The 57,257-nt window shown below is 67.8% G+C and carries 49 protein-coding genes and 5 tRNA genes (2 of these 54 cut by a window edge); 31 read left to right on the plus strand and 23 right to left on the minus strand.

From position 1 onward, the window contains the following. On the plus strand, positions 1–3,228 hold the end of the coding sequence (locus tag MHN80_RS16695; RefSeq protein WP_239402702.1) for a type I polyketide synthase. Its footprint begins 6,024 nt before the window's first position; 3,228 of the gene's 9,252 nt are visible here — the last part of the coding sequence; its start codon lies off the left edge, out of view; its stop codon occupies positions 3,226–3,228. A 38-nt stretch (positions 3,229–3,266) separates the two neighbouring features. Then, positions 3,267–3,659, plus strand: a complete 393-nt coding sequence (locus MHN80_RS16700) for a holo-ACP synthase (protein WP_033203568.1) — start codon at positions 3,267–3,269, stop codon at positions 3,657–3,659. A 12-nt stretch (positions 3,660–3,671) separates the two neighbouring features. Here MHN80_RS16700 and MHN80_RS16705 read toward each other — a convergent pair whose 3' ends face one another. Both MHN80_RS16705 and bcp read right to left on the minus strand, forming a co-directional pair. After that, on the minus strand, positions 3,672–4,298 hold the full coding sequence (locus MHN80_RS16705) for a TetR family transcriptional regulator (protein WP_033203516.1): 627 nt from the start codon (positions 4,296–4,298) through the stop codon (positions 3,672–3,674). Between the two features lie 8 nt (positions 4,299–4,306). Then, a complete protein-coding gene (gene bcp, locus MHN80_RS16710; protein WP_239402703.1) occupies positions 4,307–4,783 on the minus strand; it encodes a thioredoxin-dependent thiol peroxidase in 477 nt (158 codons plus the stop codon). Positions 4,784–4,935: 152 nt separating this feature from the next. Here bcp and MHN80_RS16715 point away from each other — a divergent pair, with 152 nt between their 5' ends. The 3 genes from MHN80_RS16715 (at position 4,936) to MHN80_RS16725 (ending at position 6,870) form a co-directional block, all read left to right on the plus strand. After that, entirely contained in the window at positions 4,936–5,160 is a 225-nt protein-coding gene (locus MHN80_RS16715) for a DUF3618 domain-containing protein (protein WP_004019562.1), read from the plus strand. 127 nt (positions 5,161–5,287) lie between these two features. Further along, positions 5,288–5,360: transfer RNA gene (locus tag MHN80_RS16720), tRNA-Lys, on the plus strand. A gap of 319 nt (positions 5,361–5,679) precedes the next feature. After that, the gene (locus MHN80_RS16725; protein WP_004019563.1) at positions 5,680–6,870 is read left to right on the plus strand and encodes an Ig-like domain-containing protein; all 1,191 of its coding nucleotides are present in this window, start codon (positions 5,680–5,682) and stop codon (positions 6,868–6,870) included. Between the two features lie 3 nt (positions 6,871–6,873). Here MHN80_RS16725 and MHN80_RS16730 read toward each other — a convergent pair whose 3' ends face one another. The 3 genes from MHN80_RS16730 to MHN80_RS16740 form a co-directional block, all read right to left on the minus strand. Beyond that, a complete protein-coding gene (locus tag MHN80_RS16730) occupies positions 6,874–8,928 on the minus strand; it encodes a neutral/alkaline ceramidase (protein ID WP_239402704.1) in 2,055 nt (684 codons plus the stop codon). 353 nt (positions 8,929–9,281) lie between these two features. After that, positions 9,282–10,550: an RNA polymerase sigma factor gene (locus MHN80_RS16735; protein WP_239402705.1), complete on the minus strand. Its 1,269-nt coding sequence runs from the start codon at positions 10,548–10,550 to the stop codon at positions 9,282–9,284. Positions 10,551–10,601: 51 nt separating this feature from the next. Continuing rightward, positions 10,602–10,946 carry a YciI family protein gene (locus MHN80_RS16740; protein WP_004019567.1) on the minus strand — a complete coding sequence of 115 codons (345 nt, stop codon included), beginning with the start codon at positions 10,944–10,946 and terminating at the stop codon, positions 10,602–10,604. Positions 10,947–11,208: 262 nt separating this feature from the next. Between MHN80_RS16740 and MHN80_RS16745 the strand changes: the two genes are divergently transcribed. Beyond that, the gene (locus MHN80_RS16745; protein WP_239402706.1) at positions 11,209–11,856 is read left to right on the plus strand and encodes a hypothetical protein; all 648 of its coding nucleotides are present in this window, start codon (positions 11,209–11,211) and stop codon (positions 11,854–11,856) included. Positions 11,857–11,978: 122 nt separating this feature from the next. Next, complete coding sequence (locus MHN80_RS16750; RefSeq protein ID WP_239402707.1) at positions 11,979–12,203, plus strand: hypothetical protein; 225 nt, start codon at positions 11,979–11,981, stop codon at positions 12,201–12,203. Positions 12,204–12,430: 227 nt separating this feature from the next. Here the strand turns inward: MHN80_RS16750 and MHN80_RS16755 are convergent. Both MHN80_RS16755 and orn read right to left on the minus strand, forming a co-directional pair. Continuing rightward, positions 12,431–12,503 (minus strand) — tRNA-His (locus MHN80_RS16755). Positions 12,504–12,605: 102 nt separating this feature from the next. Further along, on the minus strand, positions 12,606–13,205 hold the full coding sequence (gene orn / locus MHN80_RS16760) for an oligoribonuclease (RefSeq protein WP_239402708.1): 600 nt from the start codon (positions 13,203–13,205) through the stop codon (positions 12,606–12,608). A gap of 61 nt (positions 13,206–13,266) precedes the next feature. On the opposite strand from orn, the gene MHN80_RS16765 reads away from it, so the two are divergent. Then, entirely contained in the window at positions 13,267–14,847 is a 1,581-nt protein-coding gene (locus MHN80_RS16765; RefSeq protein ID WP_239402709.1) for a helicase HerA-like domain-containing protein, read from the plus strand. A 15-nt stretch (positions 14,848–14,862) separates the two neighbouring features. On the opposite strand, the gene cmrA is transcribed toward MHN80_RS16765, so the two are convergent. The 3 genes from cmrA to MHN80_RS16780 form a co-directional block, all read right to left on the minus strand. Continuing rightward, positions 14,863–15,669, minus strand: coding sequence for a mycolate reductase (gene cmrA, locus MHN80_RS16770; protein ID WP_239402710.1), 807 nt, complete (start codon positions 15,667–15,669; stop codon positions 14,863–14,865). Between the two features lie 41 nt (positions 15,670–15,710). Beyond that, positions 15,711–17,774, minus strand: a complete 2,064-nt coding sequence (locus MHN80_RS16775) for an NADPH-dependent 2,4-dienoyl-CoA reductase (protein WP_239402711.1) — start codon at positions 17,772–17,774, stop codon at positions 15,711–15,713. Between the two features lie 65 nt (positions 17,775–17,839). After that, positions 17,840–18,388, minus strand: coding sequence for a PadR family transcriptional regulator (locus tag MHN80_RS16780; RefSeq protein ID WP_239402712.1), 549 nt, complete (start codon positions 18,386–18,388; stop codon positions 17,840–17,842). A 137-nt stretch (positions 18,389–18,525) separates the two neighbouring features. Here MHN80_RS16780 and MHN80_RS16785 point away from each other — a divergent pair, with 137 nt between their 5' ends. Further along, positions 18,526–19,845 carry a uracil-xanthine permease family protein gene (locus MHN80_RS16785; RefSeq protein ID WP_239402713.1) on the plus strand — a complete coding sequence of 440 codons (1,320 nt, stop codon included), beginning with the start codon at positions 18,526–18,528 and terminating at the stop codon, positions 19,843–19,845. Here the strand turns inward: MHN80_RS16785 and MHN80_RS16790 are convergent. From MHN80_RS16790 to MHN80_RS16805, 4 genes are all read right to left on the minus strand, one after another. Further along, complete coding sequence (locus MHN80_RS16790; RefSeq protein WP_239402714.1) at positions 19,828–21,540, minus strand: hypothetical protein; 1,713 nt, start codon at positions 21,538–21,540, stop codon at positions 19,828–19,830. The two genes, MHN80_RS16785 and MHN80_RS16790, sit on opposite strands and share 18 nt — an antisense overlap. Next, positions 21,540–21,902 carry a hypothetical protein gene (locus tag MHN80_RS16795; RefSeq protein WP_064571476.1) on the minus strand — a complete coding sequence of 121 codons (363 nt, stop codon included), beginning with the start codon at positions 21,900–21,902 and terminating at the stop codon, positions 21,540–21,542. The genes MHN80_RS16790 and MHN80_RS16795 overlap by 1 nt, the downstream gene beginning before the upstream one ends. Before the next feature lie 303 nt (positions 21,903–22,205). Next, a complete protein-coding gene (locus MHN80_RS16800) occupies positions 22,206–22,676 on the minus strand; it encodes a hypothetical protein (RefSeq protein WP_239402715.1) in 471 nt (156 codons plus the stop codon). A 473-nt stretch (positions 22,677–23,149) separates the two neighbouring features. Continuing rightward, a tRNA-Arg gene (locus tag MHN80_RS16805) sits at positions 23,150–23,223 on the minus strand. A 133-nt stretch (positions 23,224–23,356) separates the two neighbouring features. Here MHN80_RS16805 and MHN80_RS16810 point away from each other — a divergent pair. Beyond that, positions 23,357–25,381 carry a cytochrome c oxidase assembly protein gene (locus MHN80_RS16810; protein ID WP_239402716.1) on the plus strand — a complete coding sequence of 675 codons (2,025 nt, stop codon included), beginning with the start codon at positions 23,357–23,359 and terminating at the stop codon, positions 25,379–25,381. A gap of 12 nt (positions 25,382–25,393) precedes the next feature. On the opposite strand, the gene MHN80_RS16815 is transcribed toward MHN80_RS16810, so the two are convergent. Continuing rightward, positions 25,394–25,978: a chorismate mutase gene (locus MHN80_RS16815; protein ID WP_239402717.1), complete on the minus strand. Its 585-nt coding sequence runs from the start codon at positions 25,976–25,978 to the stop codon at positions 25,394–25,396. 157 nt (positions 25,979–26,135) lie between these two features. Here MHN80_RS16815 and MHN80_RS16820 point away from each other — a divergent pair, with 157 nt between their 5' ends. The 6 genes from MHN80_RS16820 (at position 26,136) to MHN80_RS16845 (ending at position 36,763) form a co-directional block, all read left to right on the plus strand. Beyond that, positions 26,136–26,564, plus strand: coding sequence for a single-stranded DNA-binding protein (locus MHN80_RS16820; RefSeq protein WP_004019578.1), 429 nt, complete (start codon positions 26,136–26,138; stop codon positions 26,562–26,564). Positions 26,565–26,731: 167 nt separating this feature from the next. Beyond that, positions 26,732–28,405: an energy-dependent translational throttle protein EttA gene (gene ettA / locus MHN80_RS16825; RefSeq protein ID WP_004019585.1), complete on the plus strand. Its 1,674-nt coding sequence runs from the start codon at positions 26,732–26,734 to the stop codon at positions 28,403–28,405. A gap of 40 nt (positions 28,406–28,445) precedes the next feature. Then, on the plus strand, positions 28,446–33,176 hold the full coding sequence (locus tag MHN80_RS16830) for an NAD-glutamate dehydrogenase (protein WP_239402718.1): 4,731 nt from the start codon (positions 28,446–28,448) through the stop codon (positions 33,174–33,176). 70 nt (positions 33,177–33,246) lie between these two features. After that, complete coding sequence (locus tag MHN80_RS16835; RefSeq protein WP_239402719.1) at positions 33,247–35,508, plus strand: molybdopterin-dependent oxidoreductase; 2,262 nt, start codon at positions 33,247–33,249, stop codon at positions 35,506–35,508. A gap of 74 nt (positions 35,509–35,582) precedes the next feature. Continuing rightward, complete coding sequence (locus tag MHN80_RS16840; protein WP_004019588.1) at positions 35,583–36,074, plus strand: thioesterase family protein; 492 nt, start codon at positions 35,583–35,585, stop codon at positions 36,072–36,074. Continuing rightward, positions 36,074–36,763, plus strand: a complete 690-nt coding sequence (locus tag MHN80_RS16845; RefSeq protein WP_239402720.1) for a hypothetical protein — start codon at positions 36,074–36,076, stop codon at positions 36,761–36,763. Before MHN80_RS16840 ends, MHN80_RS16845 begins: the two co-directional genes overlap by 1 nt. A gap of 13 nt (positions 36,764–36,776) precedes the next feature. Here MHN80_RS16845 and MHN80_RS16850 read toward each other — a convergent pair whose 3' ends face one another. Continuing rightward, complete coding sequence (locus tag MHN80_RS16850; RefSeq protein WP_239402721.1) at positions 36,777–38,582, minus strand: glycoside hydrolase family 13 protein; 1,806 nt, start codon at positions 38,580–38,582, stop codon at positions 36,777–36,779. Positions 38,583–38,659: 77 nt separating this feature from the next. Beyond that, entirely contained in the window at positions 38,660–39,106 is a 447-nt protein-coding gene (locus MHN80_RS16855) for a globin (RefSeq protein WP_004019591.1), read from the minus strand. Between the two features lie 133 nt (positions 39,107–39,239). Here MHN80_RS16855 and MHN80_RS16860 point away from each other — a divergent pair, with 133 nt between their 5' ends. The 3 genes from MHN80_RS16860 (at position 39,240) to MHN80_RS16870 (ending at position 40,726) form a co-directional block, all read left to right on the plus strand. Next, positions 39,240–39,842: an HNH endonuclease gene (locus MHN80_RS16860; RefSeq protein WP_239402722.1), complete on the plus strand. Its 603-nt coding sequence runs from the start codon at positions 39,240–39,242 to the stop codon at positions 39,840–39,842. Positions 39,843–39,990: 148 nt separating this feature from the next. After that, positions 39,991–40,245, plus strand: a complete 255-nt coding sequence (locus MHN80_RS16865; protein ID WP_004019594.1) for a hypothetical protein — start codon at positions 39,991–39,993, stop codon at positions 40,243–40,245. Next, positions 40,232–40,726 (plus strand): DUF5130 family protein, encoded by a 495-nt coding sequence (locus MHN80_RS16870; protein ID WP_167550897.1) that lies wholly within the window; start codon positions 40,232–40,234, stop codon positions 40,724–40,726. Before MHN80_RS16865 ends, MHN80_RS16870 begins: the two co-directional genes overlap by 14 nt. Before the next feature lie 91 nt (positions 40,727–40,817). Here MHN80_RS16870 and MHN80_RS16875 read toward each other — a convergent pair whose 3' ends face one another. Beyond that, positions 40,818–42,251, minus strand: coding sequence for a cation:dicarboxylate symporter family transporter (locus MHN80_RS16875; RefSeq protein ID WP_239402723.1), 1,434 nt, complete (start codon positions 42,249–42,251; stop codon positions 40,818–40,820). A 115-nt stretch (positions 42,252–42,366) separates the two neighbouring features. On the opposite strand from MHN80_RS16875, the gene MHN80_RS16880 reads away from it, so the two are divergent. Together MHN80_RS16880 and MHN80_RS16885 are read left to right on the plus strand one after the other, a co-directional pair. Continuing rightward, positions 42,367–43,926 carry a sensor histidine kinase gene (locus MHN80_RS16880; protein ID WP_101818643.1) on the plus strand — a complete coding sequence of 520 codons (1,560 nt, stop codon included), beginning with the start codon at positions 42,367–42,369 and terminating at the stop codon, positions 43,924–43,926. Then, positions 43,923–44,603, plus strand: a complete 681-nt coding sequence (locus MHN80_RS16885) for a response regulator (RefSeq protein WP_239402724.1) — start codon at positions 43,923–43,925, stop codon at positions 44,601–44,603. The genes MHN80_RS16880 and MHN80_RS16885 overlap by 4 nt, the downstream gene beginning before the upstream one ends. 12 nt (positions 44,604–44,615) lie before the next feature. On the opposite strand, the gene pepN is transcribed toward MHN80_RS16885, so the two are convergent. Next, entirely contained in the window at positions 44,616–47,219 is a 2,604-nt protein-coding gene (pepN, locus tag MHN80_RS16890; protein ID WP_239402725.1) for an aminopeptidase N, read from the minus strand. A 198-nt stretch (positions 47,220–47,417) separates the two neighbouring features. Between pepN and MHN80_RS16895 the strand changes: the two genes are divergently transcribed. Then, positions 47,418–48,038: a DsbA family protein gene (locus MHN80_RS16895; RefSeq protein ID WP_239402726.1), complete on the plus strand. Its 621-nt coding sequence runs from the start codon at positions 47,418–47,420 to the stop codon at positions 48,036–48,038. Positions 48,039–48,071: 33 nt separating this feature from the next. Here MHN80_RS16895 and MHN80_RS16900 read toward each other — a convergent pair whose 3' ends face one another. Continuing rightward, on the minus strand, positions 48,072–49,118 hold the full coding sequence (locus MHN80_RS16900) for a M48 family metallopeptidase (protein WP_239402727.1): 1,047 nt from the start codon (positions 49,116–49,118) through the stop codon (positions 48,072–48,074). 22 nt (positions 49,119–49,140) lie between these two features. On the opposite strand from MHN80_RS16900, the gene MHN80_RS16905 reads away from it, so the two are divergent. From MHN80_RS16905 to MHN80_RS16920, 4 genes are all read left to right on the plus strand, one after another. Beyond that, complete coding sequence (locus MHN80_RS16905; protein ID WP_064571045.1) at positions 49,141–49,623, plus strand: ribose-5-phosphate isomerase; 483 nt, start codon at positions 49,141–49,143, stop codon at positions 49,621–49,623. A gap of 15 nt (positions 49,624–49,638) precedes the next feature. After that, on the plus strand, positions 49,639–50,442 hold the full coding sequence (locus MHN80_RS16910) for a DNA-formamidopyrimidine glycosylase family protein (RefSeq protein WP_239402728.1): 804 nt from the start codon (positions 49,639–49,641) through the stop codon (positions 50,440–50,442). A 105-nt stretch (positions 50,443–50,547) separates the two neighbouring features. Then, entirely contained in the window at positions 50,548–50,985 is a 438-nt protein-coding gene (locus tag MHN80_RS16915) for a hypothetical protein (RefSeq protein ID WP_004019608.1), read from the plus strand. A 77-nt stretch (positions 50,986–51,062) separates the two neighbouring features. Next, the gene (locus tag MHN80_RS16920; protein ID WP_275447831.1) at positions 51,063–51,980 is read left to right on the plus strand and encodes a PE-PPE domain-containing protein; all 918 of its coding nucleotides are present in this window, start codon (positions 51,063–51,065) and stop codon (positions 51,978–51,980) included. Between the two features lie 60 nt (positions 51,981–52,040). Here MHN80_RS16920 and MHN80_RS16925 read toward each other — a convergent pair whose 3' ends face one another. Further along, on the minus strand, positions 52,041–52,802 hold the full coding sequence (locus tag MHN80_RS16925) for a L,D-transpeptidase family protein (protein WP_081486976.1): 762 nt from the start codon (positions 52,800–52,802) through the stop codon (positions 52,041–52,043). A 254-nt stretch (positions 52,803–53,056) separates the two neighbouring features. Further along, a complete protein-coding gene (locus MHN80_RS16930; protein ID WP_039865834.1) occupies positions 53,057–53,242 on the minus strand; it encodes a hypothetical protein in 186 nt (61 codons plus the stop codon). A gap of 249 nt (positions 53,243–53,491) precedes the next feature. On the opposite strand from MHN80_RS16930, the gene MHN80_RS16935 reads away from it, so the two are divergent. Further along, positions 53,492–53,758 (plus strand): hypothetical protein, encoded by a 267-nt coding sequence (locus MHN80_RS16935; protein ID WP_101818652.1) that lies wholly within the window; start codon positions 53,492–53,494, stop codon positions 53,756–53,758. Positions 53,759–53,797: 39 nt separating this feature from the next. On the opposite strand, the gene MHN80_RS16940 is transcribed toward MHN80_RS16935, so the two are convergent. Next, positions 53,798–53,871 (minus strand) — tRNA-Gly (locus MHN80_RS16940). 232 nt (positions 53,872–54,103) lie between these two features. Between MHN80_RS16940 and MHN80_RS16945 the strand changes: the two genes are divergently transcribed. The 4 genes from MHN80_RS16945 to MHN80_RS16960 form a co-directional block, all read left to right on the plus strand. Beyond that, positions 54,104–54,177, plus strand: a tRNA-Pro gene (locus MHN80_RS16945). Between the two features lie 87 nt (positions 54,178–54,264). Next, positions 54,265–55,632, plus strand: coding sequence for a trigger factor (tig, locus tag MHN80_RS16950; RefSeq protein ID WP_064571047.1), 1,368 nt, complete (start codon positions 54,265–54,267; stop codon positions 55,630–55,632). Between the two features lie 278 nt (positions 55,633–55,910). After that, the gene (locus MHN80_RS16955) at positions 55,911–56,510 is read left to right on the plus strand and encodes an ATP-dependent Clp protease proteolytic subunit (protein ID WP_004019614.1); all 600 of its coding nucleotides are present in this window, start codon (positions 55,911–55,913) and stop codon (positions 56,508–56,510) included. A gap of 65 nt (positions 56,511–56,575) precedes the next feature. Next, on the plus strand, positions 56,576–57,257 hold the 5' portion of the coding sequence (locus tag MHN80_RS16960; protein ID WP_101818935.1) for an ATP-dependent Clp protease proteolytic subunit. The gene runs 14 nt beyond the window's last position; 682 of the gene's 696 nt are visible here — the first part of the coding sequence; the start codon lies at positions 56,576–56,578; the stop codon falls past the right edge of the window.

Raw genomic sequence — 57,257 nt, forward strand, 5'->3', positions numbered from 1 at the left:
CTCGCCGAGGCGGCTGCGGACCCGAACGCCGAGCTCGCCGAGCTCGTCAGCGCCGAACTCGGTTCGGACTGGGCCCGGACCGTCGCGCCCGCGTTCGACGCCGCCAAGGTCGTCCTCATCGACGACCGGTGGGCCACGGCCCGCGAGGATCTCGTCCGTCTCTGGCTGACCGATGAGCACGATCTCGACGCCGACTTCGACGCGATCGTCGGTGGGTTCGCCGGAGCCGGGGACACCGTCGCCGACCACGCCACCTGGTGGCAGGGCAAGGCCCTCGCGAACGGAAACGCCGTGCACGGCCGCGTCTTCGGCGCGATCGCGCATGCTGCGGAGAACCCGGAGAAGGGTGGCTACAGCGGTGAGATCGCCGTCGTCACCGGCGCGAGCAAGGGCTCCATCGCCGCCGGCGTGGTCGCCGGGTTGCTCGCCGGTGGTGCGACCGTCATCGCGACGACGTCGCGACTGAACTCCGACCGTCTCGCGTTCTACAAGAAGCTGTACCGCGAGAACGCCCGGGCCGGTGCCGCGCTGTGGATCGCCCCGGCGAACATGGCCTCCTATGCCGACGTCGACGACCTGGTCGGCTGGATCGCGGCCGAGCAGACCGAGAACCTCGGTGGCACGACGGCAGTGGTGAAGCCGGCGATGAAGCCGACCTTGCTCTTCCCGTTCGCCGCACCGCGGGTCGCCGGTGACCTCACCGACGCCGGTGGTCGTGCCGAGCTGGAGATGAAGGTTCTCTTGTGGTCGGTGGAGCGGCTCATCGGCGGTCTCGCCGACGTCCACTCCGATCACGACATCGCCGCCCGCGTGCATGTCGTGCTCCCCGGTTCACCGAACCGCGGCATGTTCGGCGGCGACGGCGCGTACGGCGAGAGCAAGGCCTCGCTCGACGCTCTCGTCCAGCGGTGGTCGGCCGAGGAGTCCTGGGGCTCCAAGACGACGCTCGCCCACGCGCTGATCGGCTGGGTGCGCGGCACCGGCCTGATGGGCCACAACGACGGCATGGTCGACGCGGTCGAGGCGGCGGGTGTGCGCACCTGGAGCACCGCGGAGATGGCGGCGAACCTGCTGACGCTGTGCACGCCCGAGCAGCGGTCGAGCGCGGTGAGCGCACCGGTGCTCGCCGACTTCACCGGCGGCCTGGACAGCTCGACCGACCTGAAGGCGCTCGCGGCCACCGCGGCGGCGGCCGCCGAGGAGTCCACGGACACCGACGAAGAGCCGGCGACAACCGTCGCGGCGTTGCCCGCACCGGCGCGCGCGCCGAAGGCGATGCGTCCCGAGTGGCCCGCGATCGACGCCCGACCCGAGGACCTGGTGGTCATCGTGGGCGCCGGCGAGCTCGGCCCGTTCGGTTCGGCCCGCACTCGCTTTGAGATGGAGGTCGACGAGAAACTCTCGGCCGCAGGTGTTCTCGAGCTCGCCTGGAACACCGGACTGGTGCACTGGGATTCGGCGCCGAAGCCGGGCTGGTACGACACCGAGTCCGGAGACCCGGTGCCGGAGAGCGAGATCGCCGATCGGTACCACGACGAGGTCGTCGCGCGCTGCGGCATCCGCCGCTACGCCGACGACGGCGCGATGGTCGACAACACCTCGCCGCTGCTCACCTCGGTCTTCGTCGACGAGGACCTGACCTTCACGGTCAACTCCGAGGCCGAGGCGCGGGCGTTCGCCAGTGCCAACCCGGAGAAGACCCGCGTCGCGCAGAACGCCGACGGCGACTGGCAGGTCACCCGCCTGGCGGGCACCGAGATCCGCGTCCCGCGTCAGTTCGCGCTGACCCGGACCGTGGGCGGTCAGATCCCGACCGGCTTCGACCCGACCCGCTGGGGCGTCAGCCCCGACATGGTGGAGTCGATCGACCGGGTCGCACTGTGGAACCTGGTGGCCACGGTCGACGCGTTCCTGTCGTCGGGCTTCACCCCGAGCGAGCTGATGCGCTGGGTGCACCCCGGTCTGGTGGCCAACACGCAGGGCACCGGCATGGGCGGCATGACCTCGATGCGCGACCTGTACGTCAACACCCTGCTGGGGGAGGCGAACGCGAACGACATCCTGCAGGAGGCGCTGCCGAACATCGTTGCGGCACACGTGGTCCAGTCGTATGTCGGGAGCTACGGCGCGATGATCCACCCGGTGGCGGCGTGCGCGACGGCCGCGGTGTCGGTCGAGGAGGGCGTCGACAAGATCCGCCTCGGCAAGGCGCTGTTCGCGGTCGCGGGCGGCTTCGACGACCTGGGTATCGAGGGCATCGTCGGCTTCGGTTCGATGTCGGCGACCGCGGACTCGGCGAAGATGACCGCGCGCGGCATCGACGACCGCCGGTTCTCGCGGGCCAACGACCGTCGACGCGGCGGGTTCGTCGAATCGGCCGGCGGCGGCACGATCCTGCTCGCCCGCGGCGACGTCGCGGCCGAGATGGGGCTGCCGGTGCTCGGTGTGGTCGCGTGGGCACAGAGCTTCGGCGACGGCGTGCACACCTCGATCCCGGCTCCGGGTCTCGGTGCCCTGGGCGCGGCTCGCGGGTCGCTGTCCTCGCCGCTGGCCCGTGCGCTCGGCTCGCTCGGTGTCAGTGCCGACGATGTGGCGGTCGTGTCGAAGCACGACACCTCCACCAAGGCCAACGATCCGAACGAGTCGGAGCTGCACGAGCGGCTCGCGGCGGCGATCGGCCGCGGCAAGGGCGCACCGCTGTTCGTGGTGTCGCAGAAGTCGCTGACCGGTCACGCCAAGGGTGGCGCGGCAGCCTTCCAGCTCATCGGCCTGTGCCAGATCCTGCGTGACGGCGTCATCCCGCCGAACCGCAGCCTCGACTGCGTCGACGACAAGATGGCGGAATACCCGCACCTGGTGTGGCCGCGCGAGACGCTGCAGCTCGGCGAGCGGTTCCCGCTCAAGGCCGGCCTGCTGACCAGCCTCGGCTTCGGCCACGTGTCCGGGCTCATCGCGGTGGTGCACCCGGAGGCGTTCATCGCCTCGCTGAACCCGGCGGAGCGCGACGCCTACCGTCAGCGCGCCGACGAGCGCACGCGTCAGGGCAGCCAGCGCTTCCTGCAGTCGATCTGCGGTGGCGAGCCCGCCTACCAGCGTCCGCCGAACCGTCGCTTCGACGAGTCGGTCGACGAGCACGACGCCGAGGCGGGCATGCTGCTCGATCCGCAGACCCGTCTGGATGGCGCCGACGTCTACGTCGCCGGTGAGCCGGTGGCGGGAAGCCGGTGACACCCGGTGAGTCCGACGGTGCAGGCGAACCCGCGGGGATGAGCGTCCTCGGGGTGGGGATCGACATCGTGTCGATCCCGGAGTTCGGCGAGCAACTCCGGCAGCCGGGTACGACGTTCGCCGACCGGTTCACGGTCGGCGAGCGTCGGGACTCGGCCGCCGGGACCGGTGACGACGCCCGGCATCTGGCCGCCCGCTGGGCGGCCAAGGAGGCCGTCGTGAAGGCGTGGTCGGTGAGCCGCTTCTCGCGTTCGCCGCTGCTGCCGCTCATCCGGCACAGCGACATCGAGGTCGTGACCGACACCTGGGGCCGCCCGGCCATCCGGCTGTCCGGCGAGATCGGTGAACACTTGCGCGACACGAACGTTCACGTGTCGCTGACCCACGACGGCGACACCGCCGCCGCCGTGGCGATCCTCGAGGGCAGGTAGCCCCGCCCACGCTCAGACCGTCGTCGACTCCTCCAGGAGCAGGTAGCCCGCGAGCATCCGCTTCAGTTCGGCGACGGTCTCGTCGTGGTCGTGGCCGTCCTGTACGGAGAAGCTCAGCAGCGAGTAGGCCGTGTGGACGAGCACCTGGGACATCATCTCGCGTCGCTCGCGTTGAGACGGCGTGAGCGGCGCGATGATCCGTGCGACCTGTTCGGCGAGGACGCGTTCGTTCAGTGACGCGGTCGCACGGGTCGCCGGGGTGGATTGAACGGCGAGCCACACCGCTCGCCGCGACGGGTCGGTGCGCCACAGCGCCGCGAGGTGGTCGAGGAACTTCTCGAGCAGACTCGGCCACTCGAGGGACGGCACCTCGGACGAGAACGCGGTGAGCTCTTCGCGGACGTCGACGGTGTCCTGGCGGTCCAACTCGCACACGATGACGTACTTGTTCGCGAAGTACTGGTAGAGCGTCCCGATGGGGACCTCGGCTCGGGTCGCGATCTCCTCACACGTCAGCGACTCGAACCCGACGTCGATCAGGAGCTCCCGGGCCGATTCGAGCATCGCCTGGAACTTGCGCTTGCTGCGCTCCTGCGTGGGCCGTTTGCGCGGCACCAGCGGTTCGGCGGACTCGGGCATCGGGTGGCTCAGACAGACAGGTCGCGGCGCAGTTTGGCGACGTGCCCGGTGGCGCGGACGTTGTACTGGGCCAGTTCGATCGTGCCGTCGGCATCGACCAGGAACGTCGACCGGATGACGCCGGTGACGGTCTTCCCGTACATCTTCTTCTCGCCGAACGCCCCCCACTCGGTGAGCACCTTCTTCTCCGGGTCGCTGAGCAACGGGAACGTGAGCCCCTCGGCCTCGACGAACTTCGCGAGCTTGGCCGGCTTGTCGGGGGAGATGCCGAGCACGGCGATACCCGCCTCGTTCAGCTCGCCCAGATTGTCGCGGAAGTCGCAGGCCTGCTTGGTGCAACCCGGGGTGGATGCCGCGGGATAGAAGTAGACGACGACTTTGCGTCCGGCGTAGTCCGACAGCGAGACCGGGTCGCCGCCGGCGTCGGGCAGCGTGAACGGCGGGGCCTTGTCGCCCACGGACAGTCGGGTGGTGGTCTCTGCCATGAGAGCCAGGCTAATGCATGGCCACATGCCCGGATGCCGGGATGTCGTAGCATCGAGACGCTGCCATCTGGCGGTTCATCCCCGGCCCCGAGAGGTCGTTCGGCCGGTCGGGGAAGCGGAGAGACAAACGAGAAGCGCCGGAAGGATGCAACGTGGCCGGAGATACCGAACGTATCGAGCAGGACATCGCCAAGGCCCGTGAGGACCTCGCCAGCACGCTCGACGCGCTGGCCGAACGCACCAGCCCGCAGCGGCTCGCCGACGACGCCAAGTCCAAGGCCCTCGCGACCCTGCAGACACCCGCGGTCAAGTACGCCATCGCCGGCGTCGGTGCGCTGGTGCTGCTCATCGTCGTGCGCAAGGTCGCGTCGAAGTGATCTGCTGACTCCGCCGGGGGCGGGGCGAGTTCGCCCCTGCGGGCCCGTCGTGCGGCAGAAACCGCGCCGACCAGGCGATTTCACTTCTGCCGCGAGGGTCCTGTAAGGTTCCTTCTCGCAACGCCAAGCGCCATTAGCTCAATTGGCAGAGCAGCTGACTCTTAATCAGCGGGTTCGGGGTTCGAGTCCCTGATGGCGCACAGAGTCCACAAGACGCCTCGCATCGAGCGGGGCGTCTTGTGGCATCTCAGCGGGTTTCGGTCGCCGGCGGCGGTCGATGAACAACAGGTGAACGTTCGGCGTTTCGGGTGCGCAACACGCCACTCGAACGGATGACGGGCGAAGTGTTCGGTCCGATTTCTCGTACACTGGTCCGCGTCATCGGGTTCGGAATGTCCGGTTCGGCGGTTCGGGGTCGTGATGTCAGGTTTTCACAGGTTGCGGGGCAGCGTGACCGACCGGTTCGGGGTCGGGACGCCGACAGGCGGGAGTGAGATGGGGATCGGTCGTACTCGGCGGATGCCGCTGATCATCAGCGGTGTGATGTTGGCAATCGTCGCGCTGGTGACGTCGTGCACGCAGGAAGCGTCGTACTCCGACAACGTCAGCAGTTCCAGTCTTTTCGACGACCTGCTCAAGCCCGGTCTCGAGATCACCGAGTGGGCCGAACGTCCCCTGAACGACAACGCGGTCGGCGTGCAGCCCGGCGCACCCATCAAGGTGAAGACCAGTGAGGGCACGATCAGCCGGGTGCTGATCAAGAAGTCCGACGGCACTCCCGTCAAGGGCACCCTCGCCGACAACGACACCGTCTGGGTCAGCGACGAGGCCCTCGGCTACAACCGCACCTACACGCTGGAGACCGACGCCGTCGGCATCGGTGGCGCGGTCACCAAGAAGGTCACCTTCACGACCAGCAGCCCCAACAACCTGACGCAGGCGTACCTGACACCGAGTCCCGGCGAGACCGTCGGCATCGGGCAGCCGGTCGCGGTGAAGTTCGACGAGCCGATCGCGGATCGTCGTGCGGCGCAGCGCGCCATCCGGATCACCACCGACCCGCCGGTCGAGGGTGCCTTCTACTGGATCAGCCCGAGCGAGGTCCGGTGGCGGCCGGCGGAGTACTGGAAGCCGGGCACCAAGGTGCGCGTCGCGGTCAACACCTACGGCATCGACCTCGGTGACGGGCTGTTCGGCCAGGAGAACGTGCGCACCAACTTCACCGTGGGACGCTCGATGGTCATCACGGCCGACGACAACACCAAGCAGGTCGTCTTCGAACGCGACGGCAAGGTCATCCGGACCATGCCGACGTCGATGGGCAAGGCCGGCGACGAGACCGACAACGGCATCTACCTGGTCTCGGACAAGCACGACCACATCATCATGGACTCCTCGACCTACGGTGTGCCGGTCAACTCGTCGAACGGCTACCGCACCCCGGTCGACTACGCGACGCGGATGTCCTACAGCGGTATCTTCTTCCACTCCGCACCGTGGTCGGTGTGGGCGCAGGGCAACACCAACACGAGTCACGGCTGCCTGAACCTGAGCCCGGAGAACGCGCTGTGGGTCATGGAGAACACCCTCCGCGGCGACCCGGTCGTCGTGAAGAACACGACGGGCGGAACCCTGTCGGGCACCGACGGACTCGGTGACTGGAACATCCCGTGGTCCGTCTGGCGTAAGGGCAACGCCGACAACACCTGACGCTCAGCGTGCGGTGGCGACGCGGAACGTCCGGCTCGTGCCGGTGACGGGTCTCGTCGACCCGCTCGCGTCGCGTCGGTCCCCGAAGTAGCGGATGCGGTACACCCCGGACGCATTCGCGGGTGACTTCCAGGTGATGGTGATGCGCGACGTGTCCGGACTGCCGGCTGGTCGCGCCCACCGGAACTCCGTGGACCAGTCATTGTCGTCGGCGACCGTCGTCCACTCGCCCCCGGTGCGCCGGTGCACCTCGAGGTAGGTCCGGCCGTGCCGGAAATCGTTGTTGGGGTGGGCTCCGACGAACTGCACGGTCACCGTCGAACCGGGGTGGTAGGTGGCGTCGGGCTGGCGCAGGACGTCGCCGAAGCGACGTCCTGCGATGGGACGGTCGGCGGGCACCGGTGGCACCAGATCGGGCTGTAGGCCCGACTTGTCGACCGGCGCCGGACCGCGGCCGATCCCGCGCCCCGACGCCATGGCCGCTGCGAGCGCGGCGAATTCCTGGAGATAGGCCGACAGGGTGTACCGGCCGTACTGGGTCTCGCCGCCCTCATAGTGCTGCAGGTCGTATTCCTCCGGCGTCGTGACGTACTGGGTGTAGGCGTTCGCGAAACCCTGCACGAGAACGTTGTCGAGGTCGGTGCGCAGTTCGTCGGCGACGACCTGTCGAAGCCGCAGACCGGCGACGACGGTCACCTCGGCCGGCACGCCGACGAGCACGATCTCGCCGATACGCATCAGCTGCAGCGGCACCACCGACGGAATCCAGCCCGACGGCGGGAGCAGACCGAGCGGGAACGCGATCAACTTGGGCGCCTGCATGTCTCGCATCCAGGGGGCGATCGGCGGGACGCGGTCACCACCGAGGGCGGTGACAAGGGGGTTGGTCATGCCCTCGACGAGAAAGGGGAGCGGCTGCTCGTAGTTGTCCTCGCTGCTGGTCGCCACCGCGCCCGCACCCATCATCGCGGGAGTGGTCGACGCCGGACGCCCGTCGGGTGTATAGGTACCCGAGATCGAGACCGACGACATGTCGACGTACCGCACGATCGAATCGACGCCGCCCTGCGTCATCGGGCGGGCGGCCTCGAAAGCGCGCCGGCCCGCGATGTACTGACGCTCACCGATGAGTTCGCAGTTCCGGCGGTTGTCCGAGGTCGGTCCGCTCGGATCGAACTGCGCCAGGGCGAGGTTCGGTGTCATGTCACCGGAGTTCGTCTGCGGGAACGCGGCGACGAATCCTGGTTGCGCACGTTCCCACAGGTGGCTCGCGTACCCCTTGTTGTCGCCGGCGATGAGGACGTTGCGGTCGGTGAGGGACGTGCCATGGGTCGGGAACCACGTGATCGCGCCGATGTCCCGGCCCCCGAAACGGTCGTGCTGACGCAGTCGGAGGACCGTGACCTGCGGGTCGATCGCGTTGGGGAAGTGGCGCCTGTCCGACGACGGGTTCGCGTCGAAGGCGACCCGGGATCGGTTGCGGCTGGCGTCGTGCAGTTCCTCTCGGCCGACCGTCAGGGTTCCGGGCGCGAGGTTCTCGTGTGCGCGGACGATGGCCGCGAACATGCCATCGACCTCGGCGTCATAGGAGTTCTTCTTGAACCCGAACGCTGCGAGGGAGTATGCGTAGTCCCAGGACGTGCCACCACACGAGGCGTGCGTGTGCTGCGCGTTCAGGTTCACGTTCGATTCGGTGTAGAGCGACCCGAACCGCTTGCGCAGCTTGGCCATCAGACCCATGTGATGCGACTGGAACAGGCAGGCGAGGTCGGCGGTGAGGAAGACGATGCGCTTGCCGGTGGCGCGGTCGACCACGATGTAGGCCCGCGCCCAGCAGCGCTGGAGAAGTCCGGCCGCGATCTGCTCGGGATTGGAGTACCCCATCATGCCCTGCCCGGCGACCGCGCCGGTGACGTCCGCGATCCCGCAGCCGACGAGATGGTTCGTCGATTCGGCAGGCGATGCGGTGGTCTGGCCCGCGGCGAGGGTGCTGCCGAGCGCCGCACCGGCGGCGGTCGTGGCGGCACCGGCCAGCCACTGTCTGCGTGTGAGGTCCACGTGGCGTCCTTCCGGGCGTCGGACGACACCGCCAGACGTCCGGTGTCATCGCGGCACGCACCCCGACGGTACGGCCGTGTGATCGTGCCTCGTCCGAGGCGTCGATCTCAGTCCTTGTCGCTGTGGTCCCGGTCGCCGGGGATTCCGACGATGAAGCCGATCCCGATGATGATGCACGAGATCAGCGCGACAGCAGGCATGACCCAGTAGGAAGGCATGGGGTGGACGTTACTGTGCCCCATGCTCATGCGCCGGGCTTCGGGGACTTTTGAGGTCGAAGGTCCCCGGTCGGGTGCGACCACCGAAACGACGGGCCAGATGTAGCTCGTCGTTGCGCCAGGAGCAACGACGCACTACATCTGCATGCCCGACCGGAGTCCGGCCAGCGCATCGGCCAGGTAGTCGTCCTCGGCCTCGTTGCCGGGCAGGTCGAGTGCTCGGCGGTAGGCGTCAGCCGCGCCGACGTCGTCGCCCAGTTCCGAGAGCGTGAGCGCCCGCGCGATGTGGAACGGCCGGAAGCGGTCGAGCTGTGGATCCGACCGCAACTCATCGAGCATCGCGATGCCGCGCGCCGGGCCGTGGGCGCGACCCACGGCGACAGCGCGGCCGACGCGCACCACGGGACCGGGATCATGTGCCTCGAGCAGTCGGTACAGGACCGCGATCTGAGCCCAGTCGGTCTCCGTCGCGGTCGGTGCCTCGGCGTGCACCGCGGCGATTGCCGCCTGGATCGTGTACGGACCCGCATCTGGTTGTGCGGCCGCATTTTCGGCGAGAGCGATGCCCTCGTCGGTGAGGCTTCGGTCCCAGAGACGGCGATCCTGGTCGCCCAGCGGGACCGGCCTTCCGTTCCCGTCGAGTCGCGCCGGACGGCGAGCCTGGGTGAGGAGCAGCAAGGCGAGCAGCCCGGACGTCTCGGCGCGAGGGAGCAGAGACCGCAGGGTTCGTGCGAGGGTGAGGGCCTCGCCGGTGAGATCGTCGCGGATGTGCGCGTCGCCGCTCGAGCGGGCGAATCCCTCGGAGAACATCAGGTAGACCACGCGCAGAACCCCGCCGAGCCGGGCGGGGAGGTCGTCGTCGCGCGGTGGGGTGAACGGAACCCCCAGCGCGCCGATTCGCTTCTTGGCGCGCACGATTCGCTGCTGAGCCGTCGGGACGCCGATCAGCAGGGCGTGCGCGACCTCCGCGGTGGTCAGGCCGGCAACGAACCGGAGGGTGAGCGCGATACGGTCCTCGGTGCGAAGCACGGGGTGGGTGCAGGCGAAGAACATGCCGAGTCGCTCGTCGGGGAGCTGCGGCGGCGGCGCATCGGCCGGGTCCGCGAAACCCGCAGGCGCCGGGGCGCGTTCGGTCTCGGCGTGCAACCGGGCGAGCTTGCCGGCGAGAACGGATTCACGTCGCACCACATCGAGTGCCTTGCGTTTGGCCGTCGTCGTCAGCCAGGCCTCCGGCGAGTCCGGGACGCCGCTCCGGGGCCAGGTGGTCAGCGCCTGGGCGATCGCGTCCTGAACCGCGTCTTCCGCGAGGTCGAGGTCGCCGAATTTCCGAGTCAGAGTGGCGAGTACACGCGCGCGGACATCTCGGTCGATGCCGGACACCGCCCGGCGGGTCACGGACCCCATGGGCCTCATGGACTCCGTGGCCGCCGGACGATGCGGAGGACTCGTCATCGCTCAGTAGGGTGCGAGCGGTCGGATCTCGACGTGGCCGCCGGGCGCCGAACCGGGGCTGCGTCGGGCCCACTCGATCGCCTCGTCCACGTTCGCGACGTCGATGACGTAGACCCCGCCGACAAACTCCCGCACCTCCGCGAACGGTCCGCTCGACGCCACGACACGTTCGCCGCTGTCGTCGGTGTGCACCACCGCGCGCTCGTCCTCCAGAGCGAAGGAGCTGACCACGACACCGGCCTTGGTGATCTCCTCGTCGAAGGCGAAGAACTCCTCGGGACTGGCGCCCCCGTCCTCACCACACGCCGGATCGTTGACGTGTCCCATGAGCAGCAATGCGTACTTCATTGTTCCTCCAGTTCTCGGCCGGACGCACCTCGGTGCGGATGTGGCCATCATGTCGAACCGGATCGGTCCGACACCATGGTGACGTACGGGGAACACAGGTATCGACAGCGCTGCGAAAAAGATTCGGGGTGGATGACGCGGGACTCGAACTCCCGTGAGCGACATCGACGCGTAGACCTCGTGGCCCTACGTAACTGCCTCTGAACACATCGACAGCGAGACTGAACCTGTCACGGGGCCTGCATACGATTCACCTGACGGCATGGCACCACCTCCACCGGAAGGTCTGACGCTGACCCCCACACCGGACGACGAGCCCATCGGCGGGCCCACTCCTGCGGATAGCGACGCCGCGGCAGAGGTTCTCGATGCCGAGTACCTCGCGGACGACGCGGCACTGACGGCGGATGAGCGCGCGATCATCGATACCTGGCAGCGCGACGACCGAACTTATGATGAGCTGCAGAAAGCCACCCGCGGAGAGTCCGACGACCCGTACTACATGGAGAAGGCGGAGGAGCTGGACGCACTCGTGCGCCGACATCGCTTGCGTCGACCAGTGCAGGCGTACCGCGGGGTGCGGGATATCCGGAAGGTGTTCGGGGTCGACCACACCGACCTCGGGGAGCTGGGCGGCCAGGAGGTGTTGCTTGCCGGATTCTTCGGCACGTCGATCGATCGGCAGGTTGCGATCGACGAGTTCACGCGTCCCTCGTTGGGCGGCGGTCCAGCATTGATCGAGGTCTTGATCCCTGTGGGCGTGCGCGCATTGTGGGTGTCGCTGTCCGGCGACGAGCGACTGCGCTACCAGCGAGAACTTCTGCTGCCGTCGTTCGTCACGATTGAAGTCCTCGGCGTCGACGACAGCGGTGGCGTGCCTGTCATTCGTATCCGGGTCGCGAGCACTTGATCAGCAGAGACAGGCATTGGTACGTCCTGGGGTTGTACAAGTCGGTATTGTGGGCCGCAGGCACAAAGAGGATTCACATCTCCACTCGACACACCAGTATTCGACATGGGTTGGACGCGGCCATGGGTATCTCACATCGTCTCTGGGACGACACCGTATTCGTGCCTGCCCGTGAACAGCGGCCCGAGCCGGCTTTCGTCGGTCAGTTGCTGTCCAGCCTGCACCTGGAAGACGCCCCGCGACCGCGGCAGGCCGAGGGCATCAGACAGTGGTTGCAGCACAACTACCCGAGCAAGAGCCTCGTCCTGAGCCTGGAGAAACGCGGCTTCGGCGATCTCCTCGGCTGAACACCACTTCGCGACTGGTAGCGCCTGTTCACTACGTCAACCTGTGAAGCCCCGGTGTCGAGCAGTTACTCGCCCAGGCGCTTCGAGATTCGATCACGGCGTCCTCGCCGCCGCAGGTCTTATGGGACATCCGAAGGCCGGAATGACCGGATCGACCATGTCGCATGGCTGTCGCACGACGGACACGAGAAAGCCCCGCCTGCGGATCGCAGGCGGGGCTTCGTCGGGGTGGATGACGGGACTCGAACCCGCGACAGCCAGGATCACAACCTGGTGCTCTACCAACTGAACTACATCCACCATCGGCGTCGGAAACCTGGGCGTCAGCGCCGGGTCTCAGAGCCATCAACACTCTAGCGGGTCGGTGCCGCAGAACTCCAATCGGTTAACCGACCAGCGTGTTCACGCGGGGCCGAGGTCTTTCACGATGTCGGCAAGAGCGTCGGTGTCGGGTCCGGGAGGCGGCACGAACGCCGCTGCGCGGTAGTAGCGCAGCTCGCGGATCGACTCGCGGATGTCGGCCAGTGCCCGGTGTGCGAGGCCCTTCTCCGGCTGACCGAAGTAGACCTTCGGATACCAGCGACGGCACAGCTCCTTGATGGAGCTCACGTCGACCATGCGGTAGTGCAGGTAGGCGTCGAGTTCGGGCATGTCCCGGGTGATGAAACCGCGGTCGGTGGCGATCGAGTTACCGGCGAGGGGGACCGCTCCGGCTGTGGTCACGTGTGTGCGGATGTAGTCCAGGACCATCTTCTCGGCCTCGGCGAGGGTGACCGTGGACGCCCGCACCTCCTCGGTGAGACCCGACGCCGCGTGCATCTTGGTCACCACGTCCGGCATCGAGGCGAGGGCGGCATCGTCGGCGTGGATCACGACGTCGACGCCGTCGCCGAGGATGTTGAGGTCGCCGTCGGTCACCAGGGCCGCGATCTCGATGAGTTTGTCCGACTCGAGGCGGAGTCCGGTCATCTCGCAGTCGATCCACACCAGTTTGTCCTGCACCCGACAACCTTAGCCAACCCAGCGCGCAGAACCGCGGGAGATCGGCCCCGAGGGCTATCGTGTGCTCGTGACCGAAGCCTCCAGTCCCGCCCAGGGCGGTGCAGCCCAGAGCATCGCCGCCGGATACGCGTTCACCACCACCGCACTCGAGCTGGGCGCCGTCTCGGTGTCGGGGCAGGTGGATCCTGAGGCGAAGGTCCGTATCCCACTGTCGATGATGAATCGACACGGTCTCGTCGCAGGTGCGACCGGGACCGGAAAGACCAAGACGCTGCAACTGATCGCCGAGCAGCTGTCGAGCAACGGCGTCCCCGTCGTGATGGCCGACATCAAGGGTGACCTGTCGGGACTCAGCCGGCCGGGCGTGAGCAACGACAAGATCGCCGACCGTTCCCGGCAGACCGGTGACGACTGGCAACCGGCCGCGCACCCGGTCGAGTTCGTCTCGCTGGGGTCGGAGGGGATCGGGGTGCCGATCCGCGCCACGATCACCTCCTTCGGGCCCATCCTGCTCAGTAAGGTGTTGGGACTCAACGCCACTCAGGAGTCGACACTCGGCCTCATCTTCCACTGGGCGGACAAGAAGGGTCTGCCGCTCCTGGATCTCAAAGACCTGCGGTCGGTCATCGCCTTCCTCACCGGCGACGAGGGCAAGGCCGAACTGAAGGGGATCGGCGGGGTGTCACGTCAGACGGCGGGCGTGATCCTGCGTGCGCTGTCGAATCTCGAGGCCGACGGCGGTGACACGTTCTTCGGCGAGCCCGAGATCGATCCCGCCGACCTCATCCGGATGGCGCCCGACGGGCGCGGCATCATCACGCTGTTCGAGCTCGGTACCCAGGCGGCCCGCCCCGCTCTGTTCTCGACGTTCCTCATGTGGATCCTGGCCGACTTGTTCGAATTCCTGCCCGAGGTCGGCGACCTCGACAAACCCAAGCTGGTCTTCATCTTCGACGAGTCGCACCTGCTGTTCGACGACGCGTCGAAGGCCTTTGTGGACCAGGTCGTCCAGACCGTCAAACTCATCCGGTCGAAGGGCGTCGGCGTCTTCTTCTGCTCTCAGCTGCCGACCGACATTCCCAAGGAGGTGCTCTCGCAGCTCGGTGCGCGAGTCCAACACGCGCTGCGGGCCTTCACCCCCGACGACCAGAAGGCGCTGCGCACGACCGTCAAAACGTATCCGGTGTCGGAGGTCTACGACCTCGAACAGGCCCTGACCTCCCTCGGTACCGGCGAGGCGATCGTGACGGTGCTGTCCGAGCGCGGCGCGCCGACACCGGTCGCGTGGACGGTGATCCGTGCGCCGCGGTCGTCGATGGAGGCGATCGGGGCCGACGCGATCACGGCCGCCGCGAAAGCCGGACCGCTGTATGCGAAGTACGGCACCTCGGTCGATCGGGAGTCTGCCTACGAGATGCTCGCCGCCAACACTCTGGCGCCGGGCGAGCCCGCCGATGCGCCGGCTCCGGCTCCGTCGCCTGCGCCGGCTCCGACACCGGGTCCCGCATCGGAGGAGCCGGGGCTGCTGACCGAGGTGCTGACCAGCAAGCCGATGCAGAGTTTCCTGCGCTCGGCGGCCAGTGCGGCCGGACGTGAGTTCAGCCGCGCGATTTTCGGTACCGGACGTCGCCGGCGGCGTTGAACGCTGCCGCGAGGGCTACTCGGCGCCGAACTTGCGGTAGAAGCCGCCGACGATGGGCGCCACCACGGAGCGCGGTGTGTAACCGCCCGCCACCGACATCGCCTTCGACAGGGTGCCGGGAACGACCCGCATCTTGTTGTGCGCCAATGCATCCAGACTCACCTCGGCGACCTTGGCCGAGGAGTGCCACAGGAAATCCGGGACGACCTTGTCGACGATGGACGCCTCGTCGGGGGTGGGGGTGTGCGTGCGCACCGGTCCGGGCGCGAGCAGGGTGACGTGCACGCCCTGCGCGGACACCTCGCCGCGCAGGGACTCACTGAAGCTGTTCACGAACGCCTTCGACGCCGCGTAGGTCGCGTTGTTGGGGATCGGCATGTTGCCGGCCGCCGACCCGACCATCAGGATGCCGCCGGAGCCGCGCTTCACCATCTGGGGCAGTACCGCCAGGGTGAGGTCGTGAACGGCGTTGACATTCAACCGGACCTGCGCGCGTTCGTAGTCGGCGTCGAGCTCGGCGACCGGACCGAATGTTGCGATGCCCGCGTTGTTGCAGAGGATCGAGATGTCGCGCCCGGCGAACTCGGCGGCGAGCACCTCGACCTTCGTCGGGTCGGACAGGTCGACAGCACGGACCTCGACCGAGACCTCATGGGCCGTCCGCAGTTCGCCCGCGAGCTCCTCGAGAAGCTCACCGCGGCGGGCGACGAGGATGACCGAGTGACCTCGGGCGGCCAACGCGCGAGCGAGTTCCCGTCCGATCCCGGACGAGGCCCCGGTCACGACGGCGCGGGCGGTGGCGGAGGGCGGCGGTACCGGCATGTCGCAATGGTAGCCGCCGCCTCTCACGCCGAGGCCGACCGTCAGTCGATACCCGCGGCCACCTCGGTGCCCTGGCGGATCGCGCGCTTGGCGTCGAGCTCACCCGCGTAGTCGGCTCCGCCGATGACGTGTGTGGTGACACCGGCCAAGGTCAGCGGGTCGACGAGATCCCGGACCGATTCCTGGCCCGCGCAGATGACCACGTTGTCGACCTCGAGAACGCGGGTGTCGGTGACGTTGCCCTCGTCGTCGCGGAAGCTCAGATGCAGTCCCTGATCGTCGATCTTGTCGTAGGTCGCGCCGGTGATCTGCTCGACGCCCTTCATCTTCATCGTCGCGCGATGCACCCAGCCGGTGGTCTTGCCGAGCGACTTGCCCTGCTTGCCGGCCTTGCGCTGGACCAGGTAGACCTGGCGCACCGGGGGGAGGGGCCGCGGCTTGGTGACGAATCCGGGCTTCTCCGGGTCGTCGGTGACACCCCACTCCTGTTCCCATTCCTTGAGATTCAGGGTTGGCGACTCATCGGTCGTGAGGAACTCGCTGACGTCGAAACCGATACCGCCGGCGCCGATCACAGCCACCCGCTTGCCGATCTCCCGATGCCCGAGCACGGCCTCGGCGTACGACATCGCCATCGGATGATCGACGCCGGGGAAGCTCGGGATGCGCGGCACGACGCCGGTCGCGACGATCACGTCGTCGTACCTCTCGGCGATGATCGCCTCGGCGTCGGCGCGGGTGTTGAGCCGGACCTCGATACCGAGCACCTCGATCTGGCGGGTGAAGTAGCGGATCGTCTCCTTGAACTCCTCCTTGCCCGGAATGCGTGCGGCGATGGAGAACTGGCCGCCGATCGAGTCGCCACCCTCGAACAGGGTGACCTTGTGGCCGCGTTGCGCACCGGCCACGGCTGCCGACAGGCCGGCCGGCCCCGCGCCGATCACGGCCACGCGCTTGGCCTTTCGCGTCGGACCCAGGATCAGGGTGGTCTCGCGGCCCGCGATCGGGTTCACCAGGCACGACACGTGTTTGCCGACGAAGGCGTGGTCGAGGCAGGCCTGGTTGCAGCCGATGCAGGTGTTGATCTCGTCGGACCGGCCCTCGCGGGCCTTGTTCGCCAGGTGGGGGTCGGCGAGGAACGGGCGCGCCATCTGGATGGCGTCGACGCGGCCGTTGGCGAGGATCTCCTCGCCGAGCTCCGGGGTGTTGATGCGGTTGGCCGCGATGAGGGGGATCGAGACCTCGTCGCGGAGGCGTTCGGTGAATTTCACGAACGCGCCGCGCGGCACCGAGGTGACGATCGTCGGGACCTGCGCCTCGTGCCAGCCGATGTCGGTGTTGATCGCGTCGACGCCGTACTGCTCGGCCTTGCGGGCCATCAGCGCGACCTCGTCCCAGGTCTGGCCCTTGCGGATCAGGTCGGCGATCGACTGGCGCAGGATCACCGGGTAGTCGCGCGGGACCTGACGGCGGATCTCCTTGATGACCTCGACGAGGAAGCGCTGGCGGTTCTCGGTGTTGCCGCCCCATTTGTCGGTGCGGTCGTTGGTGTGGGGGCAGAGGAACTGGTTGATGAGATAGCCCTCGCCGCCCATGATCTCGATGGCGTCATAACCCGCCTTGCGTGCGAGCTTGGCGGACTGGCCGAACGACCGGATGACGTGGCGGATGATCGGCTCGGTCATCTTCAGGTGCTTGAACGGGTGGATCGGCGACGGATCGGTGCCCGGTGCGACCTTGAACGGTGTGTAGCCGTATCGGCCGGCGTGGATCAGCTGCATCGCGATCTTGCCGCCCTCGTCGTGCACGGCCTTGGTCACGCGCTTGTGGCGGGTCATGTCGACGACGTTGGTCATCTTGCCGCCGGCGAACGCGAGCAGGCCTGTCCGGCTGGTGCCGAACCCGCCGGTGATGATGAGTCCCGCACCACCTTTCGCTCGTTCGGCGAAGTACGCGGCCAACTTGTCGGTGTCCCAGAACCGATCTTCGAGACCGGTGTGCATCGACCCCATGACCAATCGGTTCTCGATGGTCATGCCGCCGATCTGCAGGGGCGTGAACAGGTGCGGATAGTGCTGATTCGGTTGTGCCGTCGGGGCTGACATGGCGCGACCTTTCATCTCGGTGGAACCTGGGTGGGCGGTGTTCGTGGTCTGGGGGACTGGCGGATTCAGCTCTCGGTCAGTTCGCGTTCGAGTCCGTGGATGACCTCGTCGCACCATTCGATGTATCCCTCCTCCTGGCGAATGCCGCCGCGGAGGACGAGGTATTGGTGCAGTTTGCGGCCGATCAGCGCGTCGGGATCGGGGTAATAGTCGGCCTGGAAGCCGGTGTAGAGCTTGAGCTGTGCGAGATGTTCGTCGCGGTGTGCCTTGAGTTCGCCGATGATGGCGGCGAGGTCACCGAACTCCGCGGCCCGTAGCTTCACGCCGATGTCGCTGCGAAGCGGTTGCAGCGGAGTCGGACTCATGGCCCACTCGGCGAGGGCGTCGCGACCGGCATCGGAGATCGTGTAGACCTTCTTGTCCGGGCGACCATCCTGGCTGAACGATTCGACGCTGACGAGGTCGTCGTCGAGGAGCTTCTTGAGTGTCCGGTAGATCTGCTGGTGCGTGGCCGACCAGAAGTAGCCGATGCTGCGGTCGAACTGCTGACCGATCTCGTAGCCCGTTCCGGGTCGCTCGGCCAGCGACACCAGAATCGCATGTTCGAGCGCCATGAGAGCAAGCTAACATTGCAACAACGCACTATGCAACAAGGTGTATATGAGTCTAGTTGCATATCGAGCGGGCGTGCCGAGGTGACTGGGGACCCGAAGTGAGGCGTCGGTGAGGTCGGTGCCGCACACTGTTCGGCATGAGTGAACCGGAGACGAGGTCTCTGAAACTGCTGTCGTGGAGGCTGACCGACAACGCGGTGGTCGCGCCCGAGGAACGATTGACCTGGCCTCGCACGGTCAGCATCGGTCTGCAACATGTGGTCGCCATGTTCGGGGCGACGTTCCTGGTGCCGGTGCTGACCGGGTTCCCGCCGTCGACGACGCTGTTCTTCTCCGGTATCGGCACGATCCTGTTCCTGTTGATCACCCGCAACCGACTGCCCAGTTACCTGGGTTCGAGCTTCGCCATCATCGCGCCGGTGACGGCCGCCGTCGCCTCTGACGGCGCGTCGTCGGCGCTGGGCGGACTCGTGGCGGTCGGCGCGATGCTCGTCGTCATCGGACTCATCAGCCATTTCGCCGGTGTCCGATGGATCGAGACCCTCATGCCACCGGTGGTGACCGGCGCGATCGTCGCGCTGATCGGCCTCAATCTCGCACCGGCGGCGAAGAACAACTTCGTCGAGGATCCGGTTCTCGCGACGATCGTGCTGGTGTTGCTGGTGGCTTCGGCAGTGCTGTTCCGCGGCCTGCTGGGACGACTCGCGATCTTCCTGAGCGTCGTGGTCGGTTATGTCCTCGCGTTGATCCTGGACCGGATCGACAGCGGCAAGGACTACATCGACACCTCCGGCATCGGCGACGCCGCGTGGATCGGTCTGCCCGACTTCCAGACGCCAACGTTCGAGCTGGGTGTGCTGCCGCTGTTCCTCCCGGTCGTGCTGGTCCTCGTCGTCGAGAACATCGGCCACGTGAAGTCGGTGGCGATGATGACCGGTGAGGACTACGACGCCACCATGGGTCGTGCGCTGGCCGCGGACGGAGTGGCCACCATGCTCGCGGGCAGCGGCGGTGGTTCGGCCACGACGACCTATGCCGAGAACATCGGCGTGATGTCGGCGACCAAGGTGTACTCGACCGCGGCCTACTGGGTGGCGGGCGGCGCCGCGATCCTGCTGGGGCTCTCGCCCAAGGTCGGTGCCGTGATCGCCGCGATCCCGCCGGGTGTGCTCGGCGGTGTCACGACGGCGCTCTACGGTCTGGTCGGCGTCATCGGCGTACAGATCTGGGTGCGGAACAAGGTCGATTTCTCCAAGCCCATCAACCAGTTCACCGCGGCGATCCCGCTCATCATCGGCATCGCCGACTACACCTGGCAGGTCGGCGACCTCGTCTTCGCCGGCATCTCGCTGGGATCGGTCGCGGCACTGGTCATCTACCACTCCATGCGGCTCATCGGCGGATGGCGGGGGACGGTCGATGTCGACCGGGAGGAGCACTCACCACGGCAGCCGTAGCGGGATGTCGGGAAACGGGCCAGGTAGGTCGATGTCCCCATCGGCACGATCGTTGAAGAGATAGAGCCACCACAGGGGAGCGGGTGCGCCGACCGGCGGTGGGAGTTCGGCGACATCGGGTTTGCGTGGCACGTAGAGATCGGGTTCGGCGCCGACGATGACCTTCACCATGTTCTGGAAGGCCGTCGACTCCGGATCGTTCCAGTAGGCGCCGTGGGTGACGAGCCCCCCGTCGACTGTGCGTCGGTTTTCGTTCACTGTGCGTCCGTCTGCATCGACTGTGCCGGTGTCGAGCCTTTTCACGCCGGGTGCGGTGTCGGGGTCGTGCCCGTGGGGGTTGCCGGGGAGTGACTGCACATAGTGGATGGGGTCGCCGGGGAAGGTCAGCGAGTAGCGATCGACGCCCTGGGGATGCGGGGTGTCGTAGATTCCGGTGCCCGCCGACGACGCATAGATGACGCGGTCGGGGGCCAGACCGAGCTGTTCGGCCGAGCCCACGATTGATCCGCCGTAGCTGTGGCCGATGTAGGTGGTGGTCGCCGCGGGCGCGTGACGCGCGATCTCGACGTCCAACTCCGAGCCGAACAGTTCCAGGCGGTGCGCCATGGCGGCGGCGAAACTCGGGCTCGCCGCCGCGCGTAGGTCCGGGGGCAGGTCGCCGTCGAGGTAGAGAAAGACGGGCCCGCCCGTGCGGGTCGCGAGTTCGGTTGCCGCCGTGCGGTTGCGGCCGACTGCGGTGTCGAGGTTCGTCCCGGTGCCCGGAACGTAGATCGCGGTGTTCGTGGTGCCGGGCCGCAGCGCTCCGATCATCTCGACCAGGCGGCCCCGGGGTGTGTTGACGAAGGTGAGGAAGGTCCGCTCGACGAGCCCGTCGTCACCGCGGGGTGTTCCCGCCGTGGTCGGCTCGGGTGTCGGCTCGAGAAGCCCACGGAGAGTCCGGGCCCGGAGTCCCTCTGCACGGCCGGCCTGGATCTCGTCCACGAGAGCGTTCCGGATGTTGATTTCGTTGGCCTGCGCCCGGATGGCGAACGGGACACCGGGCAGGTTTCCGACGACGTGCGGGTTCGATTGCATCAGACGACGCACCTCGTCCGGGTCCATCTGTCCGACGATGTCCCGCACCTGGGTCGGCGTGAGCGCTTCTAACATGCGGACGACAGCATCGGCATCCATGGCTGTTCCGCCCGGTACTCGGACATCGGGCTGACCGGTGATCATCGACGCGAGGTCGGCGGTCAGATCCTCGAGTCGTTCGCCATACCGCTCGTCGAGTGTGTCGACGGTGTCGAGCGCATCGGAGACAGAGTCCGCGAGAAGGGCGGCCTGGCCGGCGCGGTCGGTGTCGGGATGGGTGACCGTGCCGTCGTCGAAGACGGTGAAGCCCAGCCCCTCGGCGCCGCGGACCACGCCCAGCGCGAAGTCGCGGGCGTGACAGAGGTCGGCACCGGCGTCGGTCGCCTCGTCGGCGACCATGTGCAGCACATTGCGTATCTCGCCCGCATGATCGTGTTCCGCCCAGATGGCCCGGTTCGCGGCATCATGAGTGACACCCGACCACGACGACGCGGAGTCGAAGGCGCGGACTGCGGTGTCCACGCCGGTGTCGAGGGACTCGGCGACCGCGACCGCGGCGGACCCGGCGTCGGTGAACGACTGCGGATTCCACGCACGCAACTGCGAGACGGTGGGCCGCATCAGCGGTCCGCCAGGTCGCGGAAGAGCGCGCCCGATCGCGCGTCGGTGGCGGCCACCGTCGAGTCGAAGGTTCGCAGCATCCCGCTCATCGAGGTGAGTCGTTCGCCGATGGAGTCGACCGCCAGGCGCGCGGGGCGGGCGACCGCAGCGAGGGCTCGAGCCACCCGGCTCGACGGCGCGAACGCCGCACCGATGGCCTCGACATCCGCGGCGTGGATAGCGATCCCGGAGGCCCGCCAGGTACGCGCGATCTCCTGGACCTCGGCGGGATCGATGCCGAATTGTGAAGTCGTCGAACGGCTTCCAAATCGTCGCCCGCGGGACGGCGGCGGAAATCCGGACAGTGGGGCGGGGAGCATCATGATCCTCCAGGGAGTCGCGACCCACCGAAGTGGTGGTGCAGGACTTTGACGCGCGGAGTGCCCCGGTCGGTTCCCGATCTGTTGGGGCAGCTTTCGCAATGGTCGGTCGTCCGCCGAACTCGTCCTGCAAGCTGTCGTTCGCGGACTTGTGAGCGAACTGTGAGGGTGCTCGCTTACTTGGTCTAGGACCTAGCCTCGCCGGGTGGCCGAGGGTGTGGAGTCCTACGAAGTTGTCTGGGTTTGACGGGTTAACCAGCGCTAGTGTATGTCGACCGCATCGCCTACCTGAGTGAGGCACCGTTGCTAGTGGCTTTCGCGCCGCGTCGAGTCGGAGTGGCCTTCCCTGAGGTCTTCGTGGTCTAGGCCAAGCCTGGGTATGCTCATGTGCGCGTCAAAAAGTGACTTGGGAGGCGGATCGATGAATTTGCCAGTCAGTCTCTGCGGGGCAAATGAACCGATGCGGTACCACCTCCGGCCGTTCGCGTCGGTGAACCCGATCATTGTGCTCTGGTTGACGCCGGCATTGAATTGCGCAAGGACAAGTGTGTCGCCTGCGGGAAGTTCATTCTGTTGAAATTGGCCAATGGTTAGAAGCGGCTGGTGATCTGCTGCTGAGATTATAGAGCGAACGTGGACGTCATAGATGGGCTGAGGGCTCCGATTTCGAATACCTTTGGCCCCGTCCGGTGTGGTGAGCACCGCGACTAATCTGGCTTGATTGGCTTCGTCCTCGTGTCTGAATTTGTTGTCGTCCTGCCACTTCGCAATTGCCACGAGTACACCTGCCAATGCGAAGAAGGGCACTCCTGCTGTAATCCACGCGGGTGCTTGCCCCCAAGCGATTAGGTGCCGCGTTTCTGGAACTCGCGCGAGGACAAGCAGCGTCGTAAACGCCACGGCGCAAACTAGCGCGATGACGTGGACGAGGCGCATGAGGGGAGTCATGTGAAGATTATGGACCTGGCGGTAACGTGCGTTTCGGAACGCAAGGCGCCGCAGTACCATGCGCGGATGGTGGGGCCATCGTCAAGTACCTCTTGGACACGGGTCGCTAGCCCCAGCATCGTTGTGGGGGAGTCGAACACCGCGCGCCGATGGCGTCAGGGATGACCACGCGGGTGGACGCCCAGTCTGAGACGACGGAGACGGTCAGCCGGTCCGAGGTTTTACGGCGCCACAGACCAAGGACCGTCCATCCCGCGACTGCGAGCGCGAGGCCGTGATCTGGGTCGCGAACGAACTTGCAGTGCCCCCGGCAGGACTCGAACCTGCGACCTAGGGATTAGAAGGCCCTTGCTCTATCCACCTGAGCTACGGAGGCTGACCGGCGGGCGTGACATCGCACACCAGTTGCCGGGCAGAGAGAGTCTACGACACGGCCGCGGGTATGCCGTGCGCCACGGCGGGCCAGGTCGAATTGGGATCGCGTCAGCTGCCGGTCCTACAGTTGAGGGATGACCCGCACGTCGACGCCCGCCTCCGCGGAGCAGCATCGCGACGCGATGAACGAACCGCGCGGGGTCGTCACCGCGATCCTGTGGGCATCGGGTTGGCTCGCCGCGATCGTCGCAGTCGCCGTCACCGCGATCTCCGCGGCGTCGGCGCTGCGGCTGACCGGCGTACCCGATCCGGGGCCCCTCACCACCTACGGCGCGCCGGCGCTGACCGCGGTCGGCGAGTTCGCCGCGGCCATCGCGCTCGGTTCGGCCGTGTTCGCCGCGTTCTTCGTCCCGCCCCAGGCGAGTGGTGTCCTCGACGTCGGGGGTTATCGCGCCATCCGCATCGCCGCGGCGAGTGCGTTGACATGGTCGGTCTGCGCCCTCCTCCTGATGCCGTTCTCGGCGTCGGAGGTCAGCGGGGCGCCCCTCGGCGAAGCGATCCGACCCGCCAATCTGCTGACCGCGTACAGCCAGGTCGCAGAGGTGCGCACGTGGTTCTGGACCGCAGTGTTCGCGCTGGTGGCGGCCATCATCGCGCGGATCACCCTGCACTGGGGCCCAACGATCGCGGTGATCGCGTTCGCCGTGTTCAGCCTGATGCCCTCGGCGCTGGCAGGCCACTCGTCGTCGGGCGGCAACCACGACGTGGCCACCAATAGCCTGATCCTGCACATCATCGGGGCGACCCTGTGGCTCGGTGGGCTGGCCGCCGTCGTGGTCTATGCCCTCGCCGACGGACGGTGGCGTGCGCTCGCGGTCCGACGGTTCTCTCGCGTCGCGTTCTGGTGCATCCTCGTCGTCGGCGCCAGCGGCGTCGTCAACGCCTTGGTGCGGGTACCGGTGGGGGACCTGTTCACCGACACGTACGGCCGCCTCGTCGTGGCCAAGGTGGTGGCCCTCGTCGTGCTCGGCGGATTGGGTGCCTGGCATCGGCGGGTGACCATCGCGCAACTGGATTCCGACGCCAAGCCGTCACTGTTCGTCCGGTTCGGCCTGGTCGAGTTGGCGGTGTTCGCGGCGACCTTCGGGCTCGCCGTCGGTCTGGGCCGTACTCCGCCGCCCCTCGTCGACACCGCGGAGATCTCGGCGACCGAGAACGCGATCGGATACGACCTCGACGGACCGCCGACGTTCGTCCGCCTTCTCACCGAGTGGCGCTTCGATCTGATCTTCGGTCTCGCCGCCATCGTCCTGGCCGTCGTGTATCTGCGCGGCGTCATCCGCCTGAAGCGCCGGGGCGACGCCTGGCCGGTCGGCCGTACCGTGGCATGGGTTCTCGGGTGTCTGCTGCTGTTGCTGGCGACGTCGTCGGGATTCGGCCGCTATGCGCCGGCGATGTTCAGCATCCACATGATCGCGCACATGCTGATGTCGATGATGGTGCCGGTGCTGCTCGTGCTCGGCGGCCCGGTGACGCTTGCGTTGCGGGCGCTGCCGCCGGCCGGACGGGGCAATCCGCCGGGACCACGCGAATGGATTCAGCTGGGCGTGCACTCGGCGCCGTCCCGGATTCTGACCCACCCGCTGATCGCCGCGGTCATGTTCGTCGGCAGCTTCTACGTGCTGTATCTGGGCGGTCTGTACGAGGCCGTGGTCCAGTATCACGCGGCTCATCTGCTGATGAATCTCCACTTCCTGATCAGCGGCTACCTGTTCTACTGGCTGGTGATCGGCATCGACCCGGCGCCGCGTCAGGTGTCACCGGTGGCCAAACTCGGCCTCGTGATGGCCTCGATACCGTTCCACGCGTTCTTCGGAATCGCGCTGATGATGACCACCGCGGTCATCGCCGAGACCTACTACCGTGGACTGAATCTCCCGTGGAACTACGACCTGTTCGACGATCAGCGCGTCGGCGGCGGAATCGCCTGGGCTGCAGGCGAGATCCCGCTCGTGGTGGTCTTGCTCTCGCTGTTCGTGCAGTGGCAACGAAGCGACACCAGGCAGGCGCGACGCTACGACCGCAACGCCGTGCGCGACCACGACGCCGACCTCGGCAGCTACAACGAGATGCTCAAGGAGCTCAACAAGCGCGGTTGAGCCGTATCCGCCTCAGCTGGACCCCGTCGACACTGTGCAGACCGACGACCCGGCCTGGATCAGGGCACCGATGTGCAGCGGATCGAAGCCGAGCCCCGCAGCGGTGGATCCCGTCGCGGCGACCAGCTCCGGTGGGCACCGAGGGCTCGTCACGAGTCCCCGTGCAGCGGCCAGCTCGTCGACGATCGCCACGGTGAACGCGTTGATCGCCGTCCGGACCGGGCCGAGATCCGGCGTCGCGGGCGGCGCCGTCTGACCGGGCAACTGCCATCGGGCGAACAACCCGCGCTGCACGGTCTTGCTCGCCTCGATCTGGTCGCGGAAGACGCTGCGGACGTAGGCCGGATCGAGGTCGCGGTCGAGCGCCAACTGCGACACCGTGTCCAGGACCACCTGTTCGCGGGCCGGGTCGTCGATGGCTGCGCCGGAGGCCCACTTGGTCGCGGCGACGGAGTCGGCCAGTGCGAGTCGGCCTGCCGTCGCCTCGGTCAAGCCGGTCAACCCGATCTGTGTGCTCGGCGCCGCGCCCGCGAGGGGCGGGGCCAGCAGCATCATGACCGTCGCGATCAGACCGACCAGAAACCCGCGCATCCGCATTCCGCGATCCTAGGGCGGGAACGCCCGGTGCGCCGGTGATCTGTGGGTAACCCGTTCGATTCTCCACAGCCGGCGAAGGTGGGCGTTTTCTCATGCCGTCGCGGGTGATCCTGAGTCGGCCACACCTTCCCGTGGCCGACACCCGTAGGAGACGACCATGTTTGAGACGTACACGACCGTCATCGGAACCGTAGTGTCCGATCCCCGCCGGCGTCAGACGACCACCGGCGAGGATGTGATCTCGTTTCGCGTGGCATGCACGTCGCGCCGCATCGACAAGAGCACCGGCGAATGGACGGACGGTCCCACGCTGTATCTCACGGTCAGCTGTTGGCGGCGGCTGCTCACCGGCGTCGGCCTGGCGATCGCCAAGGGGCGGCCGGTGATGGCACACGGCCAGATCAAGACCAACGAGTACCCATCGGCGGACGGGTCACGCCGCTCCGATCTCGAGATGACGGCGGTGGCCGTCGGGCTCGATCTGAGCCGCTGCGTCGTCACCTATCGGGGCACGCCCGCGCAGGGACGCGCGGTCGACGCGCCGACCGTCGCGCCGGCGCCGGCAGCCCAGGAGTCGGCGGCGTGACCTGACGGTCGGATCGGGCCCGCGTGACAGGGCCCGAACCCACCGGACCGTCGCCCGGCATCCGGCGGCGACTAGGCTGGATTCCATGTGTGTGCGCTCTGGGCGCCCACCCCCGCGTCCGCGGCTGACAATCACACGGCATCGAGCAGGTCCGAAGGAGTTTTCACGTGGCTGAGTTCATCTACACGATGAAGAAGGTTCGCAAGGCGCACGGCGACAAGGTCATCCTCGACGACGTCACCATGTCCTTCTACCCGGGCGCCAAGATCGGCGTGGTGGGCCCCAACGGCGCGGGCAAGTCGTCGATCCTGAAGATCATGGCCGGCCTGGACCAGCCGTCGAACGGCGAGGCCTTCCTCGACCCCGACGCGACGGTCGGCATCCTGCTCCAGGAACCGCCTCTGAACGAGGAGAAGACGGTCAAGGAGAACGTCGAAGAGGGCATGGGCGAGATCAAGGTCAAGCTCGACCGCTTCAACGAGATCGCCGAGCAGCTCGCCACCGACTACTCCGACGAGCTGATGGAGGAGATGGGCAAACTCCAGGAAGACCTGGACAACAACGACGCCTGGGACCTCGACTCGCAGCTCGAGCAGGCCATGGACGCCCTGCGGTGTCCGCCGGCCGACTCGCCGGTCACCCACCTCTCCGGCGGTGAGCGGCGCCGCGTCGCGCTGTGCAAGCTGCTGCTGCAGAAGCCCGACCTCCTCCTGCTCGACGAGCCGACCAACCACCTCGACGCCGAGTCGGTGCTCTGGCTCGAGCAGTTCCTGGCGAGCTACCCCGGCGCCGTGCTGGCCGTGACCCACGACCGGTACTTCCTCGACCATGTCGCGCAGTGGATCTGCGAGGTCGACCGCGGCAAGCTGCACCCGTACGAGGGCAACTACTCGACCTACTTGGAGAAGAAGGCCGAGCGTCTCGAGGTCCAGGGCAAGAAGGACCAGAAGCTCCAGAAGCGGCTGAAGGAAGAGCTGGCCTGGGTTCGTTCGGGCGCCAAGGCCCGTCAGACCAAGAACAAGGCCCGTCTGGCCCGGTACGAGGAGATGGCCGCCGAGGCGGAGAAGACCCGCAAGCTCGACTTCGAGGAGATCCAGATCCCGACGCCGCCTCGTCTGGGCGACGTCGTGGTCGAGGTCTCCCACCTGGACAAGGGCTTCGAAGGCCGGGTTCTCATCAAGGATCTGTCGTTCACGCTGCCGCGCAACGGCATCGTCGGCGTGATCGGACCCAACGGCGTCGGCAAGACGACCCTGTTCAAGACCATCGTCGGCCTCGAGCAGCCGGATTCGGGCACCGTCAAGGTGGGCGAGACGGTCAAGCTGAGCTATGTCGACCAGAGCCGCGCCAACATCGACCCCAAGAAGACGGTGTGGGAGGTCGTGTCCGACGGACTCGACTACATCGAGGTCGGTCAGAACGAAATGCCCTCGCGCGCGTACGTCAGCGCCTTCGGGTTCAAGGGGCCCGACCAGCAGAAGCGCTCCGAGGTGCTCTCCGGCGGTGAGCGCAACCGACTGAACCTCGCGCTCACCCTGAAAGAGGGCGGCAACCTGATCCTGCTCGACGAGCCCACCAACGACCTCGACGTCGAGACCCTGGGCTCACTGGAGAACGCGCTCGAGCAGTTCCCGGGTTGTGCCGTGGTGATCAGCCACGACCGCTGGTTCCTCGACCGGACCTGCACCCACATCTTGGCGTGGGAGGGCAACGTCGAAGAGGGGCAGTGGTTCTGGTTCGAGGGCAACTTCGAGGCCTACGAGGCGAACAAGATCGACCGTCTCGGCGCCGACGCCGCCCGCCCCCACCGCGTCACACACCGCAAACTCACTCGCGATTAATCCCGACCCCGTCCGGCGCGGGTGACTAGCATCGGCAGATGTGACGTCACTCGTTCCGGACGCGGTGAACCACTACTTCAGGTCGCGGACCGACGGGTCGGCAGGCGAGTCGGCCGCTGACCAGGTCATCAGGCATCTCGATGCCGCTCGCGTCCGCCGTCGCGGGCAGGCGCTCGTCGAGGTGACCGCGGGTGAGGGCGGAACGGTCGAGATCCTCGTCGTCAACGACGACATGCCCATGCTCGTCGAAGCCGTCCTGGCCACGGTCGAGGCACATGACCTCACCGTCGACCGGATGGATCATCCGGTGATGCCGGTACGACGCGACTCCGAGGGCACACTCGTCGCCGTCGACGCCGGCGAGACGACCTCTGAGTCGTGGATCGTCGTCAGCGGTCTCGCGCGTCATCCGGGGATCGACCCGGAGCCGTTGCGCGAAGATCTCCGCGAAGTCGTCTCGCGGGTCATCGACGTCGATGCCGACGCATCGGACATGCGTGCGCGCATGGTGGCGTGTGCCGGCGAGATGGCCGACGCGCCGCTCGCACAGACCGGCGTCGGCGATGCCGAGCGCGGTGAATACGCAGCTCTTCTCGAGTGGTTCGCGGGTAATCACTTCCATCCACTGGGCTATGCGCGGGTGGGTGTGGACGGCTCCGTGGCGGACGCCGAACGTCTCGGCGTGTGGCGAACCGACTCCATCGACCGCGATTTCCCGTCGGTGTCCGACCGCCGACTGATGCCCAGGGTGAGCCGGGTGTTCGTTGCGACCGGCATCCAGCGGACGAATTTCCCTGTGCTGCTCCAGGTTCCGACGTTCGACGGGAGCGGTGAACACAACGGTGAGCACCGGTTCCTTGGCACCCTCACCTCGGCGGGCAACCACCAGGCCGTTCTCGACGTCCCGGTGCTGCGGGGCAAGGTGCACGATGTCCTCGCGCACGCCGGTGTCGAGGAGGACTCCTTTGCCGGGCAGTCGATGATCGAACTGTTGCAGAACTACCCGCTGGTGGAGATGTTCTCGTCGACCGAGGACGAGCTCGAACGTCGGCTCACCGAGATGCTCGACGCGGTGGCGACGCGGTCGTTGCGCCTCTTCGTGCGCACCAACTTCGACGGACGCACCGCGGTCGCGCTCATCTACCTTCCCCGGGACCGCTACAACACCGACAGCCGGCTGGCACTCGAACGTGCGCTGGTCGCCGAAGTCGACGGGACGGCACTGGAATACACGGCGCGCGTCAGTGAGATGCCGCTGGCGCTGTTGCAGGTGCTGGTCTGCATCGACCCGACGACCGCTGCCGAGCTCGGGTCCGTCGACACGGGATCCTCAGCCCACGCGCGGATGCAGGCCTCGCTGGCGGCCGCGATCCGCGGTTGGGACGAGCGGGTTCGCGAACTGGCTGCCGCCGAGGACATCCCCGGGCTCGGGGGCGGCCCGGACGTGCTGCTGCGCCAGTTGTCCTCGTTGTCGGAGGATTACAAGGAGCTTCGTGAACCGCGCGCGGCGCTCGCCGACCTGATTCGCGTCGTGGGTCTGCAGCCGGGCGAGATCGTCGTGACCCTCGACGCCGCCGAGTCGGGAGGAGACGCGCCGCAGGACCGGTGGATCTTCACGCTCTACCTCTGCGGAGCGTCGGCAACACTCACCGACGTCCTGCCGGTGCTGCACAGTCTCGGCCTCGACGTCCTGGAGGAACATCCCTACGAGATCCATCGGTTGGATGAGACAGTCTGCTGGGCATACGAATTCAGTGTCCAGCTCGCGGCCGGGATGACCGTGGACCTGGATCACGCCGACGATCTCGCCGACCGGTTCACCGAGGCCTTCCGGCGCATCTGGCTGGCCGGCGCGGACGTCGACGCCTACAACGAACTCGTCATCCGGTCGGGTCTGGACTGGCGGTCGGCGGCGATGCTGCGGGCCTACGGCCAGTACCTGCGCCAGTGCGGATTCTCCTACAGCTCGGCCCACGTGGCCGCCGTACTCGGGCAGCATCTCGCCATCACCCGCGGGCTGGTGGATCTTTTCGTGGAGTCCTTCGACCCCGAGACCGCCGACGAGAAGCGCCGAGAACGACTGCGCGAACGGCTTGCCGAGGAGATCGGACTCGTGCTGAGCCTCGACGCCGACCGCATCGTCTCCGCGTTCGCCGCGGTCCTCAGCGCGACCGATCGCACGAACTACTTCGTCGGCGGCCGGGACGCCGAAACCGACCACTGTCCGGTCATCTCGTTCAAACTCCGTCCGCGCGACATCCCGCAGACCCCGAAACCCCGTCCGCTGCATGAGATCTTCGTCTACTCGCCGCGTGTCGAGGGGGTCCACCTCCGATTCGGTTCGGTCGCCCGCGGCGGCCTGCGGTGGTCGGACCGTCGCGAGGACTTCCGAACCGAGATCCTCGGACTCGCGAAGGCGCAGGCGGTGAAGAACGCCGTGATCGTGCCGCTCGGTGCGAAGGGCGGTTTCGTCGTCAAGCGACCGCCGCCGCCCTCCGGGGACGCCGCGCGGGACCGGGAGGCGCAGCGGGCCGAGGGAATCGCGTGCTACCGGCAGTTCATCGCCGGGTTGCTCGACGTCACCGACAACATCGATCTCACGACCGGCGAGGTGATCCCCGCCCGCGGGGTCGTCCGACTCGACTCCGACGACACCTACCTGGTGGTTGCGGCCGACAAGGGCACCGCCTCCTTCTCCGACATCGCCAACGAGGTGTCCACGTCGTACGGGTTCTGGCTCGGCGACGCCTTCGCCTCCGGCGGATCCGCCGGCTACGACCACAAGGCCATGGGTATCACCGCACGCGGGGCCTGGGAGTCGGTCAAGCGCCACTTCCGCGAGATGGGGAAAGACACCCAGTCCGAGGATTTCACCGTCGTCGGGATCGGCGACATGAGCGGAGACGTCTTCGGCAACGGCATGTTGCTCAGCGAGCACATCCGACTCGTCGCCGCCTTCGACCACCGGCATATCTTCGTCGACCCCGATCCGCAGGCGGCGGAGTCGTTCACCGAACGGGCACGGCTCTTCGGACTGTCCCGGTCCTCGTGGGCCGACTACGACACGGGCCTGCTCAGCGCGGGCGGCGGCGTCTGGGCGCGTGATCGCAAGTCCATCCCGATCAGTCCGGAGATGGCGAGCGCGCTGGGGATCGACGACGGCGTCGAGGAACTCTCGCCGCCCGAGCTGATCCGCGCGATCCTTCTCGCACCGGTCGACCTGCTGTGGAACGGCGGGATCGGTACCTACGTCAAGGCCTCGACCGAATCGCACGGGAGTGTCGGCGACAAGTCCAACGACCCGATCCGCGTCGACGGAAACGAGGTGCGGGCCAAGGTGATCGGCGAAGGCGGCAATCTCGGGGTGACCGAGCGGGGTCGAATCGAGTTCGACCTCGCCGGCGGCCGGATCAACACCGATGCCCTGGACAACTCGGCCGGTGTCGACTGTTCCGACCACGAGGTCAACATCAAGATCCTGCTCGACTCGGCGGTGTCCGCCGGTGACCTCGACGCCGGCGACCGGGATCCGCTGCTGGAGTCGATGACCGACGAGGTCGCCGAACTGGTTCTCGCGGACAACATCTCGCAGAACTCCGAACTCGGCTTCTGCCGTACGTTCGAGCTGACACGGGTCGAGGTCCACGCCCGCATGCTCGAACACCTCGCGGCCAAGCGGGGCGTCGACCTGCGTCTGGAAGCGCTGCCCGATGCGCGTGAGTTGCGTCGCCGCGTCGGCGGCGAACTCCACCGCGGTCTCACCTCACCGGAGTTCGCCACGCTCATGGCGCACGTCAAACTCGAGTCCAAATCCGACCTGCTCGCCACCGACCTGCCCGACAACGACGTCTTCGCACCCCGCGTCGCCCGCTACTTTCCGGACGCCTTGCGCGCCGAGTACCCCGACGCGATCAGCGGGCACCGGCTGCGCCGCCAGATCGTCGCGACGACCCTTGTCAACGACGTCATCGACCACGCCGGGATGACGCACCTGTTCCGGTTGAGTGAGGGGAGCAGCTGCACCACGGAAGAAGGCGTACGCGCATACGTGGTGTCCAACAAGGTGTTCGGCATGAACGAGGTCATCGAGGGCATCCGGCACGCGCCCGCCCCGGTCGAGGCGGTCGACGAGATGATGCTCTACGCGCGCCGACTGCTGTTCCGGGCCTCCCGGTGGCTGCTCGCCTTTCGGCCGCAGCCGCTGGCCATGGCCGCCGAGATCACCCGGTACGGCGAGCGGGTGGCGGCGCTGTCCACCGTCGCCGACGACTGGTACGGCCCGACCTCGGTACGCGACGTCGCCGAGCGGGCCCAGAAGTATGTCGATCTCGGTGTGCCCGAGGACCTCGCGCACACCGTGGCGGTGAGCCTGCACCGGTTCTGTCTGCTCGACATCATCGACGCCGCCGAGATCGCCGACCGTGATGACGGCGAGGTCGGCGAACTGTACTTCGCGGTGATGGAACATTTCGGACTGGAGCAGCTGCTCACGGCGGTGTCGGATCTCGACTACGGCGACCGGTGGCACGCGCTCGCACGGCTGGCCGTACGAGACGACATGCACGGTGCGCTACGGGCGCTGACCCTGAAGATCCTCGAGGTCAGCGAACCCGAGGAGAGCACGGCGGAGAAGATCGCCGAGTGGGAGTCGTCCCAGTCGTACCGGCTGAGTCGCGTGCGCAGCGTGCTCCGGGAGATCGACGAGACCGGCGCCGCGGATCTGGCCACCCTCTCGGTCGCCGCGCGCCAGTTGCGGAGTGTGATCCGCTGACCGAGCCCACGCCCGCGATCGGCCTGCCTGATCCGCCGCCGGCGAGGGGCATTCGGCCTAGCCTGGGCCTATGACCCGAACCGCGCCGCGCATCTGCCCGCTCTGCGAGGCCACCTGCGGTCTGACGCTCAGCATCGACCGGGACCGCTCGACGGGCCGGGAGATCGTCACCGCGGCGCGCGGTGACGCGCACGATGTGTTCAGCGCCGGCTATCTCTGCCCGAAGGGCGCGAGTTTCGCCCAGCTCGACAACGACCCGGATCGTCTCGACCGGCCGATGATCCGGCGCGACGGGCGGCTCGTCGACACCGATTGGGACACAGCGTTCGCGGCCGCCGTCGACGGGCTGACCGAGGTGATCGCGACCTCCGGCGGCGAATCGATCGGCTTCTATCTCGGCAACCCGTCCGCGCACACCGTCGCCGGCACGATGTACGCGCCGTTGCTCATCCGGGCCCTCGGCACCCGCAATGTGTTCAGCGCCAGCACACTCGACCAGATGCCGAAGCAGGCGGCGACCGGTCATCTGGTGGGACACGCGGGGACCTTCGCGGTCCCGGATCTCGATCGCACGGACCACCTCGTGATCATCGGGGCGAATCCGGTGGTCTCCAACGGCAGCGTCACCACGGCCGCGGACTTCCCCGGAAAACTCACCGCGTTGCGCCGGCGTGGCGGACGGCTCACCGTCATCGACCCGGCCCGTACCCGTACGGCCAAACTCGCCGACACCCATCTCGCTCCGCGTCCGGGCACCGACGCGGCCCTGTTGTCCGCGGTCGTGCACTGCCTGTTCGACGACGATCTCGTTGCCGACGACCTCGGCGGAATCGCCACACACGTCATCGGCGTCGATGCCCTGCGCCGGGAGATGGCCGCCTTCACGCCCGAACGTGTGGAGGCGTACTGCGGTGTGTCGGCGGACGACATCCGAGCGCTCGCGCGATCGATCGCCACGTCCCCCTCGGCTGCCGTGTACGGCCGGATGGGTACCACCACAGTGCGATTCGGCACGCTGGGCAGCTGGCTCATCGACGTGATCAACATCCTCACCGGCAACTTCGACCGGCCGGGCGGAGTGATGTTCCCGCTCGCTCCGACCGCGCCGGCCCCTCGCCCGGCCCGCGCGGGACGGGGATTCCGCACCGGACGGTGGCGCAGCCGGGTGTCCGGTCATGCGGAGGTCGGCGGCGAACTGCCCGCCGTCGCGATAGCCGAGGAATTCGAGACCCCCGGGGACGGACGGCTGCGCGCGCTGGTGACGGTGTCGGGCAACCCGGTGCTCTCCGCGCCCAACGGTGGACGCCTGGGGCGCGCACTCGACGACGCGCGATTCGTGGTCTGCGTCGACCCGTACCTGAACGAGACGACACGGCACGCACACGTTCTGCTGCCGCCGCCGCGTCCATCGCAGAGCCCGCATTTCGACGCCATCCTGAACAATCTGGCCGTCCGGGCCACCGCTCGTTACTCGCCGCCGGTGCTGCCGCTGCCGCCGGGTCGGCCCGACGAGATCGAGATCGTCGCCCGGCTGATCCTCGGTCTCTCGGGCGCCGGCGTCGATGCCGATCCCGGGCTCGTCGACGAGCAGGTCATCGCAGCGACACTGGCCAAGGAGGTCACCGACCCGCATTCACCGGTTGCGGGTCGCGACGTCGACTCACTGGTCGCGATGCTCCCCGACGCGCCGGGACACCGGCGTCGCCTGGACATGCTGCTGCGCGTCGGCGCGTACGGCGACGCCTTCGGAGCCCGCGCGGGACTGACGTTCGCGGATCTGCTGGCCGCACCCCACGGCATCGATCTGGGGCCGATGCGACCACGGCTGCCCGGGGTCCTGCGGACGGCGTCCGGGAAGGTCGAGCTCGCTCCCGACCCGCTCATCGGCGACCTCGCCCGTCTGTGGGCCGAGGTGTCCGCGGACCACGTCGCGGTTCCGGTCGCCGACGGCGGCGTGTTGCTGGTCGGTCGTCGTCATCTGCGGTCCAACAACAGCTGGATGCACAACGTGCCGGCACTCACCGGCGGTACCAACCGCTGCACCCTGCAGATACATCCCGACGACGCCGACCGGCTCGGGATCTCCGACGTCGCCAAGATCCGCGGCTCGGGCGGGTCGCTGACGGTACCCGTCGAGATCACCACCGACATCCGGCCCGGCGTCGCGTCCCTGCCGCACGGATGGGGCCACGATGTCGAGGGCGTCCGACTGCGTGTCGCCGCCACCGAACCGGGGGTCAACGTGAACGAGCTCAACGACGGCACCCTGTTGGACCCGCTGTCGGGAACCGTCGTCCTCAACGGGCTCCCGGTGGACATCGCGCCTGCCTGACCTGGTGGCCCGGTGCGTAGGGTGGCACCCGGGCGGCCGCGAGGGCCACCCCGGGGACACCGATCTGACAGGGGATGACGTACGTGCTGAACGAGGACGCCGGGACCGCGACCGCCGCCGGATATGTGGTCAAGGTGCCGGTCCGGTGGTCGGACATGGATGTCTACGCGCACATCAACCATGCCCGGATGGTGACGTTGCTCGAAGAGGCTCGTATCCCGTGGCTGTTCTACGACGGCCGGCCGACCGCTCCGCTGCGGGACGGTTGTCTGGTTGCCGATCTACACGTGAGATATCAAGCGCAGCTGCGTCATTCCGAGGGGCCCATCGAGGTCACGATGTACGTGGAGCGACTGCGCGCTGTCGACTTCACCGTCGGTTACGAGGTGCGGGCGGCGGGCGCCGACCCCGCCTCGCGCCCGGCCGTCGTCGCGAGCACCCAGCTCGTCGCCTTCGACGTCGAGGCGCAACGCATCGCGCGGTTGACCCCGGAGCAGAAGGACTACCTCGCCGGATTCCGCCGGGTGAGAGACGAATCCAGCACTCGATCCGCCGGACCCAGCTGATGGAGCGGTTCATCGAGATCGCGTCGTCCGACCGATCCAATGCTCTCGCGTTCCTGGCACATGCCGTGCGTCTCGACGACGCCGCGGTCGTCCGGGTGGTGGCGCGATCGGATGGGCTGGTGGCCCTGTGGGCACACACCGGATTCGATGTCCTCGCCACGCGTTCGGTGACCGGACGGGTCGCGCCGGCCGACGTCGTGTGCGACGCGTCGACCCTGCGATCCACGGTCGAGGCGGCCGGCCCCGGCGACGCGGTCGACCCCGGTTTCTCGCTCGACAGTGGCTGGCGCGGAGCGCTTCCCGCCGCGGTCGGCTTCCGGCACATCGACGACGTCCCCGCCCGTAGCATCGTCGAACTGTCCAGGGAGGGCGCCCGTGTCGCGCGCGAGGACGGCAGCGGGCACGGTCCCGCAACCGGTCTGCTCGACCAGGATGTCCTGGAGGTCACGTCCGACGACGGTGCACTGCGGGCCGCGGTGAGCATGAGGTCGGTCTTCGCCCTCACCGGTATGGGGTTCATCCGCGACGCGTCCGGGCGCGCGGTCACCGAGACCTCCGACACCGGCGCGATCGCCGCCGATGAACCGGTGCGAATCCGGATGTCTACGGCGTGGATTCGGATCGACGCGCGCTTCGGGTCGGTCTACCAGCGCCGCCATCGCGATCTCGCGGTCACCGTCCTGAATTAGGCGGCCGGGCCCGTCACACGAGCCAGGCCGCCGCGTCCGGCGGGAGCATCCCGTCGACGAGAGGCGAACTGACGAGCAGCAATTCACCGGGCGGGAGCGGAACCGGCACCTCGCCGGCGTTCAGTGCACAGACCAGCCGGCCCTCGGAACGGCGGAACGCCAGGCACCCCTCGGGTGCGCCGTACCATTCGATGTGCTCGCCGGCGAACTCCGGTCGCGTCACGCGCAGGTCGATGGCGGCGCGGTAGAGCGACAACATCGAACCCACGTCCTCGAGCTGGGCTTCGACGCTGAGGGCCTGCCACGAGGCGGGCATCGGTAACCAGGTGTCGGTCGACGTGCTGAATCCGAATGGGGGCTCGGTCCCTTCCCAGGGGATCGGGACGCGGCATCCGTCGCGGCCGCGTTCGGTGCGTCCCGAACGCTCCCACACCGGGTCCTGCAGGGCGTCGTCCGGGAGGTCGTCGACGTTGGGCAACCCCAGTTCGGATCCGTTGTAGAGGAAAATCGTTCCGGGCAGCGCCATCTCGACGACGAGCATCGCACGCGCACGCCTCGTTCCCCGTTCGAGGTCGAGCGAGCCGGTCTCCGGATCGACCACCGCGTAGCGGGTGACCTCGCGGGCGACATCATGATTCGACAGTGTCCACGTGGGCGTGCCCGACACCGACAGGACCGCGTCGAGAGAGTTCTCGATGGCCTCTCTGATCGCGCCGGAGTCGAACGGCGCCTTGGCGAGCCGGAAGTTGAAACCGAGATGCAGTTCGTCGGGGCGCAGGTACTCGGCGAAACGCTCGTTGTCGCTGACCCAGATCTCGCCGACATTGGCCGCGCCGGGGTACTCGTCGAGAACCTTGCGGATCTTGCGGTGGATCTCGTGCACCGCATAGTTGTTGAAGCGCGGATCGTCGTCCGAGTTCTGCAGGAGTTTGGTCGCCGACAGGTCCATGTCCGGCAGGTCGGCGGGCTTGGCCATCCCGTGGGCGACGTCGATGCGGAAACCGTCGACGCCGCGGTCGAGCCAGAAGCGCAGGGTCTCCTCCAGATCGGCGAAGACGTCGGGGTTCTCCCAGTTCAGGTCCGGCTGTTCTTTCGCGAAGATGTGCAGGTACCACTGTCCGGGCGAACCGTCGGCCTCCGTCACGCGGGTCCAGGCCGGTCCACCGAAGATGCTGTGCCAGTTGTTCGGCGGCTCGTCGCCGTCGTCGCCACGGCCGTCGCGGAAGATGTATCGCGCCCGCTCGGGACTGCCGGGTGCCGCCGCGAGCGCGGCGACGAACCACTCGTGCTGATCGCTCGTGTGATTGGGGACGAGGTCCATCGTGACGCGGATGTCGCGCTCGTGGGCCTCGGCGATGAGGTCGTCGAACACGTCGAGATCGCCGAACAGGGGATCGATGTCGCGCGGATCGGAGACGTCGTAACCGTGATCGGCCATGGGGGAGGCCATGATCGGACTGAGCCAGATCGCATCGATCCCGAGCAGTTCGAGGTAGCCGAGTTTGTCGATGACCCCGGCGAGGTCGCCGACGCCGTCGCCGTTCAGATCGGAGAACGAGCGAGGGTAGATCTGGTAGAAGACCGCGGACTTCCACCACGAGGTGTCCGACGGATCCAACTGGGACACAACGGGCGGCGCGGCCGGTGTGTCCGCGGCCACGGGTGCCGCCTCTGTCGCCGACTCATCCGGGGCCGGCTCGTCGCGCGCATCGACATCCGATTCGATCGCGCCGTCGTCGTACGGCGCATCCTCGGGCTGACCCCCGTCAGTTGGCTCGGCGGGGACAACATCTGGTGTCTCGTCGCTCACCGTGGCCATTGTGCCCTACCTGAGTTTTCTCGGAGAAATCCAGGTCAGTCGGCGAGTCGGGCGGCGTGTCGGGAGCGAAACCGCTCTCAGATGGGCGAATTCATCATCGATTGCGCCGCCATCTCCATGTAGTCGATCAACGCCCGGCGATGCGGGGCGTCGAGCGTCTCGTCGTCGATGGACGCGATCGCGGTGTGCATGCAGCGGAGCCAGGCGTCGCGCTCGATCGGGCCGACACGGAACGGATTGTGGCGCATGCGGAGCCGGGGATGACCGCGCTCATCGGAGTAGGTCCGGGGCCCGCCCCAGTACTGCTCGAGGAACATTCGCATCCGACGCTCGGCGGGGCCGAGGTCCTCTTCGGGATACAGCGGCCGCAACACCTCGTCGCGGGCCACCTCGTCGTAGAACACAGCGGTGAGGCGCCGGAACGTCTCGGCACCACCGACCTCGTCGTAGAAGGTCCGCGCCGGGGTCTCCGGTGCCGGTGTGCTCGGAGGGGATGTGTTGGGTTCGCCGGTCACCTCCGCCATTGTCCTCACCCGGGCCCGAGGTCTCAACGTGGCGCCCGGGTCGGGCCCGTGAGCTGGCCCGACACCATGAAACGGCCTCCGCGTGGAGCACGACCGTGATGGACTTGTGCTCGACGGGGCGGCAGGAGGCGACATGACGCGCAGATCACACGCGAAGTCGGCACACGCGACGGCACCGCACGGGGCCGTCGAGACCGAGGCGAACCCGACCGGGACCCCGGCGTGGACCCGTCGCCGGGTGCTGCTGCTCAACGCCACCTATGAACCACTGACGGCCGTGACGGTCCGGCGGGCGATCGTCCTCGTCTTACGTGGTCGCGCGGACATGGTGCACGCCGACGAACGGGATGCGGTCCACTCGGTGGGAACCGCGGTTCCGGTGCCGACCGTGATCCGGCTCCGTACCTACGTCCACGTGCCCTACCGGGCGACCGTCCCGATGACCCGGGCCGCGCTGATGCGCCGTGACCGGATGCGGTGCGGCTACTGCGGTGCGCGGGCGACGACGATCGACCACGTGATCCCACGAAGCCGGGGCGGGGCGCACACGTGGGAGAACTGCGTCGCCTGCTGCGCGTCGTGCAATCACCGCAAGGCGGACCGCCTGACCGGGGAACTCGGGTGGACCCTGCGGACGGTTCCGGCGGCACCGAAGGGCAGACATTGGCGCCTGCTCGCGACGATCAAGGACATCGATCCGGCCTGGCTCCGGTACATCGACGCGGGCGCCGCGTGAGCTGTGTTCCGGCCACGCGAGGTCACCTCGCGCGTCTACGACGCGCTGTAGGCCCCGGTGCGCCCGGTGGTGTCCGGTGGGCTAGATTGATGAACGATGACCTGCGCCGACAACCGGGCGGGTCCGGCGCGACCATCGAAAGGGTGACATGGACGTCGACAGCCTGATCGTCCCCATCGGAGTGCCAGTCACGATCGTGACGGTGCTCTTCGTGCTGCTCTGTGTTGTCGCGATGGTGTTCTCCTCGGGGGTCAAGTACCCGAAGGTCAAGGAGTACACCCTCGACCAGCAGTGGGAGCATGCACCGCTTCTCTTCAGTGCCACCGACATCGAACCGATGGCACTTCCGCGGCACGCGGAGCCCAGCGACGTTGACGGGAGTTCGGCCAGTGGCAAGTGGTGAGGTTACGCACGCGAATGTGAGCGCCGAGGTCGCAGCCCGCTCGGCTGCCGAACTGCCCGTGGGAGCGGTGTTCACCAACAGCGGCCGCATCTCGGCGGCGCGCTACCCCGGTGACTCGCCCACGACGCCGCCCTTCAGCAAGCGTGACCTGATCGCGCTCGATGACACGTTGAAGGCTGCGAGCGAGAAGGCCCTCGTCCGTTTCTCGGTGTACATCGGTGATCTGGACGGCGACGTGGAGGCCAGTGCGCGCGAGCTCCTCGCGAAGTCGCCCGAGCCCGCATACGGCACCCTGATCGCCGTCTCGCCGAACTCGCGCGACGTGGTCATCGTCTCCGGCAGTCTGGTGTCGAGCCGCGTGAACGATCGTGTGGCAGCCCTCGGCGTCACCGCCGCGGTCACCGGTTTCCGTCAGGGCAACCTGATCGACGGGCTGATCGCGTCGCTGCGCGTGATGGCCACCGCGGCCGCCGCCGGCTGACCGCCTGCACCTGCACAGACCACGAGGCCGCCCCACCTTCCGGTGGGGCGGCCTCGTCGTTGTCGTGGCGTCTCGCCCTGGTGGGTGAGAACTAGTGGGCGAGGACCTTCTCGTGGGCGCCACGTGCAGTGGTGGCGTCCGATTCGAGTTCGTCGTCGACCATGTTGGACTCGTCGAACGGGTCCCGACCCGACAGCACATCGTCGACGCGTTGCTTGTCGACGGTGCTGGTCCACGAGCCGACGAGCAGGGTGGCGACCGCGTTGCCGGAGAAATTCGTGACCGCACGTGCCTCGGACATGAACCGGTCGATACCGACGATGAGGCCGACGCCGTCGAGCATCTCCGGCCGGTGGGCCTGCAGTCCGCCGGCGAGTGTGGCCAGTCCCGCTCCGCTGACGCCGGCGGCGCCCTTGGAGGCGATGATCATGAACGCCAGCAGGCCGATCTGCTCGCCGACCGACAACGGGTCGCCCATCGCATCGGCGATGAAGATCGACGCCATCGTGAGGTAGATCGCGGTGCCGTCGAGGTTGAACGAGTAGCCGGTCGGCACCACGACGCCGACGGTCGTCTTCTCGACGCCGAGATGCTCCATCTTGGCGATGAGGCGGGGGAGCGCCGATTCCGACGACGAGGTGGCGAAGATCAGCAGGTACTCGCGGGCGAGGTAGCGCACCAGGCGGAAGATCGAGACCCCGGAGACCGTGCGCAGCAGCACGCCGAGCACGCCGAAGACGAAGACCAGGCAGGTGAGGTAGAACGCGAGCATCAGGGTCAGCAATTGCTGGACCGCGGCCCAACCGGTCTGTCCGACCACATTGGCGATGGCGCCGAACGCGCCGATCGGTGCGACCCAGAGCACCATCGTCAGAACCTTGAAGACGAGCTTCTGGAAGTACGAGACCGCGGTGAGGATCGGTTCCCCGGTGCGGCCCATGGCCTGGATCGCGAAGCCCACGAGCAGGGCGACGAACAGGGCCTGCAGGACACTTCCCTCGGTCAGCGCGGACAACATGGACTCGGGGATGATGCCCTGGATGAAGTCGAGGGTTCCACCCGATTCGTGTGCGTCCTCGGCCAGCTCGGCTCCCTTGCCCGACATCGCGTCGACGTTGAGGCCGTCGCCGGGCTGGATGATGTTGCCGACGACCAGGCCGATCGCCAATGCGACCGTCGACATCGCCAGGAAGTAGACGAACGCGAGGCCGCCGACCTTGCCGACCGTCGCGGCCTTGCGAACCGAGCCGATGCCCAGCACGATCGTGCAGAAGATGACCGGCGCGATCATCATCTTGATCAGGCTGACGAACATGGTGCCGAGCACACCGAGGTCCTTGCCGACCTCGGGCGCGACGAGCCCGACCACGACGCCCGCGACCACCGCGATGATGACGGCGATGTAGAGCCAATGGGTGCGGTCCCGCTTCTTCGCGGGCGCGCCGGACGTATCGTCGGGCGTGGTCGCGATCGGGTCGGAATCTTCTCCGGCCGGTGAGCCACCGGACCTGCCTCGAATGTTCATCGGTGATTCTCTCCTCATCCACCTCGGACAACTGTGATTAGGATTGTGGCCCGGTGGGGTGACGCGGGTCACGATTGTGTTCATTACGTTCAGAGTGGGAGCGAGGTCGGCTGGGATGCGGTGGTACCCGCGAACGCTCGCCGGGCAGGTGGCGGCCCTCGCGCTGTCGGTCTTCGCGGTGGTCGTCGTCGCCGAGAGCGTCCTCGCGGCCGTGGACGCCCGGATCGACGGAAATCGCGCGGCGCGCGCGGAGGTCACCGCGGTGGCGGTCAGCCTCGCGGAGTCGCCGTCGACCGTCGCCGCGCTGACGTCCCCGGATCCGAGCGCGATTCTCCAGCCGGTGACCGAACGCGTGCGCGCTGCGACCGGGATCGCCTTCATCACCATCCTGGCGCCGGACCGGACCCGCTACACCCATACCGACCCCACCCGGATCGGGGAGCCATATCTGGGGAGCATCGATGCGGCCCTTCGCGGGCAGACCGTGACCGAGAACTACACGGGCACCCTCGGGCCCTCCATCCGCACGATCGCACCCGTTCGCACCACGGACGGGCGGGTGGTGGGGATGGTCGCCGCCGGCATCACACAGAGCACCCTGACCTCGGCGTGGCGTGGCCAGTTGCCGCTGATCGCCCTCGCCGCCTTCGCGGCCCTGGCCACCGCTGTCGGCGGCGTGTGGTGGATACGGCGACGCCTGCTGCGGCAGACCGGTGGTCTGGCGCCCGCGGAACTGCGGTTGATGTACGACCATCACGACGCCGTGCTCCGGTCGGTGCGGGAGGGATTGGTGGTCGTGGAGGACGGACGACCCGCCCTCGTCAACTCCGAAGCGCGACGGCTTCTCGGCATCGAGGCCGACACGTCTCCCGACGAACTGCCCGTGTTCCTCACCGACGGCGACGAGGAGACGGACGTGACCTACGCCGAGCGGGGCCGGGTGCTGCTCGTGAGCCGGTCCCCGGTGTCCGGCCGCCGTCGATCGTCGGTCGTGACCATCCGTGACCGCACCGAACTCGAGGATGCGATGGGTGAGCTCGACTCGATGACGCGGTTCGCCGAGGCACTCCGGTCCCAGGCACACGAGGCCGCCAACCGGTTGCACACGATCGTCGCGCTCGTCGAGATGGGCCGGCCCGACGAGGCGGTCCGACTCGCGACCACCGAGTTCGAGCTGTCCCAGCAGCTCATCGACCGGATGACCCAGGCGGTGGCCGAACCCGCACTGGTCGCCCTGCTGCTGGGCAAGACCGCGCAGGCCGCCGAGCGCGGTATCCCGCTGTCGCTGACCGAGGAGTCGCAGGTGAGCGACGCCGCCACCCGGGTGCTCACACCCGGCGAGATGATCACGGTCGTGGGCAACCTCATCGACAACGCACTGGACGCCTGCGACCCGGCCGATCCATGGGTCGAGGTGACCGTCGTCGGCGACGACCGCATGCTCGACATCGTGGTCGCCGACAGCGGAGCCGGCATGAACGCCGAACTGTTCGAGCGCGCGACCACCCGGGGCTATTCGACCAAGGCGGGTGGTGACGCCGCCGGCCGCGGGCTCGGCCTCGCGCTGGTCTCGCAGGTCGTCGCACGCCGGCACGGGACGATCAGCGCCGAGAACACCTACGGTTCGGTCATCTCGGTACACATGCGCGTCGACGAGCAGGCGGGCACACCGTGATCCGCGTCCTGATCGTCGAAGACGAACCGGTCATCGCCGAGGCGCACCGGGACTATCTCGTCCGGTTGGGCGGCTTCGAGGTCGTGGGTGCCGTGTCCACGGCGCAGGAGGCGCTGCGGATGGCCGCCGCCGGTTCGGTGGACCTGGTTCTGCTCGACCTGGGTCTGCCCGACGCCCGCGGGGTCGACCTCGCGTCTGCGCTGTCGGGGGTGCGCCCAGCGCCCGATATCATCGCGATCACCGCCCAGCGCGACCTCGCGACCGTCCGGAGCGCGATGTCGCGCGGAGTGCTGCTCTACCTCCTGAAACCGTTCACCTTCGCCGCATTCCGGGAGAAGATCGAGCAGTATCTCCGCTATCGCGAGGCGCTCACCGGCGATTCGGATGCGGTCAGCCAGCGCGATGTCGATCGTGCGCTCGCCGAACTGCGCACGAGCGACATCCGCCGGTCGGCGAAAAAGGGCGCCGCACCGCAGACCGAGGACGCGGTGAGCCGGGCGGTCCGCGACAGCCCCGACGGACTCACCGCCTCCGAGGTCGCCCGCGCACTCGGGTCGTCACGGGTCACCGCATGGCGCTACCTCGAGCGGCTCGCCGACGACCACGTCCTCGAACGCGACACCGAATACGGCTCGGCGGGCCGCCCCCAGGTGCGCTACCGCTGGCGGCGGCGCTGACCCGGCGCCGGCTCAGCTCTCCTGGGCGTCGAAGGCGCGTGCCCGCAGCGAGCGCGCCACGCCGTCGCGACCCTCGGAGATCAACCGCTTCAGAGCGGACGGATGGTCTCCGGACAAGAACCTCTCCGCGAGGTCGAGGGCGTGCTGCGACATGGCCCAGCTCGGGTACAGGCCGATGACGACCGTCTGCGCGACCTCGCTGGACCGCCGCGCCCACACCTGGGGAACGGCGTCGAAGTACTTCTCGACGTAGGGCTCGAGGAGTTCGCCCTGTCCGGGGCGGGCGAACCCGCCGATCATGGTGCGGGTGTAGACGTTCGAGAGGGTGTCGTCCTCCACGGCGCGAGTCCACGTGTCCGCCTTCGCTTCCGCCAGCGGCCGCGCTGCGCGGGCCAGGGCCGCCGACCGCGTACCGGTCGCGGTGTTGTCACGTTCGGCCTCGGCATCGATGACCGGGGTCGACGCCGGATCGGTGTCGATGGCCCCGGCCGTGGCGAGCGCGGTCACCAGTTTCCACCGCAGGTCGGTGTCCACGGCGAGACCGTCGAGTCCGTGCTCGGCCGGGTCCGCGCCGTCGAGGAGCGCGCGGGCGACGTCGGTCTGGTCGTCGTTGATCCGGCCGGCGAGCCAGGTGTTGACGAACGCGAGCTGATGGTCGGAGCCGGCATCGGCGGCGCGGGCGAGTTCGAGCATGCGCGAACTGAACCCGGGACGGCCTGTCGTCGCCGCCCACTCGGGATCGGCGTAGGACTCGATGGCCGTCGTCGCCTGCAACAGGACTCGCTGCACCACACCGATTTCCGACTCGCCGGCGATGCCCCGGCGTACCAGCTCGACGAAGTCGCGGGCCCGCATCTCGGCCTGGCGGGTCATCTCCCACGCCGCCGACCACACCAGGGTGCGCGGCATCGGATCGCTGATGTCGCCGATCCGGGCGGTCGCGGTGGCCAGCGACTCCGGGTCGAGGCGGACCGAGGCATAGGTCAGGTCGCCGTCGTTGAGCAGCACCAGATCTCCGCGGTGCACACCGACGAGATCGGCGACATCGGTGCGTTCGCCCTCGATGTCGAGCTCGACGCTGTGCGTCTGTTCGATGGCGCCCGATCCGTTGTCGGCGTAGACGCCCACACGCAGGCGGTGGACCCTGGTCTCGCCGGCGCCCGGAGCGGCGCCGTCCTGGACGATGGTGAACCGGGTGAACGCGCCGGAGTCGTCGAGCTCGAAGTCGGGCCGGATGACGTTGATGCCCGTGGTGCGCAGCCATTGGGCGCCCCAGTCCGACAGGTCGCGTCCCGACGACTTCTCCAGCGCGCCCAGCAGATCGGCGAACGTCGCGTTGCCGAACTCGTGCGCGGCGAAGTAGCTGCGCAGCCCGGCGAGGAAGTCGTCGAGACCCACGTAGGCGACGAGTTGCTTCAGCACCGACGCGCCCTTGGCGTAGGTGATGCCGTCGAAGTTGACCTCGACCGCGGCGATGTCGGGGATGTCGGCGGCCACCGGGTGGGTCGAGGGCAGCTGGTCCTGGCGGTAGGCCCAGGACTTCTCGACGTTGGCGAAGGTCGTCCAGGCGCTGGTGTACTCGGTCGCCTCGGACTGGCACAGCACCGAGGCGAACGTGGCGAAGGACTCGTTGAGCCACAGGTCATCCCACCACTGCATGGTGACGAGGTCGCCGAACCACATGTGCGCCATCTCGTGCAGGACGGTCTCGGCGCGACGCTCGTAGAGGTATTTGGTCACGCGGGACCGGAAGACGTAGTCCTCGAGGAAGGTGACGGCGCCGGCGTTCTCCATCGCACCGGCGTTGAACTCGGGGACGAACAGCTGGTCGTACTTGCCGAAGGCGTAGGGGATGCCGAAGTTCTTGTGATAGAACCCGAATCCCTGCTTGGTCTCGGTGAACAGTCGCTCGGCGTCCATGAACTCGGCCAGTGATGCGCGGCAGTAGATGCCCAGGGGGATGTCACCGTGCTCGTCGGAGTAGACGTCGGTCCACTCCGCGTAGGGCCCTGCGATGAGGGCGACGAGATAGGTGCTCATCGGGACGGTCTCCCGGAAGCGATGCACCACGGCGGAGGTGGCGCCGTCCGGGTCGGCCGGGTCCTCCGCGTGCGCCGCGTTGGAGATGACCTTCCAGTCCGCGGGCGCGGTGACCGTCACGGTATAGGTCGCCTTGAGGTCGGGCTGGTCGAAGCACGCGAACATCCGCTTGGCGTCGGCGGTCTCGAACTGCGAGTAGAGGTAGACCGAGTCGTCGGACTGGTCGACGAACCGGTGGAGACCCTCCCCGGTGTTGGAGTAGGCGCAGTCGGCGACCACCGTCAGCGTGTTGTCGGCGGCGAGGCCGGTCAACGGGATGCCGACCGACTCGTCGAAGCCGGACACGTCGAGGTCGGTGCCGTTCAGGGTCGCCGAGATCAGGGCGGGAGCGACGAGGTCGACGAACGTCTCACTGCCCTCCGTCGCCGTGAACCGCACCGTCGTCGTGGATCTGAACGTCTCGGACCCGGGCGCCCCGGAACCGTCGGTGAGGTCGAGCTCGATCTGATAGTTCGACACGTCGAGGATTGCTGCGCGGTCGCGGGCCTGGTCTCTGGTGAGGTTCGGAGCAGTCACGCAGGCCAGCTTATCCAGCTCAGGACGTGGGTGGTGTCCTCCGCAACGCGACGGGTCCGGGATCGCTCGGCCGGTTGCCGTGGGTCCGCCCGCGATCTCGGGAACAGTTCGGTGCGTCGCGATGTTGTGGCGTCCGACGGCGCCGCCGGGCCGGACGCCCGGCACCAGCTGAACAGCAGACCCTCGAGAGGACGTTTCATGTCAGTGCAGGCACAGACCACCGACCGCGTCGATTTCTGGTTCGACCCGCTCTGCCCGTGGTGCTGGATCACCTCGCGCTGGATCCTGGAGGCCGAACAGGTCCGGCCGATCGACGTCAACTTCCACATCATGAGTCTCGCCGTCCTCAACGAGGGCAAGGACATTCCCGAGGAGTACCGCGAGGGACTCAAGCACGCGTGGCGCCCCGTCCGCGTCATCGCCGCTGCAGCCGCCCAGAAGGGCGACGAGATACTCGCGCCGCTGTACACCGCGATGGGTACCCGCATCCACAACCAGGGCATCAAGGATCTCGACGAGGTCATCACGGGAGCACTCGACGAACTCGGCCTCGACGCCTCGCTCGCGGAGGCGGCCGACGGCACCGACTTCGACGAGACGATTCGCACGAGTCATCACGCCGGGATGGACAAGGTCGGCGACGACGTCGGAACGCCCACCATCCACGTCAACGACGTGGCCTTCTTCGGCCCCGTGCTGTCGCGCATCCCGCGCGGTGAGGATGCCGGAACGGTCTGGGACGGTGCGCGCGCCCTGGCGTCCTACCCCCACTTCTTCGAACTCAAGCGGTCGCGCGACGAAGACCCGCAGTTCGACTGACCGGGTCCGGTTGCGCGACAACGGCTCCGCACGTCAGAAACGCGGCGGCGGCTCGATGCCGTTGGGTAGTGCGCCCGGTGCGAGTGTCGCGGGGTGCGGCGGCGGCGCCACCGCCACCACGTTGCCGCTGCCGACACCTCGGACGATCTGGCGCGGGCGCAGCAGCATCGCCCCCGGTCGGGTCCGGTCGCGGAGAGCGGCGGCACGCCAGGTCAGCACCGGATGCGACGACATCGCGTTGGTCAGGAAGGTGAAGAAGCCGCGCTCGTGGGTCGCCCGGTCGGCGAACTGGTCGAAGTCCACCGCCGAGAGCATGTACTTGCCCGCGGCCAGGACCCCCATCGCCCCGGGCGCCCCGCCGGGTCTGGCGTAGTAGCCGTAGTTGTCGGCGCTGTACTCCTGCGCGCGCGACAACGCGGCGCCGAGGACCGGGATGTTCATCCCGACGATCGTCGAGAGCTGTCGCCAGTACGAGGTGTGCCCGGCCGCGATGTGGCCGACCTCGTGCCCGATGATGAACTCGAGCGCCTGTGGGTCCCGGGCGGCGCCGCCCACCTCGAAAAGGTCGGAGTAGACGACGACGAAACGCCGGAACCCATGCCCGGACGCGAACGCGTTGATCGCACCGTTGCCGAGGACGACATAGGCATCGGGCACGTACTCGAGTCCGAAGCGTGCGGCGGCCTCGACGACCATCCGGTGCCCGTCCGGGAACTGGGTCGGCGTCATCTGCACCCCGTTCACCCGCGGCGATGCATAGGTCAGACCGCGGATCACGAAGAGCAGGAGCGGGAACAGCAACGCGCCCAACAACAGCTGGTCGAGCGTGCCCAGCGCGACGAGCAGGATGATCGCCCCGTATCCCACCACCGTCGTGACGATCACCACGACGAGCGCCGGGATCTCCCAGGGGTGGAGACGGGGTCGCGCCGCGTAGTGGGCCGGCCGCAGCCACCGACGGCCCGGGTCGGCCGGAGCGGGTGGCGGCGGGTCGGCGACACCGGGCACGTTCGGGATCGGCGCCCCGGCGGTGGGTGCGCCGCCGTTCGGCTGGTGGGGGATGGGCAGGGGCGTGTCCACGCCCTCAATCTATAGTGGCGCCATGCGTGTCTATCTCGGTGCCGACCATGCCGGATTCGAACTCAAGAACCAGATCGCCGACCATCTCGCGACGGCCGGTCACGAGGTCGTGGACTGTGGAGCCCATGTGATGGATCCCGCCGACGACTATCCGGCGTTCTGCATCGCCGCCGCGGCCCGGACCGTCGCCGACCCCGGCAGCCTGGGAATCGTGCTGGGCGGCAGCGGAAACGGTGAGCAGATCGCCGCCAACAAGGTCCCCGGCGCGCGCTGCGCCCTCGCCTGGAGCGTCGAGACCGCACAGCTCGCCCGGCAGCACAACAACGCGCAGCTGATCGGGATCGGCGGCCGGATGCACAGCACCGAGGAGGCGCTCGCCATCGTCGACGCCTTCCTCGCCACCCCGTGGTCGGAGGAGGCGCGGCACCAGCGCCGCATCGACATCCTCGCCGAGTACGAGCGCACCGGTGAGGCTCCCGAGGTGCCGGGGGCCCCGGCCGAGTAGTCGCGGGCCGAGCCCGTGCCCGAGGGCCACACGCTCCATCGACTCGCGCGCCGGCAGCAGCGTCTCTTCGGCGGGCAGCAAGTTCGTGTCAGCAGCCCGCAGGGACGGTTCGCCGACGGAGCGGCAGAGGTCGACGGATTGACCTTTCACGCCGCCGAGGCGTGGGGCAAGCATCTCGTCCATCGTTATCGAGACGGCCGTGTCGAGCGCCTCGTGCACATCCATCTCGGGCTCTACGGTGCCTTCACCGAACTCACCGTGCCCCTGCCCGAACCCGTGGGTCAGGTTCGACTCCGCATCGAGGGTGAGACGGCCGGCACGGACCTCCGCGGTCCGACCGCCTGTGAGATCTACCACCCCGCCGACCTCGAGACGTTGCTCGCCCGACTCGGGCCGGATCCCCTTCGGCGCGATGCCGACCCCGAGCGGGCGTGGACCGCGATCTCGCGGTCCGCGCGACCCGTCGGCGCTCTCCTCATGGACCAGAAGGTCGTCGCCGGAATCGGCAACGTGTATCGGGCCGAAATCCTGTTCCGGGCGGGCATCGACCCGATGCGTCCCGGAAAGCGTGTTCTCCGTGGCGAATTCGATGCACTCTGGGCCGACCTCGTGGCCCTCATGAAGATCGGGGTGCGGCGTGGGCGCATCCACGTGATACGTCCGGAGGACGACTCCGGGGCGCCGGCGTACGCGCCGAATCGTCCGCGGACATACGTGTACCGGCGGGCCGGCGAGCCGTGCCGGATCTGTGGGACAACGGTCCTGATCGCCGAACTCGAGGGCCGCAAGCTCTATTGGTGCCCGGTCTGCCAGACCTGACAAGTTACTCCCCGGTCGGTGTGGATAGCCGAACCTTAGTAGCATCGTGCGGGACCGTGAGGTCGTTGCTCATGCGAAGGGTCGGGGATGACAAGAGGGGGCAGTGTGACAGTCAGCGAAAGCATCCGGTCTCATGCCGGACTGATCTCGCGGGGTGAGGTGTCTCCACTGAAGGACGTTCCTTTCCACGGCGCCGCCGACGCGCCGATCACCCGACGCGTGCTGGCCGGCGGGGACCTGTTCCCGGAAGCCGAGAAGCGGGTCGTGGCGCACGAGATGCGGGCCGTCTCGGCCGCTTCCCGTGACTACTGCGAACCGCACGTGCACGACTGCCCGGAGATCAACATCCTGCTGTCGCTCGACCGTCTCGTCTACGAGATCACACTCGGGGACGAGGTCTATGAGGTCGAGGCGCCGGCGAGCATCTACATCCCCGCCGGGCTGGTGCACAGCGCCAACGTGATCGAGGGCAGCGGATTCTTCGTGGCGATCATCGAGACCGCCGACTACGTCGCCAAGCCGCCGCCCGCCCAAGCATCCTGACCCGTTCGGCCGGCAGCGGAGGACTCTCAGCGAGCACTCAGCGCTCCTGCGGTCGGTTCTCACCTGCCGTCGCCACCATGGGGGAGGTGCAGCAGAGTGTGGGGGTCCGCGCCGGACAGCCGGGCGGCGCGTCGTCGACGATCACCGTCTTCGTGGTGGGCGGCACAGGGGAGTCCTTCGAGGACGACGCCCGGACCGACGTGTCCGGTCTGCTGGCGGGCGTGGCGGACGAGCTCGACGACCGCTTTGTCTGCCGGTGGGTCGGGTACCCGGCGAGTTACGGGCCCGCGCCGGCTCCGGGCGGCATGAGTTTCGTCGACAGCGTGGCCATCGGAGCGCGCCGACTGCGCGCGGCCATCCACACCTCGACAGGTTCGATCGCACTGGTGGGTTACTCACAGGGTGCCGTGGTCATCCGGACGGCCCTCGCCGACCTGGACGTCGACGGCGCGCCCGACTCGGACCGGATCCTCGGTGTGGGCCTGGTCGCCGATCCGCACCAGCCGCCCGGTGCGGTTCCCGGTTGTCGCGGATGGGGCGTGGCCGGACCGGGAGTCGGTCTACCCGCGGGACTTCCGGTGCGCTGGGTGGGCGCAGCCGAGGACATGATCTGCAACGCGGCTGCCGATTCACTGGTCCGCGACATCGCCGATCTCACCGGGTCGATGACCTTCGCCGGGGTCGGCAGGTGGGGTCGAAGTGCGTGGAAGGTCCTGCGCACCAACGACTTGCAGAATGCGCGCCGTACTTCTGTCCGGCCGGCACAGTGGCGACGCGACCTCGCGCGTCTCACGGCTGCCTGGCGCGAGATCCGGTGGTACCTCCCGCCACGGATACGCATCAGCGGCCTGTGGGTCAGCAATGCCGCCGGCGGACGGCACACGTCCTACCGCAGCGAACCCTACCGGCGTACGTCGGTGACGGATCCCGCGTCGACCGGGTGTCAGGTGATCGCCCGGTGGCTCCAGGTGCAGGCGACCTTCGCGGCCGGGTAGCGACATGACGAGGGGCCGGTCACCTCTGGTGACCGGCCCCTCGTCATGTCTGTTCCGGACTCAGGTGTTCTGGTACTTCGGTCCGATGGTGTTACGCACCACGATCGGGGTGTTGCGGGGCACGTTGTCGTACACCCACTTGCCGTACTCGGTGGTCACGTTGATGCAGCCGTGGCTGACGTTGCTGCGGCCCTGCTGATTGACCGACCAGGGTGCGGCGTGGATGAAGATCCCGTCCCACGACATGCGGGTCGCGTACTCGACGTAGGTGCGGTAGCCCTCTGCGGAGTCCACCGGGACGCCGTACGTGGACGAATCCATGTACATGTCGCGGTACTTCTCCTTGGTGTAGTACACGCCGTGGGGGGTCGGGTTCTTGTCGGACCCCATCGAGATCGGCATCTTCTTGACGACCTCGCCGTTGTGCCACCAGGTGATGGTGTGGGTGTTGTCGTCGGCCAGCGCGATGTAGCCGGTCTCGGTCTTCACGTTCGGGATGGCCGGGTCGGCCGGCTTCTCCTCGGTCGTCGTGGTCGACGACGGCGGCTGCGGGGCCTCGGGGGTGCTCGGCGCCGGCGGTGTCGGCAGGCCGGGAATCGCCGGGATCTCGACCGGCGGCAAGCCGGGGATCACGGTGACCGGTACGGCGTTCGCGACGCCGGGAAGTGCGAGGGCCATCGCCAGGACGCCGAAGACGACAGCCGTGAGGCGTCGAGCCGAGCGGCGACGCGAGGCGCGCGGGGTCGGCACAGGGGAGTTCAACACAGGTCGTACCTTCGGTTCGATGGGTCTTTCCGCGCATCGGCCTGAGCGCTGCACCATCGTTACACAACCGTTGTCATGGGTCCAAGGAGTCGGGCACCCTGAATGACCCCGCGATCGCGAACGGGCGATACGACGTGGCAAAACCCGAGGTGAGCGTGGCTACGCACCTCGTGTGTGACGGTTGTCACATTCGCGAGTCGTGATGGTCTGTCGGCGGCTGGTGCGACTCATCTTCGTCGACGTACCGACGATGTCAACAGGATCGTTTGTCCCAGTGTTACTTGGGCTTTGGGGACCGTTGGGTTTCGGGGTCAGACGGGCTGTGGGTGTTCGGTCCGAAGGTGGCGCGCGGGCTGCGAACACGCTTCGTCCCGGCAGACGAGCATCACATCGACGCGGCCGACGCCCGCCTCGGACTCGGTGACGTCGCGACGGAGGTACAGGGGCGCGCCGCAGGAGCCGCAGCGACGCTGGGTTTTCGTGTGGCTGGAGGACATGGATCAACGGTACGCCACGTGTGGCGTGGATCACAGTCCGGTCTGCCGGCGGTGGCCGTCCGCAGGTGTGTGGTCCGGTCGGGTGACTCTGGCTGGGATTTGAGACATCCCGCGCGAAACCGCAGGTGGCCGAAGGCGAGCGGAGGAACGTCGACCGTGGGGGCGGTGAGCGGTGCCCTCGGAAAGGAGCGCGTTCGCATCCTCGAAACCTCTCCGGCATGAGAGGTGATTCACCGTTAAGGAACCTCGATGACCAGACTCATAGCAACACTAACATTCGCCGCGGCGGCATTCGTCGGAAGCGCTGGACTCGTGGCGGGCGCGGGGCTCGCAGACGCCGAGCCGTGCAAGATGGCGGTCGGCAACGGTCAGTTCGCACCCTGTCCGCCGCCGATCATCTCGACCGGGCCCGGCGATCCATCGGCGCCCGGACATCCCGCCGAGGAGCCGGCCCCGGAGATCGAGTACGAATATGTCCCGCTGCCGTTGCCGTGGGACGCGCCCCCGGAGCCCTGACACGTCGAAGGCCCGGAGGCGTTGCGCCTCCGGGCCCGGTGGAGCGGGTGACGGGAATCGAACCCGCGTAGCTAGTTTGGAAGACTAGGGCTCTACCATTGAGCTACACCCGCGTTGCCTGCGTTGCCGTCGAAATCCGGCGTCGCGTGCGATGAGTGACTGTACCGGCAGGGTGGCCGGAACCCGAAATCGGGGTGGGTCCGAGGGTCGGCAACTGTCGGGCCCCGGGGCATTCATCGCCGCTGTGCGGTACCCGTCGGCGGGCTCGGCCGTGGGGGCACGTACTATCTCTTGTTGGCCCTGATGCGCGGTCGCCCTCCGGGGTCCTCTCGCGTGTTCGGACCCCGGGATGTGGCGCAGCTTGGTAGCGCATCCGCTTTGGGAGCGGAGGGTCGCAGGTTCAAATCCTGTCATCCCGACTTGATCGACGTGGCCAACCGGTCACCCGGTGCACGGCCCGCGAACGACCGAACTTCCACCACCGTAGATATAAGGAGTATTCAGGCGTGAAGAGCACTGTCGAGCAACTCACCCCGACCCGGGTCAAGCTCAACGTCGAGGTCCCGTTCGAGGAGCTGTCGGCAGACTTCGACCGGGCCTACCAGTCGTTGGCCCAGCAGATCCGGATTCCCGGCTTCCGTCCGGGCAAGGCGCCCGCGAAGCTGATCGAGGCCCGCGTCGGGCGCGACTCGATCCTCGCGCAGGTCGTCAACGACGCGATTCCGGTCAAGTACTCCGAGGCCGTCGCCGAGACCGAGACCAAGGCCATCGGCCAGCCCGAGATCGACCTCTCGGAGCTGAAGTACGGCGAGTCGGTGACCTTCACCGCCGAGGTCGACGTCCGCCCGGAGATCACCCTGCCCGACTACTCGACCCTGTCGGTCGAGGTCGACGCGATCGAGGTCGACGAGGCAGCCGTGGACGAGCAGCTCGAAGGACTGCGCGCCCGCTTCGGCACCCTCAAGGGCGTCGAACGCGGTGTGGAGAACGGCGACTTCGTCTCCATCGACCTGGCTGCGACCGTCGACGGCGAGACTGTCGAGGAGGCCACCACCGAGGGCCTGTCCCACGAGGTCGGTTCCGGCCAGCTGATCGACGGGCTCGACGAGGCACTCATCGGCTTGACGGCGGGCGAGGACAAGGAGTTCACGACCAAGCTCGTCGCCGGCGATCATGCCGGTGAGGAGGCGCTGGTGAAGGTGACCGTTCAGTCGGTCAAGGAGCGCGAGCTGCCCGAGGTCGACGACGAGTTCGCCCAGATGGCCAGCGAGTTCGACACCGTCGACGAGCTGCGTGCCAGCCTGGCCGAGCGCGTCGAGCAGTCGGCGAAGCTGGAGCAGGCCAACAAGATCCGCGACGCGGTCCTCGAGAAGCTGCTCGAGACCGTCGAGATCCCCGTGCCGGAGAAGGTCGTCGACGAAGAGGTCGAGGGTCAGCAGCACCAGGTCATCCACGCCCTGGGGCACGATGACGAGCAGGTCGCCAAGTTCCTCGAGGCGCAGGGCAAGACCCGCGAGGAGTGGGACGCGGAGTCCCGCGACGAGGCCGAGAAGTCGGTCAAGCAGCAGCTGCTGCTCGACGCCATCGCCGACCAGCAGGACACCGAGGTCAGCCAGGACGAGCTGACCCAGCAGATCATCTTCACCGCCCAGCGCTATGGCATGCAGCCGCAGGAGTTCATCCAGCAGCTGACACAGGCCAACCAGGTCGGCGCCGTCTATGCCGACGTCCGTCGCGGCAAGTCGCTGGCCGCCATCGTCGGCGACGTGACCGTCACCGACACCAATGGCGCGACCGTCGACACCGCCGAGTTCTTCGGCGGCAAGGACGACGCCGAGGAGTCCGACGCGGAGACGTCCGACACCGACAACTGATCGACTTCGGCCGCGGCGCCGAGTGCCGCACCTGATCCGCGCCATCGCCGGTCCTCGTCCACGAGGACCGGCGATTGCCGTCGGTCCACCATGGCGCACAGATCGTTCACGGTGCCGAAGGTGGTTCTGCTCTCAGCGAAGTGGCGTGTCCTCGGGAGTGCCCGCGGGTCTCGATTGGTTAGTGTCGGTGAGGACGTCATCAGAGAAGTATTCGATGAGCGTGTGCGTCGCCCGCGGGTGACGCACAGGTCATGACAACAAGGCAAAGGTAGGAACCCGTGAGTGAGCCGACCATCCACACACCCACGATGAGTTCGGGTGTGGCTGGGTTGAACCTGACCGATTCGGTGTTCGAGCGTCTGCTGCGCGAGCGCATCATCTTCCTGGGCACCCAGGTCGACGACGACATCGCGAACCGTCTGTGCGCGCAGATCCTGCTGCTCGCGGCCGAGGACCCGCAGAAGGACATCCACCTCTACATCAATTCGCCCGGTGGGTCGGTGACCGCCGGCATGGCGATCTTCGACACCATGCAGCTCGCCGAATGCGACGTCGCGACCTACGCGATGGGCATGGCGGCGTCGATGGGGCAGTTCCTCCTCGCCTCCGGCACCAAGGGCAAGCGGCACGCACTGCCGCACGCGCGCATCATGATGCACCAGCCGTCCGCGGGTATCGGTGGTACCGCCGCCGACATCGCGATCCAGGCCGAGCAGTTCGCGCTCACCAAGAAGGAGATGAACCGGCTCAACGCCGAGTTCAGCGGTCAGCCGCTCGAGAAGATCGAGGCCGACGCGGACCGTGACAAGTGGTTCACCGCGGAAGAGGCCAAGGAATACGGCTTCGTCGACAAGGTGATCTCGCGTCCGGGTCAGTGAGACCCGGGGTCGATGACCGCGCCTGACAGCCACCGCCGAGCCACCTCTACTCAATGGAGCAACAGATGACCAACTCCCTTTCCCACGACGGCATGCCCGCCGAGGTCGCCGCCGGGATTCCCGCGTCGGCCCTGGCGCTGAAGAACATCGAGGCGCGGTACATCCTGCCGCAGTTCATCGAGCACACGCCGAACGGTCAGCGTCAGTACGACCCGTACGCCAAGCTCTTCGAAGAGCGGATCGTGTTCGTCGGCACCCCGATCGACCAGGTCGTGTCCAACGACGTCATGGCGCAGCTGCTGGTCCTGGAGTCGCAGGATCCCGACCGCGACATCACCATGTACATCAACTCGCCGGGTGGCAGCGTGCCGGACATGCTCGCCATCTACGACACCATGCAGTACGTGCACTGCGACATCGTCACCGTCTGCCTCGGCGAGGCGGCCTCGGCCGCGGCGATCCTCCTCGCCGGCGGAACGCCCGGCAAGCGCGCGGCACTGCCGAACGCCACGGTCCTGATCCACCAGCCGCGTACCGGCGGTGCGTACCAGGGTCAGGTGTCCGACCTCGAGATCCAGGCCGCCGAGATCGAGCGCATCCGCGACCGGCTCGACGAGATCCTGGCCGGCCACACGGGCCAGGACAAGGAGAAGATCCGTAAGGACACCGACCGCGACAACATCCTGACCGCCGCGGCGGCCAAGGAGTACGGGATCATCGACGAGGTCTTCGAGTACCGCAAGAAGT

Source organism: Gordonia sp. McavH-238-E (assembly GCF_022348225.1).
Classification (GTDB): Bacteria; Actinomycetota; Actinomycetes; order Mycobacteriales; family Mycobacteriaceae; genus Gordonia; species Gordonia terrae.

What these genes read in the sequence shown, in the direction of transcription:
- MHN80_RS16780 (WP_239402712.1), bottom strand. Translation starts at nt 18,388, where the DNA reads ATGGCGCTCGAACATGCGATTCTGGTGTCGCTGGCCGAGCGACCCGGA.
- MHN80_RS16835 (WP_239402719.1), top strand. Translation starts at nt 33,247, where the DNA reads ATGACCCGAACCGCGCCGCGCATCTGCCCGCTCTGCGAGGCCACCTGC.
- MHN80_RS16920 (WP_275447831.1), top strand. Translation starts at nt 51,063, where the DNA reads ATGGGGGAGGTGCAGCAGAGTGTGGGGGTCCGCGCCGGACAGCCGGGC.
- MHN80_RS16935 (WP_101818652.1), top strand. Translation starts at nt 53,492, where the DNA reads ATGACCAGACTCATAGCAACACTAACATTCGCCGCGGCGGCATTCGTC.
- MHN80_RS16810 (WP_239402716.1), top strand. Translation starts at nt 23,357, where the DNA reads ATGACCCGCACGTCGACGCCCGCCTCCGCGGAGCAGCATCGCGACGCG.
- MHN80_RS16875 (WP_239402723.1), bottom strand. Translation starts at nt 42,251, where the DNA reads ATGAACATTCGAGGCAGGTCCGGTGGCTCACCGGCCGGAGAAGATTCC.
- MHN80_RS16855 (WP_004019591.1), bottom strand. Translation starts at nt 39,106, where the DNA reads ATGGCGGAGGTGACCGGCGAACCCAACACATCCCCTCCGAGCACACCG.
- MHN80_RS16820 (WP_004019578.1), top strand. Translation starts at nt 26,136, where the DNA reads ATGTTTGAGACGTACACGACCGTCATCGGAACCGTAGTGTCCGATCCC.
- MHN80_RS16860 (WP_239402722.1), top strand. Translation starts at nt 39,240, where the DNA reads ATGACGCGCAGATCACACGCGAAGTCGGCACACGCGACGGCACCGCAC.
- MHN80_RS16925 (WP_081486976.1), bottom strand. Translation starts at nt 52,802, where the DNA reads ATGGTGCAGCGCTCAGGCCGATGCGCGGAAAGACCCATCGAACCGAAG.
- MHN80_RS16795 (WP_064571476.1), bottom strand. Translation starts at nt 21,902, where the DNA reads ATGATGCTCCCCGCCCCACTGTCCGGATTTCCGCCGCCGTCCCGCGGG.
- cmrA (WP_239402710.1), bottom strand. Translation starts at nt 15,669, where the DNA reads ATGCCGGTACCGCCGCCCTCCGCCACCGCCCGCGCCGTCGTGACCGGG.
- MHN80_RS16845 (WP_239402720.1), top strand. Translation starts at nt 36,074, where the DNA reads ATGGAGCGGTTCATCGAGATCGCGTCGTCCGACCGATCCAATGCTCTC.
- MHN80_RS16740 (WP_004019567.1), bottom strand. Translation starts at nt 10,946, where the DNA reads ATGAAGTACGCATTGCTGCTCATGGGACACGTCAACGATCCGGCGTGT.
- MHN80_RS16750 (WP_239402707.1), top strand. Translation starts at nt 11,979, where the DNA reads ATGGGTATCTCACATCGTCTCTGGGACGACACCGTATTCGTGCCTGCC.
- MHN80_RS16840 (WP_004019588.1), top strand. Translation starts at nt 35,583, where the DNA reads ATGACGTACGTGCTGAACGAGGACGCCGGGACCGCGACCGCCGCCGGA.
- MHN80_RS16815 (WP_239402717.1), bottom strand. Translation starts at nt 25,978, where the DNA reads ATGCGGATGCGCGGGTTTCTGGTCGGTCTGATCGCGACGGTCATGATG.
- MHN80_RS16930 (WP_039865834.1), bottom strand. Translation starts at nt 53,242, where the DNA reads ATGTCCTCCAGCCACACGAAAACCCAGCGTCGCTGCGGCTCCTGCGGC.
- MHN80_RS16895 (WP_239402726.1), top strand. Translation starts at nt 47,418, where the DNA reads ATGTCAGTGCAGGCACAGACCACCGACCGCGTCGATTTCTGGTTCGAC.
- MHN80_RS16735 (WP_239402705.1), bottom strand. Translation starts at nt 10,550, where the DNA reads ATGGGGTCCGTGACCCGCCGGGCGGTGTCCGGCATCGACCGAGATGTC.
- MHN80_RS16725 (WP_004019563.1), top strand. Translation starts at nt 5,680, where the DNA reads ATGCCGCTGATCATCAGCGGTGTGATGTTGGCAATCGTCGCGCTGGTG.
- bcp (WP_239402703.1), bottom strand. Translation starts at nt 4,783, where the DNA reads ATGGCAGAGACCACCACCCGACTGTCCGTGGGCGACAAGGCCCCGCCG.
- MHN80_RS16700 (WP_033203568.1), top strand. Translation starts at nt 3,267, where the DNA reads ATGAGCGTCCTCGGGGTGGGGATCGACATCGTGTCGATCCCGGAGTTC.
- MHN80_RS16880 (WP_101818643.1), top strand. Translation starts at nt 42,367, where the DNA reads ATGCGGTGGTACCCGCGAACGCTCGCCGGGCAGGTGGCGGCCCTCGCG.
- MHN80_RS16705 (WP_033203516.1), bottom strand. Translation starts at nt 4,298, where the DNA reads ATGCCCGAGTCCGCCGAACCGCTGGTGCCGCGCAAACGGCCCACGCAG.
- MHN80_RS16865 (WP_004019594.1), top strand. Translation starts at nt 39,991, where the DNA reads ATGGACGTCGACAGCCTGATCGTCCCCATCGGAGTGCCAGTCACGATC.
- MHN80_RS16775 (WP_239402711.1), bottom strand. Translation starts at nt 17,774, where the DNA reads ATGTCAGCCCCGACGGCACAACCGAATCAGCACTATCCGCACCTGTTC.
- MHN80_RS16905 (WP_064571045.1), top strand. Translation starts at nt 49,141, where the DNA reads ATGCGTGTCTATCTCGGTGCCGACCATGCCGGATTCGAACTCAAGAAC.
- MHN80_RS16785 (WP_239402713.1), top strand. Translation starts at nt 18,526, where the DNA reads ATGAGTGAACCGGAGACGAGGTCTCTGAAACTGCTGTCGTGGAGGCTG.
- MHN80_RS16745 (WP_239402706.1), top strand. Translation starts at nt 11,209, where the DNA reads ATGGCACCACCTCCACCGGAAGGTCTGACGCTGACCCCCACACCGGAC.
- MHN80_RS16850 (WP_239402721.1), bottom strand. Translation starts at nt 38,582, where the DNA reads ATGGCCACGGTGAGCGACGAGACACCAGATGTTGTCCCCGCCGAGCCA.
- MHN80_RS16790 (WP_239402714.1), bottom strand. Translation starts at nt 21,540, where the DNA reads ATGCGGCCCACCGTCTCGCAGTTGCGTGCGTGGAATCCGCAGTCGTTC.